A 54,162-nucleotide genomic window follows, 5' to 3' on the forward strand; every position below is an offset into this window, starting at 1 on the left:
TCTCGACCGGGTCCCAGAACCAGAAGCCGCCCCAGCCCAGCTCGTAGTAGGCCCACCAGGAGCCCAGCGCGATGCCGATGGTCAGGAACATCCAGGCGGCCAGCGTCCAGGGCCGGACCCAGCGCGCCCAGGCGGCGTCCACCCTGCCCTCGATCAGGGCGGCGACGGCGAAGGAGAAGGCCATCGAAAGGCCGACATAGCCGAGGTAGAGGAAGGGCGGATGGAAGGCGAGGCCGGGATCCTGCAGGAGCGGGTTGAGGTCGTGCCCGTCGAAGGGCGGAAAGGCGACGCGGTCGAACGGATTCGAGGTGAGCAGGATGAAGGCAAGGAACGCCACGCCGATCATCGCCTGCACCGAGAGGACGCGGGCGAGCAGCCGGGGCGGCAGGTTGCCGCCGAAGACCGCCGCCGCCGCGCCGAAGAGCGCGAGGATCATCACCCACAGAAGCATCGAGCCCTCGTGGTTCCCCCAGACGCCCGCGACCTTGTAGAGCATGGGCTTCAGCGTGTGGGAATTCTCGACCACCACGCGCAGCGAGAAGTCCGAGGTGACGAAGCCGTAGGTCAGCGCCGCGAAGGCCGCCGCGATCAGCAGGAACTGCATCTTCGCCGCAGGCACCGCGACCGCGATCCAGCCGTGCCAGCCCCGGGCGGCGCCGATCATGGGAATGAGGGACTGCACCAGGGCAACGCCCAGCGCAAGGGTGAGGGTGAAGTGGCCAAGCTCTGCGATCATGGGGCGGAGCATAAGCCCTTGCCGTGACCGCGCCAATGGGCTGCGCGCCGATGTCGCGGGATGTTTTGATACTTCGGGACGGTTCGCGCCTATTATCCGATTTTTTCACTCAGATATTGACGGGTGACGCAAAATCCCGCATCAGGGGCACAGATAACCCGACCAAAGGACTCAGGATATGAAGACCCGGATCATGCTCTCGCTGCCGCTTCTGGCGATCGCACTGCCCGCCGCCGCGCAGGAGGTGAACGTCTATTCGCACCGCCAGCCCGAACTGGTGCAGCCGCTGTTCGACGCCTTCACGAAGGAAACCGGCATCCCGGTCAACGTCGCCTTCGTCGACAAGGGCATGGTGGAGCGGCTGGTCAGCGAGGGCGACCGCAGCCCCGCCGACCTGGTGATGACGGTCGATATCGCGCGGCTGTCGCAGGTGGTCGAGGCCGGCGTGACCCAGCCGGTCACATCGGAGGTGCTGGCCGCGAACATCCCGGCAGAGTTCCGCGACCCCGGCAACCAGTGGTTCGGCCTGACCTCGCGCGCCCGCATCGTCTACGCCTCGAAGGAGCGGGTGGCAGACGGCGAGGTGACGACCTACGAGGATCTGGCCGATCCGAAGTGGCAGGGCCGCATCTGCACCCGCCCCGGCACCCATGACTACAACCTCGGCCTGATGGCGGGCATGATCGCCCACCATGACGAGGCGGCGGCGAAGGCCTGGGCCGAAGGCGTCCGCGCCAACCTGGCCAAGAAGCCCGAAGGCGGCGACCGCGATCAGGTCAAGTCGATCTGGGCGGGCGAATGCGACATCTCGCTCGGCAACACCTATTACATGGGCGCGATGCTGGCCGACCCGGAGCAGAAGGACTGGGCCGAGAGCGTCCGCATCATCTACCCGACCTTCGAGAACGGCGGCACGCATGTGAACGTCTCGGGCGTGGCGATGACCAAGGCCGCGCCGCACCGCGACGATGCGCTGAAGCTGATGGAATTCCTCGCCTCGGACGAGGCGCAGGCGATCTATGCCGAGATCAACCACGAGTTTCCGGTCAAGCCGGGTGTGGCGCGGTCCGAACTGGTGCAGAGCTGGGGCGATTTCACCGCCGACAGCGTGAACCTGGGCGAACTGGCGCGTCTGCGCCCGACGGCGCTGAAGCTGATGGAAGAAGTGAACTTCGACGGCTGACCTCCCTTCCCTGCCGTCTGAGGAAGGCCCCGGCTTTTCCCGGCCGGGGCCGTTTCGTTGCCGCTGGACAAGCCGGCCCGCCCGCGCCAATCTCCGCGCCCTCAGGGAGGGCTGAATGGCACGCAAGATCATCATCGACACCGATCCGGGGCAGGATGACGCCGTGGCGATCCTTCTGGCGCTGGCCTCGCCGGAACTGGATGTCCTTGGCATCACTGCGGTCGCGGGCAACGTGCCGCTGGCGCTGACGGAGCGCAACGCCCGCATCGTCTGCGAGATCGCCGGCCGCCCCGATGTGCGCGTCTTCGCCGGCTGCGACCGCCCGATCGCGCGGCGGCTGGTGACGGCGGAACATGTGCACGGCAAGTCGGGGCTGGACGGGATCGAGCTGTTCGAGCCGACGATGCCGCTTCAGCCGGAGCACGCCGTCGACTTCCTGATCGAGACGCTCCGGCGCGAGGCGCCGGGGACGGTCACGCTCTGCCCGCTCGGGCCGCTGACCAACATCGCCACCGCCTTCACCCGCGCGCCCGACATCGTCGGCCGCGTCGCCGAGATCGTGCTGATGGGCGGGGCCTATTTCGAGGTCGGCAACATCACCCCGGCGGCGGAGTTCAACATCTACGTCGACCCGGAGGCCGCCGACATCGTCTTTCGCGCCGGCGTGCCGCTGGTCGTTGTGCCGCTGGACGTCACCCACAAGGCGCTGACCTCGCGCGGCTGGATCGAGCGGCTGCGCTCGATGGGCACGCGCGTGGGCCACGCCGTCGCCGGACTGACGGATTTCTTCGAGCGATTCGACATGGCGAAATACGGCAGCCAGGGCGCGCCGCTGCATGACGCCTGCGTGATCGGCTATCTCCTGAAGCCCGACCTGTTCACCGGGCGCCACATCAACGTGATGATCGAGACGAAGGGGGAGTTCACCACCGGCATGACCGTCGCCGACTGGTGGCGCGTGACCGGGCGCGAGGCGAACGCGATGTTCCTGGGCGGGATCGACCGCGACGGGTTTTACGCGATCCTGACCGAGCGGCTGGCCCGGCTGTGACCGCCGCGCTGACCCTTGCGGAGCCGGAGGATCTGGACCGGCTTCTGCCGCTGGTCGCGGCCTACCACGCCTTCGAGGGGATCGAGACGACCGACGCCTTCCGCCGTGCCGCGCTGGCGCCCCTGCTTGCGGGGACCGACCTGGGCGCGGTCTGGCTGATCGGACCGCGCGCGGCGCCCCTGGGCTACATCGCCACCGGGCTGGGCTGGTCGATCGAACTGGGCGGGCCGGATGCCTTCGTGGACGAGCTGTTCGTGGTGCCCGAGGCGCGCGGGCGCGGCCTTGGCGCGGCGGCGCTGGAGCACCTCGCGGCGGCGCTTGCGGCGCGCGGGGTGGTGGCGCTGCACCTGGAAGTGGCCCGCGAAAACGGCGGGGCGCAGCGTTTTTATGCCCGCAAGGGCTTTGAATCGCGCGAGCGCTATTTTCTCATGACCCGCAAGCTCTAGATTGGGGGCATGACATTCGCCCTGCCCTTCGACAATTCATATGCCCGGCTGCCGGATCGCTTCTTCGTGCGGCAGGCCCCCGTGCCGGTTGCCGCGCCCGGCCTGATCGCGGTGAACGACGCGCTGGCGCGCGATCTCGGCCTTGACCCCGACGCCTTGCGCACGCCCGAGGCGGTGGCGGCCCTCGCCGGCAACGCGGTGCCGGGCGGGGCGGAGCCGCTGGCGCAGGCCTATGCGGGCCACCAGTTCGGCGGCTGGGTGCCGCAGCTGGGCGACGGCCGCGCGATCCTTCTGGGCGAGGTGGTGGCCCCGGACGGACGGCGCTTCGACCTCCAGCTGAAGGGCGCGGGGCAGACGCCGTTCTCGCGCCGGGGCGACGGGCGGGCCTGGATCGGGCCGGTCATGCGCGAATACATCGTGTCCGAGGCGATGGCGGCCCTTGGCGTGCCGACGACGCGGGCGCTGGCCGCCGTCACCACGGGCGAGGCGGTCTGGCGCGAAAGCGCCCTTCCCGGCGCGGTGCTGACGCGCGTCGCGGCCAGCCACATCCGCGTCGGCACCTTCCAGTATTTCGCCGCGCGCGAGGATGCCGAGGCGCTCGACCTGCTGATGCGCCATGTGATCGACCGCCACTATCCGGGCGTCGAGGGGCCGCTTGCGCTGCTCGATGCCGTGACCGCGCGGCAGGCGCGGCTGATCGCGCGGTGGATGAGCCTCGGCTTCATCCACGGCGTGATGAACACCGACAACATGGCGGTGTCGGGCGAAACCATCGACTACGGGCCTTGCGCCTTCATGGACGCCTACCATCCGGGCAAGGTCTTTTCCTCGATCGACCAGTTCGGTCGCTACGCCTATGGCAACCAGCCGCGGATCGCGGTCTGGAACCTGGCGCAGTTCGCCTCCTGCCTCTTGCCGCTGATGGGGGCCGAGGGCCCGGCGGTGGCGGCGGCGACCGAGAGCATCAACCGCTTCCCCGCGATCTACGAGGAGGAATGGCTGCGGCTCTTCCGCGCCAAGCTGGGGATCACCAGCGCGGAGGATGGCGACCGCGAACTGATCGCGGGGCTTCTGGAGATCATGGACGCGGCGGGCGCCGATTTCACCCGCGTCTTCCGGGGGCTGGCGACGGGCTTGGCGGCGGCGGAGTTCGCCGACCCCGCCCCCTTCGCCGCCTGGGAGACGCGCTGGCGGGCGCGGATTGCCGCGGAGCCGGAGCCGGAGGCGGTGATGCGCGCCGCAAACCCCGCCCTGATCCCCCGCAACCACCGGGTCGAGGAGGCGATCCGCGCCGCAGTCGCTGGCGATCTTGCCCCCTTCCGGCGGTTGAACGCCGCGTTGGCTCAGCCCTTCGAAGTGCGGGCGGAGGATGCCGACCTCGCTTTGGCGCCTCTGCCCGACGAGGAGGTGCGGCGCACCTTCTGCGGCACCTGAGCGGCACCTGAACAGGGCGGCTCAGCGGCGGTGCTTGCGGAAGAAGCGGCGGTTGGCGGCGACGAATTCGCGCAGCGCCGCCGTCAGCCCGCCCAGTTCGCGCCCTTTCAGGTAGAAAAGCCCGGCGATGGCGCCGATGCTGGCGCCCAGCGTGTCGACGATCAGATCCCACATCGTGTCGATCAGGCCCGATTTTTGCATGTTCAGCCCGAAGATCTGGTCCATCGCGAACTCGAAGATCTCCCACAGCGTGCCGATCGAGAGCGCGAAACAGAAACTGACGAAGGCCACCGCCCAGGCGGGCGCGGCATAACGGTCGCCCTCGAACAGCATGAAGACGAAGAGAAAGCCGACAAGGCCGAAGCCCACCGCCGACCCGCCGTGCAGGATCACGTCCCACCACCAGTAGCGGTTGTAGAAGTCGAACGCCTCGCCCAGGAAGATGGTGCCGAAGACGAAAAGGACGATCCAGCCGAAGAAGCGGACCGGGATGCGGATGCCGAAGCGGCGCGAGGCGACGACGGGCAGGATCGACAGTCCGAACGTGGCCGCACAGACGAAGGCGAGCGACCAGCGGCTTTCGATCAGCGCGACGACAAAGGCCACGACCAGAACGGCCCAGATGGCCTGGACGATCAGCGGCTGGCGCAGGAAGCGGCGATACATCATCCAAGAAGACTGGGTGCGACCTCATGCGGCTTCAAGTCCCGCGCGGAGGCGGGTACATCCCGAGGGATGAGACTTCGACTTGCCTCCTACAATGTCCACAAGTGCGTGGGCCTCGACCGCCGCCGCAAGCCGGGGCGGATCGTCGACGTGATCAACGAGGTCGGCGCCGACATCGTGGCGTTGCAGGAGGTGGACCTGAGGCTCGGGAACCGGCCCGCCGCCCTGCCGCTTCACCTGATCGAGCACGAGACGGATTTCCACGTCCCCGACTTCGCCCCCGAAAGCCCGAGCCTGGGCTGGCACGGGCAGGCGATCCTCATCAGGCGGGGGATCGCGATCCGCGACATCCGCCGCATTCTGCTGCCGGGGCTGGAGCCGCGCGGCGCGCTTCTGGCCGAGGGCGAGGCGGGTGGGCAGCCCTTCCGCATCGTCGCCGTTCACCTCGGGCTGCTCAGGCGCTACCGGCTGATGCAGATGGCGGCGATCCGGGCAGCGATGTCGACGCGCGAGGCGATGGCGACCGCGATCCTGGGCGATTTCAACGAATGGTCGTCGCGCGATGGCATGGCGCCCCTGGCGGATGCGTTCCGCGTCCATGCGCCGGGCCGGTCGTTCCCCGCCGCGCGGCCGATCGCGCGGCTGGACCGGATCGCGCTGTCCGAGGGCTGGCACCTGGGCGATGCGGGTGTGCATGTCTCGCCGCTGGCGCGGCTGGCCTCGGATCACCTGCCGGTCTGGGCGGATGTCAGGCTTTCGCCGGACGGTTGATCAGGACGATCCCCACCGCGACCAGGACAAGGGCCGCGAAAAGCCGTGGGCCCACCGGCTCATCCAGCAGAAGCCAGCCGAGCGCCACCCCGAAGACCGGGGTGAGGAAGGCAAAGCTGGCCACGCCCGAGGCCGGGTAGATCGACAGGAGCCAGAGCCAGAAGGCGAAACCGGCGGCCACGACGACGACGCCCTGATAGGCGAGCCCCGCGAGGTGGACGGGCTGAAGGTCGCGGATGAAGGGGCCGAAGAAGACCGAGGCGCCCAGCAGAAGCGGCACCGAGACGATCACCTGCCAGTAAAGCTGCATGTCGGGCCTGAGCGTGGACAGCCGCGAGGCCCGCGCGATCAGCGCGATGCCGGCCCAGCACATGGCCGCGACCACGGCGCAGAGATCGCCTGCAAGGCTGGCCTCGCCCCCGGCCGCGCGGTCGGTCAGGGCAAGCGCCACGCCGAGGAAGGCAAGCGCCAGCCCCGCCACGCGCATCGGCCTGAGCCGTTCGCCGGGAAGCAGGAAATGCGCCGCCAGCGCCATCCACACCGGCATCGAATAAAGCAGCACCGCCGTTCGCGTCACCGTGGTCAGGTCGAGTGCGAGGAACATGAACAGGAACTCGAACCCGAAGACGAGGCCGACCGCGATCCCCGGCCCGGCCATGTCGCGCGTGAGCCGCATGGGCCGGCCGCGCCAGCGCATCCATGCCCAGAGCGCGACCGCCGCGATGAGCGACCGCATGCCGGCGAAGAACACCGGCTGAAGGCCCGCGTTCACCATCTTGATGATGATCTGGTTGACCGCGAGAAAGAGCGCGAAGGCGACAAGCGCCCCGGCCCCGAAGGCGTCGATACCGTTCTTACGTTCCATCCTGCGCCCCCGTCCGGTCGGCCCGAACGGACGCGCCCGACCGGGCAAAGTCAAGGGGGTGCGATTGCGGCTTGCCCATGGCGGGGCACATCGGGAGACTGTGCCCGACGTTCCCGACCGCGCTGGGGGAGAGCCGCATGCCGTTCGACTGGTCCAGAACCCGCATCCATTGCCCCGTCGACCTTGAAAGCCCGGGCAGGCGGTGCGGCCATCTGCTGCTGCCCTGGTCGGACAATTCCAACCCGCTGGGCGGCCACCCGGTTCCGATCCTGATCGCGGCGGGGGCGCCGGGGCCGACGCTGCTGCTGACCGCGGGGGTTCATGGCGACGAGTTCGAGGGGCCGGTCGCGCTTCTGGACCTGTGGCGCGGGGTCGATCCCGCCGGCCTATGCGGCCGGATCGTGGTTCTGCCAGCGTTGAACGCGCCCGCCGTCCGGGCCGCCTCGCGCACCTCGCCGCTGGACGGCGCGAACCTGAACCGCGCCTTTCCCGGCGACCCGGACGGCGGCCCGACGGCGCAGATCGCCCACATGGTGGAGGCGGTGCTGATGCCCGGCAGCGACGCGGCGGTGGATCTTCATTCGGGCGGCAAGGCCTCGTGGTTCCATCCCTGCGCCCTGCCCGCCCGCGCCGCCGACGGAACCATCGATGCCGCGAACATGGCGCTGGCGCGGGCCTTCGGCGCCCCGGCGATCTGGCTGCTGGGGTCGGGCAACGATGCCAGATCGCTGAACGGGGCGGCGACGCGGGCGGGCGTGCCGATGATCGCGGCGGAACTGGGCGGGGGTGGCGCCATCGACCCGGCGCTGGTTGCGCTGGCCGGGCGCGGGCTGCGCAGGATCATGGCGCACCTCGGCATGATCGACGGCGGGCCGGAGGCGGAGAATGCCGATGCGGGCGTCTGGGAAACCGCCGATCCCGCTCTCAGGATCACCGCGCCGCTTGACGGGCTGGTCGAGCCGCTGGCCGCGGCGGGCGAACGGGTGGCGGCGGGCCAGCCGGTGGCGCGCTGGCTGTCGCTGGCGGAGCCGGACCGCGCGCCCCTGATCCTGACCGCGCCGCGCGACGCGCTGGTGCTGGCGACGGGGCGGCGCGGGCTGGTCGCGCAGGGCGAGATCGCCTGCCAGCTTGCCTCTGCCGTGGACGGGGCGCAGGGCCGCTGACGCCCGCGGCCGGAAATTCCCGCTTTCCCCACGCGCCCGAAGGGCTTAAACCCCCCGCCACGAGCACGGGAACCGGACGCATGGCGGAAAGCATCATCGCGCGCTGCGAGGCCAAGGGCCTCAGGCTGACGGAACAGCGCCGGATCATCGCGCGCGTGCTGCAGGAATCCGAGGATCACCCGGATGTCGAGGAGCTTTACACCCGCGCCTGCGCGGTCGATCCGAAGATCTCGCTTGCCACGGTCTACCGGACCGTCCGGCTCTTCGAGGAGGCGGGGATTCTCGACCGGCTCGAATTCGGGGACGGGCGCGCGCGCTACGAGGATGCCGAGCGGGATCACCACGACCACCTGATCGACCTGTCCACAGGCGCGGTGATCGAGTTCTGCGACCCCGAGATAGAGGCGCTGCAGGAAAAGATCGCCGAAAGGCTGGGGTTCCGCCTGAAGGGACACCGGATGGAATTGTTCGGCGTGCCGCTCGGCGCCCGCAAGAAGGGCTGAGCGGTCATGTCGAACCTGCGCGGGATCGGGCTGGTCCTTTTTGCCATGCTCGCCTTTTCGGTCGAGGACGCGCTGATCAAGTCGCTGACGCGGACGCTGCCCATCGGCGAGATCCTGATGATCGTCGGCGTGTCGGGAACGCTGGTGTTCCTGATCGCCGCGGGGGACGGCGGGCGGGCGGCGACGGTGCGGGCGACTTTCGTGCCGAGCCTGTTCCTGCGGACGCTTTCGGAGGGCGTCGGCGCGCTGAGCTTCGTCACTGCCCTGTCGATCCTGCCGCTGTCGACGGTGGCGGCGGTCTTTCAGGCCACGCCGCTGGCGGTCACGGCGGGGGCGGCCGTCTTCATGGGCGAACGCGTGGGCTGGCGGCGCTGGCTGGCGGTGATCGTGGGCTTCGCCGGCGTCCTGATGATCATCCGCCCGGGGTCCGAAAGCTTTCGCATCGAGGCGCTGCTGGTGATCCTCACCGTCGTGGTTATCGCCGCGCGCGACCTGCTGACCCGGCGCATCCCCACCTACATCCCCTCGGTCGCGGTATCCTGCCACGGCTTCTTCGCCGTTGCGGTCGCGGGTGCGGCGCTGATCGCGCTGGGCGATGTGCCGGTGATGCCCGATGGCCCGGCGCTGTGGAAGATCGCGCTGGTTATCCTGTGCTCGACCACCGGCTATTATGCCATCGTCGCGGCGATGCGGCTGGCGGAGGCCTCGGCGCTGATGCCGTTCCGCTATGCGCGGCTGGTTCTGTCGCTGGCCATCGGCGTCGTCGTCTTTGCCGAACGCCCCGACGCGATGACCCTTGCTGGGGCCGGCGTGATCCTGTGCGCGGCCTTCTACACCTACCTGAGGGAGCGGAAGATAGCGCTAACGGCGCGCGCCGCCTGATTCCTCTTCCCCTTGCGCGGGCAAGCGCGTAAGACCGCCGCGACAGTCCTTTCCGGCGCCAGGGAGAGCCTCATGAGCACGATCATCGACATCCACGCCCGCGAAATCCTCGACAGCCGCGGCAATCCGACCGTCGAGGTCGACGTGACGCTTGAGGACGGCACGCTGGGCCGCGCCGCAGTGCCCTCGGGCGCCTCGACCGGCGCGCATGAGGCGGTGGAGAAGCGCGACGGCGACAAGGGCCGCTATCTCGGCAAGGGCGTGCTGGAAGCCGTCGCGGCGGTGAACGGCGAAATAGCGGAAAGCCTGCTGGGCGCGGATGCGACCGAACAGGTCGAGATCGACCGGCTGATGATCGAGCTTGACGGCACCCCGAACAAGGGGCGGCTGGGCGCGAACGCGATCCTCGGCGTGTCGCTGGCGGTTGCCAAGGCGGCGGCCGACTTCACCACGCAGCCGCTTTACCGCTATGTCGGCGGCACCTCTGCCCGCGTCCTGCCGGTGCCGATGATGAACATCATCAACGGCGGCGCCCATGCCGACAACCCGATCGACATCCAGGAATTCATGATCATGCCGGTCGGCGCCGCGAACATCCGCGAGGCGGTGCGGATGGGCTCGGAGGTGTTCCAGACGCTGAAGAAGGAACTTTCGGCGGCGGGCCTGTCCACCGGCATCGGCGACGAGGGCGGCTTTGCCCCCAACCTGTCGTCCACCCGTGCCGCGCTCGACTTCATCCTGAAGGCGATCGGGAAGGCGGGCTACCGACCGGGCGAGGATGTCTTCCTCGCGCTCGACTGCGCGTCGACGGAATACTTCAAGAACGGCAAGTATGAGTTTGCCGGAGAAGGGAAAAGCCTTTCGGCCGAGGAAAACGTCGCCTACCTGGCCGCGCTGGTCGCCGACTATCCGATCATCTCGATCGAGGATGGCTGCGCCGAGGACGACTGGGAGGGCTGGAAGCACCTGACCGACGTTCTGGGCGCGAAATGCCAGCTTGTCGGCGACGACCTGTTCGTGACCAACCCGGCGCGGCTGGCCGAAGGCATCCGCCGCGGAGTCGCCAACTCCATGCTGGTCAAGGTCAACCAGATCGGGACGCTGACCGAGACGCTGCAGGCGGTCGACATGGCGCACCGCGCGCGCATGACCAACGTGATGTCGCACCGGTCGGGCGAGACCGAGGACGCGACCATTGCCGATCTGGCGGTCGCCACCAACTGCGGGCAGATCAAGACCGGATCGCTGGCGCGGTCGGACCGGCTGGCGAAATACAACCAGCTGATCCGCATAGAGGAGATGCTGGGCGAGACGGCCGAATACGCCGGCCGCTCGATCCTGCGGGGGTAAGGCGCACGGCGCGCACATGGCCCTGGCGTTGAACCACGCGCTGGCCCTGGCGGTGGAGGCGTGGATGGTCTGGGCCGTCGCCCGATGGGGTTACGGGCTTGGGCCTTCGCCTGCGACCCGCCGGGGGCTGGCGCTGGCTGTCGTGGTCGTGGCGCTGGCGCTTTGGGGGCGTGTCGCAGCCCCGAAGGCTCCACGGCGCCTGAGCGGCGCAAAGCTCCTGTCCTTCAAGGTCGCGGCGGTCGCTACGGGTGCCGCGGCCACCCTGCCCGTGTACGGCATGACACCTGCGGCGGCATTTTTCGTCATCGCGCTCGCGCAGCTGTCGCTGGCGCTCTGGCTGGACGCGCTTTAGCCCCTGCGCGTCAGAGCGCGACCTTGTATTCCTGGATGGTGTTGCCGCCGTCCACGACGATCAGTTGCCCGGTCATGTAGCTGGCCTCTTCCGCCGCGAGGAAGAGGACGGCATGGGCCACCTCCTCGGGGCGGCCGGGGCGGCCTAAAGGCGTGTAGCGTCCCGCCGTAATCTCCGCCTCGCTGGACGAGCCGGTGCGAATCCAGCCGGGGCCGACGCAGTTGACCGTCACCCCCTGCCCGCCCACGTCGATGGCAAGCGCCCGCGTCATGCCGAGGATGCCTGCCTTGGCCGAGGCATAGATGGCCGAGGTCGGGATGCCGACGACCGGCCCGGTGACCGAGGACATCTGGACGATGCGGCCATAGCGCCGTGCCGTCATGCCGGGCAGGACCGCACGGGTCATACGGAAGACCGAGGTCAGGTTGATGTCGATGCCGAAGGCCCAGTCGGCGTCGGGCGTGTCGGCAAGCCGGCGCGATTCGGTGTCATGGCCGGTCTGGACCATGCCCGCGTTGTTCACGAGGATGTCGATCGGCCCCAGTGCTGCCTCCGTCTCGGCGATCAGGCGGTCGACATCCTCCTGCCGGGTGAGGTCGGCGGAGGCGGCAAAGGTGCCTTCCCCCCCGAGTTCGCCCCGGCGGTCATGGATGCGGGCGGTCGTCGATGTGATCGCGACGCGCGCGCCCGCCGCTTTCAGCACCCGCGCGCAGGCGAAGCCGATCCCGTCCGCACTGCCCGCCCCGGTGACAAGCGCCACACGCCCCGCTACACCTGCCATCCTCACCCTCCCCTTGCCATCTCCGCAAAGCTAGGACGTCCCGGCACGCATGGGAAGCCCCGTACCTCCCGCCCCTGCCGGCCGTCCCCCGCTATGCCGGAGTTTTCGAAGCTGCAAGAGCGACGGCGGGTTCTCCGCCGGGGCAAGAGAGACGGCCGATGTGACCCCGCAACCGGGGATCGGCCGGGAGATATCTCGGCCTGTTGCCGGGCGCCAGCCCGGACCCGCCCCCCGCTTCGCCTGGCGCGGTCAATCGAGCCCCGATCGGGCCTCGATGGACTTCTGCCCGGGCCATGCGAACAACAGGGTGCGTATCTTCTGACTGAGCCAGGCATCGACCGGATCGTAAAGGCGCCAGACCACGACCCCGCCCACGATCGCGAGTCCCCATGACACGGCGGGGTTGTCGCCAAGGAGCGGCCGGGCAATCGCCGCGAACTGGAAATGCGAAAGGTAGATGATCAGCGATGCACCTGCGACCATGCGCAGCCCCGTCGCAAAGATCCTTGGAAGCTGGATCACAGGTAGCCAGACGAGCGTCAAGACCGCGAGCGCGAAGAAGGCGGGCCCGATGCTCTGGTACCCGTTCATCTGCCAGGCTCCGACCAGCAGGATTGCGGTGACGACGGCCTTTTCAATCGCCGACCTTGCCACCCCGGCGGCAACTCCGATCATGAATATCCAGGCCATCAGATGCGGCAGCCGACGAAACAGATGGTGCGTATCCACCATCGAATCCGAAACCGCGGCAACCGCGACCAGCGCCGCGGCAGCGCACGCGGTCGCCCGACAGGTCTGCCGCTCCGTCGTGCGGCGTGCAGCGGAAATGGAAAGGACCAGCATCAGGACGCAAAGTAGCTGCAGATAGACTTCGATGAACCAGGCCGATCCTTCGACCTTGGGGGAAATCCAGTTGCCGATGAAAAGGAACGCGGGCCATTCGCCATAGCCGGTGGCCACGAAGTTGAGTAGGGTGAAGCCGAAGGTGATGAGCGCAATCCGTACCGCCAGGACAGCGATCGGCGCAACACTCGCGAACTGGAAGACCTGCGGCAGGGTAAAGGCTGCGAATGACATGCCCGCCACGACGAGAAGCGTTTGCGCGCCACCGCCGCCATATCCCAGAAATTCGAAATGCCCCGCGACGACCAGCATGATGGCAAGCGCGCGCAGCAGCGTCGGCGTATCCAGGGGTGTCGTCCAGCCGCGCTTGCCGGCCTGGGCTTCGAGGTCGGCGACGCGCATCGCAGGCCAGTTCCCGGGGAGCCGCCCGAGAACGGATTCGAGTTCCAGCGAAACGGCGACGTAACTCAGGCTGTCGCCGCCGAGATCTTCGAACGAGGTGGCAGAGGTGACCGTGGCGCGCGGGAAATGGGCCTTGAAGACCCCGGCGACATCGCGCCGCCGCCTGAACAGGATCCGGTCAGCGAAGGCGCGAAGGCCGGTTCGCGCGAGGTCCTGGCGGGTGGCGGCGTTGTCCGTCGCCGGCATGTCCTCGAGCATGGCGCCGAGCGCCTGGAGATCGACCTTGCCCGATGGCTGGCGCGGCAGCGACTGAATCTGCACGATCCTGAAGCTTCCCGCCGGAACGCCAAGCCAGTCCGCCAGGTGGTGATCGAGGCCTTCGGCCGGCATCGCAGGTCCATCCACCGCCATGACGAACAAGCCTTCGCCGCGCGCCACGCAGGCGGCCTCAAGACCCAAGCCCTGCAGATGCCGATCGATTTCGTCGAGGCCGATTCGGAGTCCGAACAGCTTCACGAAACGGCTCTTGCGCCCGACAATCTCAAAGAGCCCGTTCGGCAGGCGTTGCGCGATGTCGCCGGTCTTCAGCAAATTGCTGCCCTGCCCCTCAAGCAGGTCGGCGTCCGACTGGGCATAGCCCATCATCGTGTTGGGCCCGCGATAGCACAATTCGCCGGGCATTCCGTCCGCCAAGGGTCTGCCGAATTCGTCTGCGACCCACATCTCGCCTCCGGGGATGGCAATGCCGATGGCCGAAGGCGTATCAAGCGCCATTGCCGGAGGAAGATACGAAATGCGCGGCGCGGCCTCTGTCTGGCCGTACATGACGAAGAAGTCCCAGCCCTCGGCGCGGCCCCGCTCGGCCCATTGCCGGACACGGGCTGCGTCCAGGCGACCACCGGCCTGCGTCATGTAGCGCAAACTGCCGAGGTGGTCGGTGCGGATACGCGCCTTTTCCATCAGTTCGAAACTATGCGGAACGCCGGCAAGGCTCGTGCATCCGCAGCGTTCGAAGATTTCCCAGAACCCTGCATCAACGACGGAACCCTCGGTCAGCACGATCGCCGCGCAGACGGCGAGATGCGAATTCACGACCGACATTCCGTAGGAGTACTGGAACGGAAGTGCCATAGGCGCGCGATCCTGCGGTCCGAGAGCGAGGTACTCCGCGATCGAGGCGGCATTCGACGCGAGGTTCCGGTATGAAAGGCGCACCCATTTCGCCGACCCCGTCGAACCCGACGTGGACAGGAGCACGGCCAGGTCCGGATGCCAGTCGGTGGCGGCGGCACCGAGCCTGACCAGTTCATCGGTCGCCGGCGAATAGAGATGGGCAAGCGACAGCCCGGTTGTCTCGGCGTCCTGATCTTGCCCCATCAGAAGCACGGGGCAGCTCGCATTCAGCGCGGCGAGATAGGCGACGTACTGGCGGTAATGACCGCTGCACCGGATACCGATCGGCCCTGGTTCCCCGGCGATCCTGCTGGCGAACGCCTCGACATCCTCTCCCAGTTCTCGATAGCTCAGCATTTTGCCGTCGGGGAAGAAGAAGGCCGGCGATTCCGATTTGACGATTCTCCAGAATTCTTCGTTCTTGTCAGGGATCGACGACATTGCCACTCCAAACCAGGCAATCCGAGCGCACCGTTGGGGTGGATTCTAGCATGACCGTGTCCCAATTCACCATCTTCGCAGCGGGCCTGAAGTCACCCGATCCCCGGAAGACCTTGCCCGCGGGCGGTGCAAGGCAGGGGTTCGGATCAGCCACGACACCTGACCGGAAGGCGCGGCGGTTGTGAATGTATCGGGCACAAAAGCGTTGTGGCGGTCTTGTCGGTCATGGGCTACCCAGCGGGCCAAACGAGGGAGCCCGCGATGAGCGCCATCGACACAACCGTCAACAAGACCGGCGACACCCTGCCGGGCTTCCTGTTCGCCCTGGCGGCCTATGTCCTCTGGGGCTTCCTGCCGATCTACATGAAGGCGCTGGCCCATATCCCGCCGGTCGAGGTCATCCCGCACCGGGTGATCTGGTCGGTGCCGATCGCGGGGGCGGTGCTGATCGCGACCGGGCGGACGGCCGACCTGATGCGGGCGCTGGCCACGCCGCGGATGATCGGGATGGCGGCGCTGGCGGCAGCGCTCGTCTCGCTCAACTGGGGGATCTATGTCTGGGCGATCGGGTCGGGGCACGCGCTGGACGCGGCCCTTGGCTACTACATCAACCCGCTTTTCTCGATCTTCCTCGGCGCGGTCCTCTTGGGCGAGCGGCTGTCGCGGGCGCAGTGGGCGGCAATCGCGCTGGCGGCCCTTGCGGTCCTCATCCTGACGCTGGAGGCGGGGCGCCTGCCGGTCGTGGCGCTGGCGCTGACGCTGACCTGGGGCTGCTATGCGTTCCTGAAGCGGCGCCTGCCGATCGGGCCGAACCAGGGGTTCATGCTGGAGGTGCTTCTGCTGACGCCGCCTGCGCTGGCCTACATGGTCTGGCTTGGCCTGACCGGGCAAGGTCATTTCCTGATGGGATCGACCTTCGATACCGCGATGCTGCTGGGCTGTGGGCTGGTGACGGCGGTGCCGCTGATCCTTTACGCCAACGGGGCCAAGGGGCTGACGCTGTCGACCATAGCGATCATGCAGTATATCGCGCCGACCATGATCTTCCTGACCGCGGTCTTCATCTTCGGAGAGCCGTTCGACACGATCCGCGCCGTCACCTTCGCGCTGATCTGGGCGGCGCTGGTGATCTACAGCGCGGCGATGCTGCCGCGCCGCCGGCCCGTGGATTGACGGCAAGTCACCTCAGGGCGTGCTGATCTGGCCGCCGCCAACCGCCGCCGCCACACCCGTGGTCGTCGGGCAGGAGGTCGGCAGGCCGCGCGCCACACGCACGGCGAGAAAGGCGAAGGCCTGCGCCTCGAGCATGTCGCCGTCCAGGCCCGCGTCCTCGACCGGGGCCACCGGCGCGTCGAGGACATCGTCGAGCATCGCCATCAGCGTCAGGTTGTGCCGCCCGCCGCCGGTGACGAGCACACGTTCGGGCGGCGCGGGGAAATGTTCGGCAGCGCGGCCCACGGCGGCGGCGGCGGCAAAGGTCAGTGTCGCGGCGGCGTCCGCGTCCGAGAGGCCCGACACGCGCTCAAGCAGGCCGTGGAAGTCGTTCCGGTCGAGCGATTTCGGCGGAACCCTGAGGAAATAGGGATGATCGAGGAAGCGGGCGATGACGGCCTCGTCCACCTCGCCCGCGCCGGCGAGGCGGCCGGCCTCGTCGTGGGAGAGGCCGAGGCGCGCGGTCATCAGGTCGTTCACCGGGGCGTTGGCGGGGCCGGTGTCGAAAGCCAGACAGGCGCCGGGCACTTCGGGCGCGGGCTGGGCCGGATCGACCCAGGTCAGGTTGCCGACGCCGCCGAGGTTCAGGAACACGACCGGCGCGCGCGCGCCGATGTGGCGGGCGCAGGCGAAGTGGAAGAACGGAGCCAGCGGTGCCCCCTGTCCGCCAAGGCGCACGTCGGCGGTGCGGAAATCCCAGACCACCGGGCAGCCGAGCGCACGGGCAAGCGCCGCACCGTCGCCCGCCTGATGGGTGCCGCGCCCGCCCGGATCGTGGGCGAGCGTCTGGCCGTGAAAGCCGCAAAGCTCCGCCTTCGGGGCGAGCGGGGCCATCACCGCGGCGTGCGCCGCCTCGACGATGCGCGCGGCCCGTGCCACGTCCGGCCCGCCAGGCCACTGGCCAAGCGCTGCGCGCAGGCCCGCGCGTTCGTCATCGCCATAGGGCCGGTAGGCGGAGGCGCCGAACGCCTCGATCCGGTGGCCGTCGGTCAGCACAAGCGCCGCGTCCACCCCGTCGAGCGAGGTGCCCGACATCGCGCCGAGTGCCCAGACCGCGCCGGATTTCATCATGCCCTTCCCCTCGCCTGCCCCCGAAGATATACGCAGGGCGCAATCATTGGGACAAGCGGCGATGACCTACCATCCGAAATCCGATTTCATGCGCGTGATGATCGAGCGCGGCTTTCTGGCCGACTGCACCGATTATCAGGGGCTGGACGAGGCTTTGGCGAAGGGGATCGTGCCGGCCTATATCGGCTTCGACGCGACGGCGAAATCGCTCCATGTCGGCAGCCTGATCCAGATCATTATGCTGCGCTGGCTGCAGAAGACCGGGCACAAGCCGCTGGTCCTTATGGGGGGCGGCACCACCAAGGTGGGCGATCCGTCCTTCCGCGCCGAGGAGCGGCCGCTGCTGACGCCCGCGCAGATCGACGACAACATCGCCGGCATCCGGCGCGTCTTTTCGGCCTATGTCACCTTCGGCGAGGGGCCGGGCGACGCCTTGATGCTGAACAATGCCGAGTGGCTGGACAGCCTCAACTACCTCGACTTCCTGCGCGACATCGGGCGGCATTTCAGCGTCAACCGGATGCTCAGCTTCGAGAGCGTGAAATCGCGGCTGGACCGGGAACAATCGCTGTCGTTCCTGGAATTCAACTACATGATCCTGCAGGCCTACGACTTCCTGGAACTGAACCGCCGCTACGGCTGCCTGCTGCAGATGGGCGGGTCGGACCAGTGGGGCAACATCGTCAACGGCATCGACCTGACGCGGCGGGTGCTGGACCGGGAGATCTACGGGCTGACCTCGCCCTTGCTGACGACGAGCGACGGCAAGAAGATGGGCAAGTCGGCGACCGGCGCGGTCTGGCTGAACCCGGAGATGCTGAGCCCCTACGAGTTCTGGCAGTTCTGGCGCAACACCACGGATGCCGACGTGGGCCGGTTCCTGAAGCTCTACACCGAACTGCCGGTCGAGGAGTGCGAGCGCCTGGGCGCGCTGGAAGGCGCCGAGATCAACGGCGCCAAGGTGATCCTGGCCAACGAGGTGACGCGGCTTGCCCATGGCGCGGAGGCGGCCGCGGCCGCGGAGGCGACGGCGCGCGAGGTCTTCGAGCGGGGCGGCGTGGGCGACGACCTGCCGACGCTGAAGCTGAGCCCGGAGGAACTGGGCGAGGGCATCAGCCTGGCGCAGCTGATCGTGCGCTCGGGACTGGCGAAATCGGGCAAGGACGCCAAGCGGCTGATCGCGGAGGGTGGCGCGCGGGTGAACGACGACCTGGCCACCGACGCGGGCCAGATGTTCGGCGCAAGCCATTTCGCGGCGCCGCTGAAGCTGACCGCGGGCAAGAAGCGGCATGCGCTGGTGGTGCTGGACTGACGCCGGGCGCCAGTGCCTGAAGGAAGCGGGGGGCTGTCTGCCCCCCGCACCCCCCGAGAGTATTTCCGCCAGAATGAAGGCAGGGCCCGGAAGGCTTGGTCGCGAAGGCCGGGCCCGGAAAGCCCGGTCGGACCTCAGTTCTCGACCGTGACCTTTTCCATCCGGTCGGGGTCGGTGACGGAGCCGTTCTGGGCCTGATCGCCGCGCTTGATCGCATCGACGACCTCCATCCCCTCGACCACGTGGCCCACGACCGTGTACTGGCCGTTGAGGAATTCGCCCGGCGCGAACATGATGAAGAACTGGGAATTCGCGCTGTCGGGGTCCTGCGCGCGCGCCATGCCGACGATGCCGCGCAGATAGGGCGTGTCGGAGAATTCGGCCGGCAGGTCCGGCAGGTCCGAGCCGCCCATGCCGGCCATCGAGGTATCGGCGCCCGCCTTGCCGTACTGCACGTCGCCGGTCTGGGCCATGAAGCCGTCGATGACGCGGTGGAAGACGACGCCGTCATAGGCGCCCGACCCGGCGAGCGCGGTGATCTGCGCGACGTGCTTCGGCGCGAGTTCGGGGAAGAGGTCGATGACGACGCGGCCCTGGGCCTTGCCCGCGACCTCGATCACGAGGTTCGGGCCGGGGCCGTCGGTGGCGTCGGCCTCGGTGCCCGACTGGGCCAGCGCCATCATCGCGCCGAGGACGAGGAAGCCCGCGCCGAAAAGGCCGCCGGCGAGAAGGCGCGCGTCAGACATCGGCGGCCACCCGGACCGTGATCATGCGGTCGGGGCTTGCGGGCGGTTCGCCGCGCTGGATCCGGTCCACATGTTCCATGCCGGAAATGACGCGGCCGTAGACCGTGTACTCGCGGTTGAGGAAGTGATTGTCCTTGAAGTTGATGAAGAACTGGCTGTTGGCGGAGTTCGGGTTCGACGAACGGGCGGCGCCCAGCGTGCCGCGGTCGTGCGGGACGCCGGAGAACTCGGCCGGGAGGTCGGGCAGGTCGGAGCCGCCGGTGCCGGCGCGGCGCGGGTTCCAGCCGGCCTCCATGTTGGCGTTCTCCACATCGCCGGTCTGGGCCATGAAGCCGTCGATCACGCGGTGGAAGGCGACGTTGTCGTATTTGCCGGCGCGGGCGAGGTCCTTCATCCGCTGGCTGTGCAGGGGGGCCACGTCGGGCAGGAGCGCGATCACGACGGGCCCGTCCTTCAGTTCGATGATGATGGTGTTTTCGGGATCCTGGATCTCGGCCATGGGGGACTCCTTGGGGAAAAGTTCGGGGGGAACCTAGTGCGGCGGGGCGCGCATTGGAAGGGCAAAGCGCCACGCTCGGTTGACCTTTGCCGATTGTTGGGCTGAATGGACGGGACGGCGGGCCCCGCGCCCGGAAGGAAAGGATGACGCGATGCGCTGGAAGACACTCGACGACATGGAACTGAAGGACAGGACGGTGCTGGTCCGGGTCGACATCAACGTGCCGGTCGAGGCGGGCCATGTCACGGATGCGACGCGGATCGAGAAGATCGCGCCGACGGTCAACGACATCCTGAAGGCGGGCGGGCGGCCGGTGCTGCTGGCCCATTTCGGGCGGCCGAAGGGTGCGGTGGTGCCGGAGATGAGCCTGCGGGTGACGCTGCCCGCGTTGGAAAAGGCGCTGGGGCGGCGGGTGATCTTCGCCGAGGACTGCATCGGCGGCCCGGCCAAGCAGGCGGTCGCAGCGATGCAGCCGGGCGACGTGGTGCTGCTGGAGAACACCCGCTTCCACAAGGGCGAGGAGCAGAATGATCCGGTGCTTGCGGCCGGGATGGCGGCACTGGGGCAAGTCTACGTGAACGATGCCTTTTCGGCCGCGCACCGGGCGCATGCCTCGACCGAGGGGATCGCGCGGCTGATGCCGTCCTGCGCCGGGCGGCTGATGGAGGCGGAGTTGCGGGCGCTGAACGCGGCGCTTGGCGATCCGGCGCGGCCGGTGGCGGCGGTCGTCGGCGGGGCCAAGGTGTCGACCAAGCTCGACCTTCTGGGCAATCTGGTCACCAAGGTCGATCACCTCGTGATCGGCGGCGGCATGGCCAACACCTTCCTGGTGGCCAAGGGCGTCGCCGTGGGCAAGTCGCTGGCCGAGCATGACATGGCCGAGACGGCGCGAACGATCCTTGCCAAGGCGGCGAAGGCGGGCTGCACGATCCACCTGCCGGAGGATGTCGTCATCGCGCGGGAGTTTGCCGCCGGGGCGGCGAGCGAGGTGGTGGCGGCGGACGCCTGCCCGGCCGATGCGATGATCCTGGACGCGGGGCCGGAGACGGTCGCCGCCATCGCTGCGGTCTTCGAGGCGTGCCGGACGCTGATCTGGAACGGCCCGCTGGGCGCCTTCGAGATCGCGCCCTTCGATGCGGCCACCAACGCGGCGGCGCGCAAGGCGGCGGAGCTGACCAAGGCCGGGCGGCTGGTGTCGGTCGCGGGCGGCGGCGACACGGTCGCGGCGCTGAACAAGGCCGGGGCGGCGGCGGATTTCACCTATATCTCCACCGCGGGCGGGGCGTTCCTCGAATGGATGGAGGGCAAGGATCTGCCGGGAGTCGCGGCCCTGATGCAATAGGATCCTTGCGGCGGCGATCGACATGACCTTGCGTCAGGGTGGCTTGCGTCCCGGCCACGCCGCCCTACCCTTGTCCCGAGGCGGGAGGATCGCATGGACTGGGTTCTGATCACGGGCGCGTCGGAGGGTTTGGGGCGCGAGTTCGCCGACATTGCCGCGGGGGCGGGCCTGCCCGTCATCCTGTCGGCGCGGCAGGAGGCGAAGCTGGACACGCTGGCCGCGGACCTGCGGTCCCGTCACGGGGTCGAGTCGGTCGTGATCCCCGCCGATCTGGCGGCGGCGGGCGAGGCCGAACGGCTCTGGGACCGCGCCTGCGAGGGGCGGCGGATCGGCATTCTGGTCAACAACGCGGGGCTCGGATCGAACGGCGCCTTCGAGGCGGCCGACTTCGGGCGCGAGGCGGCGTCGGTCGCGGTCAATGTCACCGCGGCCACCGTGCTGATGAAGCGCGCGGTGCAGGCGATGCGGGCCACGGGCGGCGGGCGCATCCTGAACGTGGGATCGACCGCGGGCTTCATGCCGGGGCCGGAGATGGCCGTCTACCACGCGACCAAGGCCTATCTGCTGTCGCTGTCGGAGGCGGTGGCCGAGGAGTTGCGGGGCACCGATGTGAGCGTGACGGTGCTTTGCCCCGGCGCGACGGCCACGAACTTTGCCCGCGACGCTGGGATGGAGGCGATACCGCTGTTCACGCTGACCCGGCCCGCCTCGGCGCGCGGCGTGGCCGAGGCCGGGTGGCGGGCGATGCAGCGCGGGCAGCGTGTGCGTGTCACCGGCCTTCTGAACCGGGGCTTTGCGCTGGGCCCCCGTTTCGCGCCAAGGTGGCTTGTGACCCGGATCGCGCGGATTGTTCTCGCCCGGCCGCGCCGTTAACGCCACCATGTTTGCAACACCCCTGCCCCTCGCCTAATACGGAAAAGACGGGTCGCGGCACCCGAGGATTCCCGGTGGAGAGAGACGGATGGCACGGCAGGATCAGGCGAGACAGATGCGTTCGGGCAAGGGCTTCATCGCGGCGCTCGACCAGAGCGGCGGGTCGACGCCGAAGGCGCTGAGGCTTTACGGGATCGCCGAAGGGTCCTGGGCCAGCGACGAGGAGATGTATGCCCTCATCCACCAGATGCGGAGCCGTATCGCGACCTCTCCCGCCTTTACCGGCGACCGGGTGATCGGCGCGATCCTGTTCGAGCGAACGATGGACGCCATGATCGGCGACAAGCCCGCCGCGCAGTTCCTGTGGGAAAACCGCGGCGTGGTCCCATTCCTGAAGATCGACAAGGGGCTTGAGGGCGATACCGACGGGGTGAAGCTGATGAAGCCGATCGGCGGGCTTGATGCGCTGCTGGAACGGGCGGTCAAGGCAGGGATCTTCGGCACCAAGGAGCGGTCGGTCATCGACGCGGCCAATCCGAAGGGGATCGCGGCCTGTGTGGCGCAGCAGTTCGACCTCGCGCGGCAGGTGATGGCGCACGGGCTGATGCCGATCATCGAGCCGGAGGTGACGATCTCCATCCCCGACAAGGCCGAGGCGGAGGATATCCTGCTGGCCGAGATCCTGAAGCAGCTTGACGCGCTGCCCGAGGGGGCCGAGGTGATGCTGAAGCTGACGCTGCCGACGAAGCCCGGACTTTATGCGCCGCTGGTCGCGCATCCGAAGGTGATGCGGGTGGTGGCGCTGTCGGGCGGCTACAGCCGCGATGAGGCGAACGCGCATCTGGCGAAGAACCCCGGCGTCATCGCCAGCTTCTCGCGCGCGCTGACCGAGGGGCTTTCGGCGCAGCAGAGCGACGCGGAGTTCAACGCGACGCTCGACCGTGCGATCCAGTCGATCTACGACGCCTCGATCACCTGAGCCGGCGAAGTTTATGAAAACAGGGGATTCCCTTTGCGAATCACCTGTGCGATGATGGTCCGGAGCCGCCCGTCAGAGGCGGCGACGAGGCTGAGATGAGCGCAATTCGCAAATCCCCGACCATCGGCGCGGTGCTGATCTACGGACTGGCGCTGGCGATGTCGTTCTACTTCACCTTCGCCGCCGTTCAAGGGGATTACGGTGTCTTCCGCCGCGTGCAGATCGGCGCCGAGAAGGAAGCCCTGATCGAGGAGCGCGACCGGCTGAAGGCCGAGGTCGGGCGCATGGCGAACCTGACGCGGCGGCTGTCGGACGGCTATCTCGACCTCGACCTGCTCGACCAGCAGGCGCGCGACGTGCTGGGCCTGATCCGCGCCGACGAGCTGGTCATCCGCTGACCCCCTGCCGAACCTGTTGCGGAGCGCTGCAAGGCGCGCCGGATCCCAATTTTTGCTCGCCCTGAGGCACAGAATGCGCTATTAGATAGTTCAACATTGAACTACTTTTCTGCCATTGGGAGGTCGCCGCTATGGCTGCAAGAAAAGGCGCAGCGAAATCAAATACATCCAGGGAAGAATTGCTGTCCTATTACCGCGAGATGCTGTTGATCCGGCGATTCGAGGAAAAGGCCGGCCAGCTTTACGGGATGGGCCTGATCGGCGGCTTCTGCCACCTCTACATCGGGCAAGAGGCGGTCGTCGTCGGGCTTGAGGCCGCGGCGGAAGAGGGTGACAAGCGCATCACCTCCTACCGCGACCATGGCCACATGCTGGCCTGCGGGATGGACCCCAAGGGCGTGATGGCGGAACTGACCGGGCGTGAGGGCGGCCTTTCCAAGGGCAAGGGCGGCTCCATGCACATGTTCTCCAAGGAAAAGCATTTCTACGGCGGGCATGGCATCGTCGGCGCCCAGGTGCCGCTGGGCGCGGGGCTCGCCTTCGCCGACAAGTACAAGGGCAACGGCCGCGTCACCTTCGCCTATTTCGGCGACGGGGCGGCGAACCAGGGCCAGGTCTACGAGACCTTCAACATGGCGGCGCTGTGGAAGCTGCCGGTGATCTTCGTGATCGAGAACAACCAGTACGCCATGGGCACCGCGCAGAAGCGGTCGACCTCGACGCCGGAGCTGCACACCCGCGGCCTCGCTTTCGGCATCGCCGGCGAGACGGTGGACGGCATGGACGTGCTGGCGGTGAAGGCTGCCGGCGAAAAGGCGGTCGCCGCCTGCCGCGCAGGCAACGGCCCCTACATCCTTGAGGTGATGACCTATCGCTACCGCGGGCATTCGATGTCGGACCCGGCGAAGTACCGCACCCGCGAGGAAGTGCAGAAGATGCGCGACGAGCGCGATGCCATCGAGCATGTGCGCGAACTGCTGATCCAGGGCAAGCACGCGACCGAGGACGACCTGAAGGCCATCGACAAGGACATCAAGGCGATCGTCAACGAGGCGGCCGAATTTTCCAAGGAAAGCCCGGAGCCCGCGCTCTCGGAGCTTTGGACCGACATCTACGCGTAAGGGGGGACTGACGCATGGCTACCGAAATTCTGATGCCCGCCCTGTCGCCGACGATGGAGGAGGGCAAGCTGGCGAAATGGCTGGTGAAGGAGGGCGACAAGGTCACCTCCGGCCAGATCATCGCCGAGATCGAGACCGACAAGGCCACGATGGAATTCGAGGCGGTCGACGAGGGGACGGTGGGCCGTATCCTGGTGGCCGAGGGGGCCGAGGGCGTGAAGGTGAACACGCCGATCGCGGTGCTGGTCGAGGAGGGGGAAAGCGTTTCTGCGGCCCCCGCCCCGGTTGCGACCCCGGTTGCGGCTGCGGCCCCTGCCCCGACCCCTGCTGCCGCGCCTGTGGCCGCTGCCCCTGTCGCAGCGCCCGCGGCCCCGGTCGCGGACGGTTCGCCCGACTGGCCCGCGGGCACGCCGATGAAGACCATGACCGTGCGCGAGGCGCTCCGCGAGGCGATGGCCGAGGAGATGACGCGCGACGAGGACGTCTATCTGATGGGCGAGGAAGTGGGCGAATACCAGGGCGCCTACAAGATCTCCCAAGGGTTGCTGGACCAGTTCGGGGACAAGCGCGTGATCGACACGCCGATCACCGAACACGGCTTCGCGGGCATCGCGGTCGGCTCGGCGATGGCGGGGCTTCGGCCGATCGTGGAATTCATGACCTTCAACTTCGCCATGCAGGCGATCGACCAGATCATCAACTCCGCCGCCAAGACGCTTTACATGTCGGGCGGGCAGATGGGTTGCCCGATCGTCTTCCGCGGCCCGAACGGCGCGGCGGCGCGGGTGGCGGCGCAGCACAGCCAGGACTATGCCGCCTGGTATGCGCAGATCCCGGGCCTCAAGGTCGTGATGCCCTATTCGGCCGCCGACGCGAAGGGCCTGCTCAAGACAGCGATCCGCGATGCGAACCCGGTGATCTTCCTTGAAAACGAGATCCTCTATGGCCGCTCGTTCGAGGTGCCGGACCTGCCCGACTTTACCATCCCCTTCGGCAAGGCGCGGGTCTGGCGCGAGGGGACGGACGTGACACTGGTGTCGTTCGGGATCGGGATGAGCCACACGCTCGACGCGGCCGACAAGCTGGCGGCCGAAGGGATCAGCGCCGAGGTCATCGATCTGCGCACGCTGCGCCCGATCGACTACGACACGGTGATCGCCTCGGTGATGAAGACCAACCGCTGCGTCACGGTGGAGGAAGGCTGGCCGGTCGCCTCGATCGGCAACCACCTGTCGGCCACGATCATGGAGCGCGCCTTCGACTGGCTCGACGCGCCGGTGATCAACTGCACCGGCAAGGACGTGCCGATGCCCTACGCGGCCAACCTCGAGAAGCTGGCGCTGGTGACCTCGGACGAGGTCGTGGCGGCGGCGAAGAAAGTCACCTACCGCTGAGGAGATGGAACCATGGCAACCGAAATCCTGATGCCGGCGCTGTCCCCGACGATGGAGGAGGGGACGCTGGCGAAATGGCTGGTGAAGGAAGGCGATACGGTGTCGTCGGGCGACATCATCGCCGAGATCGAGACCGACAAGGCGACGATGGAGTTCGAGGCGGTCGATGAGGGCATCGTCGGCCGGATCCTGATCGCCGAGGGCACGGCGGGCGTGAAGGTGAACACGCCGATCGCGATCATGGTGGAAGAGGGCGAAAGCGCCGGCGCGGCCCCGGCGGCCAAGCCGGCCGCTGCGGCCCCTGCCCCGGTTGCGGCGGCGGCAGCGCCTGCCGCGCCGGCGGTGGCAGCACCGGCGGCCGCTGCGGCGGCACCCTCCGCGGGGGGCGCGCGGGTTCTGGCCTCGCCGCTGGCACGGCGGCTGGCGAAGGAAAAGGGCGTCGACATCGCCGCGCTGACCGGCAGCGGACCGCATGGCCGGATCGTCAAGGCGGATGTGGAAGCGGCATCAAGCGCGCCGAAGGCGGCGGCACCCGTGGCCGCAGCACCTGCTGCTGCGGCGGCACCCGCCCCCGCAGCGGCCCCTGCCGGCATGTCCGCAAGCACGGTGGCGAAGCTTTACGAGGGCCGCGACTACACCGAGGTGACGCTGGACGGGATGCGCAAGACGATCGCCGCGCGGCTGACCGAAGCCAAGCAGACGATCCCGCATTTCTACCTGCGCCGCGAGGTGCAGCTTGATGCGCTGATGGCGTTCCGGGGGCAGCTGAACAAGCAGCTGGAAGCGCGCGGCGTGAAGCTGTCGGTGAACGACTTCATCATCAAGGCCTGCGCGAACGCGCTTCAGGCGGTGCCAGACGCGAACGCGGTCTGGGCGGGCGACCGGATCCTGAAGCTGAAACCCTCGGATGTGGCCGTCGCCGTGGCGGTCGAAGGGGGGCTTTTCACCCCCGTGCTGAAGGACGCCGACAAGAAGACGCTTTCGGCGCTTTCGGCGGAGATGAAGGACCTCGCCACGCGCGCCAAGACGAAGAAGCTTGCGCCCCACGAGTATCAGGGCGGCAGCTTCGCGATCTCCAACCTCGGGATGTTCGGGATCGAGAACTTCGACGCCGTCATCAACCCGCCGCATGGCGCGATCCTTGCGGTCGGCGCGGGGCTGAAGAAGCCGGTGGTGAAGGCCGACGGGGACATCGGGGTGGCGACGGTGATGTCGATGACGCTGTCGGTCGATCACCGCGTCATCGATGGCGCGCTGGGGGCGGCCCTGCTGCAGGCGATCGTCGACAACCTGGAGAACCCGCTCTCGATGCTGGCCTGAGAATGGGCGCGGGGGGACACCCCCCGCGCCTTGTCTAACGGCTGCGGAGTGCGGCCACCAGGCGTGCCGAGCGCCGCAGCAGGGTGGCGGCGGTTCCGGCCAGAATGATCCAGAGCGTCACGGTCAGCACCGGGCCCGGCGCCGCCACGGCGGCAACCAGAGCGCCCGCCGTCAGGGCGGCCATGCGGTGCGGCTTGGCCATCGGACCCGAAAAATCGGGGGCGAACCCCTCGGCCCGCCCGAGTTCGCGCAGATAGGCCGTCGTCACCGCCAAGGCCGCGGCGGCAAGACCGAGTGCCGGCTGCCCCGCCGCGATGCCCGCACCGGCAAGGAACAGGATATCAGCCGCCCGGTCTGGCGCCTCGTTCCAGAAAGGCCCGGTCGGCGAGGTTTTGCCCCCCTCGATCGCGACCATCCCGTCGAGAAGATTGCACAAGAGCCTGAGTTGCATCGCGAGCGCGGCGAGGACAAGGCAGGCGGCGCGCGGCCAGCCCTCGGCCCCCGCGCTGGCCCAGAACGCCAGGAAGCCCGCCGCAGCGAAGCCGACCGAGGCTTGCGAAATCCGGTTGGGCGTCACGCGGCTGGCGGCCAGACGCGCCGCGAGCGCCTGCGCCCAGCGGCTGTTGCGGGAACCGATCGGGCGGCGGTTCCCGTCCGTCATGTCAGCGACCAGAAGTAGCGCGTGATGTGGAAGAAGATGGGGGCGGCGAAGATGACGCTGTCCAGCCGGTCGATGAACCCGCCATGCCCCGCGATCAGGTGGCCCCAGTCCTTCACCCCCTTGTCACGCTTGATCGCCGACATGACGAGGCCGCCGAAGAACCCCATGATCGTCACCACCAGCGCGATCAGCGCCGCCTGCCCCTGGGTGAACGGGGTCAGCCACCAGAAGGCGCTGCCGGTCGCCACGGCGGTCAGGATACCGCCGGCAAAACCCTCCCAGGTCTTCGACGGCGACAGCGTGGGCGCGATCCGCCGCCGCCCGAACAGTTTGCCCCAGACGTATTGCATGACATCGGAAAACTGGACGACGAAGATCAGCCAGGCGATCAGCAGGACGTTGCGCCCCTCGAACCCCGGTATCTGCAGCGACAGGAGCGCGGGGACATGGCTCACGCAGTAGACGGAGACCATCAGCGCCCACTGGGTTTCGGCAATCCGGTAGAGGAATCGCTCCGGATTGCCGTTGAGCGCCGAAAGGACCGGGAGGAACAGGAAGGCGTAGACGGGGATGAACACCGCGAACAGCCCGTACCAGTCGATCCCGACCAGCCAGTACTGGACCGGAAGCACGACGAAGAAGCTGGCCGCCAGGGCGCGGTGATCGGCCGCGGTCTTGGTGGTCAGGGTCAGGAACTCCCTCAGTGCGGCGAAGGAGAGGACCGCGAAGAGGATCACGACGCCGGGGCGTCCGGCAATGAAGGCAAGCGCCATCAGGATCACCATCCCCCACCAGGCCGCGATCCGGGCGTTGAGGTTCTCGATGACCGCATTCGACCCGTCCGGGGCGATCCTTGCGCGCAGGATGCGGCCGATGACCGTGGCGACAAGGAGGATCGCCGCGACGCCTGAAAGCAGAAGGGCAAGGTCCGTCGTCATCGCGCGCCTCCCGAGAGTTCGAGAAGCGCCCCGGACATGCGCGCCAGAAAGGCGTCCTTCGCCTCCCCCTCGCGGATGCGCAGGCTCGCGCCGAAGGTGACGGTGCAGAGGAGCGGCACGGGGATCACCGCTCCCTTGGGCATGACGCGGTTGAGGTTGGCGATCCAGACGGGAACAAGGTCGACTTCGGGCCGCTGCCGCGCCAGATGGTACAGCCCGGACTTGAACGGCAGGAGCGGCGCCTCGGAGGCGTTGCGCTGGCCTTCCGGGAACAGGATCAGCGCGTCGCCCTCGTCGATCGCGGCGACCATCTGGGAGACCGGGTCCTCCACCCTGGCCTCGGGGCGCCGGTCGATCAGAACCGCCCGGAAGACATTCCGTCCGATGAAGGCGCGAAGTGGCGAGGACAGCCAGTAGTCGAGCGCCGCGACCGGGCGCGTCCGCGACCGGAGCACCGCCGGCAACACCGTCCAGACCAGCACGAAATCGCCGTTGGAGGTGTGGTTGGCGAAGTAGACGCGCGGGCCCGGACGGGGTTCCCCGCCGGTCCAGATGGCCCGCGGGGCGGTGATGATGCGCGCGAAAAGCGAGATCGCCTTGCCAAGCAGGGCCGCAAGGGCAGCGGACAGGGACGACAGGACGACCCCGCGAAGCCTCATCCCCAAGCCGTCACTCGGCCTCGATCCGTTGGTCCATCGTCAAGGCGGGCTGCGCGCAGCCGGCCTCGCCGATCACCTTTGCGGGAACGCCGGCAACGGTCGTGCAGTCGGGCACGTCATGCAGAACTACCGACCCGGCCGCGATGCGGGAGCAGTCGCCGACGCGGATGTTGCCCAGAACCTTCGCCCCCGCGCCGATCATCACACCGTTGCCGATCTTCGGGTGCCGGTCGCCATCCTCCTTGCCGGTCCCGCCCAGCGTCACCGAATGCAGCATGGAGACGTTGTCGCCCACCACAGCCGTTTCACCGATCACGATGGAATGGGCATGGTCGATCATGATGCCCTTGCCGATCCGCGCGCCGGGGTGGATGTCGACGCCAAAGACCTCGCTCACCCGCATCTGGACGAAATAGGCCAGGTCGCGCCGCCCCGTGTTCCAGAGCCAGTGGCCGATGCGGAAGGCCTGCACCGCTTGATAGCCCTTGAAGAACAGGATCGGCTGCAGGAACCGGTGGCAGGCGGGGTCGCGGTCGTAAACGGCGACGCAGTCCGCCCGCGCCGCCTGCCCGATACTCGGGTCCGAGGCAAAGGCCTCATCCGCGATCTCGCGCAGGATCTGCTCGCTCATCTCGCCCGAGGCGAGCTTGAGGGAGAATCGGTAGGCAAGCGCGCGCTCCAGCGTCGGGTGGTGCAGGACGCCCGAATGGATGAAGCCGCCCAGAAGCGGCTCGTCCCGCACGGCAGCCCGTGCCTCCTCGCAGATGTGGGTCCACACCGGATCGACGGATGCGACTTTGGGTTTTCTTTCGGCCATGGCGACACCTCCGCAACACGATCTTTCTATCAGATAGGCGCGTGCGGTGAAACCGGAAGTGGAGCGGCGGGGCATTCTTTGCCGATGCGGCGGATCAGATGATCGAGGACGAGCGCAAGCGCTTCCAGATAGTCGCGGTCCGAAAGGTCCGGCTCCCGTCCGGAGGCGGAAGACAGGTGCATCACCGCGGACATCAGCGTGCCGTTGCCCCAAAGCGGATGCGAGCGCCCGGTCCGCTTGCGGTAGCGGTCTGCCCAGTCCGCCCGGGTCATCCAGGCGCGCAAACGCTCGGCCCGGGTCGCGGCAGGCAGCCGGTGCAGCGCACGGGCCGCCGCCACCACATCGCCGGGCGTCGCTGCGCGCATGGCTCACAGATCCGGCAGCGCGATCGTCAGGTAGTGAACCGCGATCCGGACGGTGCCGGCGGCAAAGTCCCCCCCCGTGGCGTCAAGCTGCATCGGCTCGGGGGTATAGAATGTCGTCGGCTGCCCCAGCACGCCCCGCGCGAAGGACCCCGACGCAAGGCCAAGTCCCGTGCCGTAACGTCCCGGCGCGCCGGGATTGCCCAGCTGCCAACTCGTCAGCGTGCCGGTGATGTCGCTGACCACGCGCGCCGTCGCCCCGACAACCACCGCGTTCGAGGGGATGATGGCAACCGTGGTCGATACCGGCCCCGGCGTCAGCACATGGTCGATCTCCGACGTCTGGATCGCGAGGCCGGCGTTGTGCGGTGTCATGCTGACCTGACCTGCGCGCCATGTGTTTCCATCGTGGATCGCGGCCACGCCAAGATCGGCGATGAACGCCCGCCAGCCCCGCGCAGGCGCCGCGAAAACCCAGCCGCCGTTCGTGCCGATGGCCAGGCTCCCATCCCGGCCGGCCCAGGCGTTGACCGCGCCAAGGGGCACGCCGAAGCACAGGCCGTCCACCACCGCAACCGGCGGGGTCGCCAGGCTGACGGATTGCAGCACCATCGGCACCAGGCCATCCAGCCGCAACAGCGCCTCGTTGACGGTAACGTGCTTCTGCGCCTGCGCGGCCTGCACCAGCGGCAGGCCCAGTTGCGTCGTCTCATCCATCGATCGTGATCCTTGTGAATGCGCCCGCCCCGAAGGTGTCGGACAGTTGCGCCACGTGAAGCTCGAACGGGGCCGTCACCGCATCGGCCGCCGCCATCGCCGCGGAATAGGTCCAGAAGGGCTGCGCGAGCGTCGCTTCCCGGCGAATCGCGCCGTCCTTGACCACGCGCAGCAGGTAGGTTTCCCGCGCCTCGCCAAGCGGCACCTCGATCCCGCTCCAGCTGTCGCCGCCGATCCGCGTCCTGCGCACCCAGGCAACCGACAGGTCGCCGCCCAGCCACTCTGCCCGCAGATGCGCGGGCGAATAGGGCCGCAGCCCGATCCCCGGAAACGCCTCGACAAGGTGAAGGTAGGACGGATCGTCATAGCCCCGCGTTGCCGGCCCGATCCGGTAGTGCCGCGCCAGATCCCGCACCTCGAGCGATATCCCGATCTGCCTTGGCGCGCCGTCCAGAAGCACGACGCTGCTGCCCTCGGGCCAGGTTCCGGGCATCACTGCATCCGTCCCCGCCTGCCCGCGCAGCCTGAGGCGCAGGTCGTAGGTGTCGGGCGAGACCAGTTCGGCCTCGGCATACTGGAACACCTCCCAGTTGGTCGCGGAACCGTCGCCGATGGCCATAAGGTTCGCCCCGTTCAGGATCTGCTCCGCGCTTGCCGAACTCAGCGCGCCGCCCACGACCTCGACCCGCAGCGAGGGCCCGCGATCCCAGACACCGCCCTTCGCGGCGGCCAGCGGTGTCAGTGTCCGGCCGATGACGGCACGCGTCGCAAGAACCTGGTCGAGGACATAGCCCGCATCCGTGTCCGACGAATAGACCGCCACGCTGCCGGGCCAGGGATCGGCCGACGCCGCGATACGGGGCGCATGCGCCACCTCGGTGCCCGACAGAAGCGGCAGGTCGAGGAAGAGCGCATGCACCGGCAAGGCCGGCACGAACGGGCGCGGGGCGACGGCCTGCTCGGTCTCGTCCGACGGGGCGTAGATCGCGGCCTCCACCCGTACCGCATCGACCGTCAGCGCGCCCGCCCGCTCCACCCTGTCGATACGATAGCGATGCGGGCCGAGGGCCACGACATCGCCCGCCCCGATAGCTCCCATCGACGGCGGCAGTGCGAACCGCGCCCCGTCGCGCGCGACGCGCGCCTCCGCCAGCCAGCGCTCCACGATCCGCTGCCCCTCCGACCGCGTCAGCGCGAGGTTCAGTTCGGACTGCGCCACGCCACGCGTCTCCTCATCGGGAAAGACCGTCTCGACCGACCGGGCTTCGTAATCCCCTTCGGCCTCGACGAAATTCAGCCGGACCCTGCCTGCCACTTCCGCCTCTGGCGCGCGTTCCGTCTCGATCCAACCCTCCAGACCGTCCGTCACCGCAAGCTCCCCGGGCGACAGGTCGGACGTCACCCGCCTGTCCCGCATGGCGAACGCCAGCACTCCGTCGCGTTCCGCCGCCTCGAACCCGTAGCCCAGCATCAAAGGTTGCAACGCCGCGCGCCCGGTGCCGACATCGGCGACCGCATAGCCCCGGACAATCCCGTTCAGCCGCGCCACATCGATGGTGAAAAGGCCGGACCGGCCGCAGATTTCCGCCACCACGCGCGCCAGCGGCTGCGCGGACGCCCGCCCGTTCAGCCAGTGGCCCCGCGCATAGTTGTCGCCGTCCGACCACAACTCCGTATTGCCGGGAAACTGCGGAAACGGCCGCGCATCCCACGCCCAGACATGCGCCCGGCTCATGTCGATCATCGGACCGTCGTAGATGTCCGAAACCGGATTGCGGGCGGGGTCACCCCAGTAGGCGTTCATCGCACGCAGGTACTGCATCTGGATCAGGTCGTCCCGGCGCCCGTCCGATCCGAACGGAAGCGCGCTTTCCGACGATTTGGGGTCGAGGAACTTGTTCGGCTCGTTTGTGCCCCGGTCGACCGCCGCGCATCCGTATTCGGTGAACCAGATCGGCTTCGAGCGCGGAACCCATGACGTCGGCTCGGTCTGCCGGGTGCCGCCCAGCCTTTCGTGGTGCGCATTCTCCCACCAGGACCTGAAGTCTTTCACCCGCCAGACCCAGGGCTCGCCATAGGCGCCGTCCTCGATCGGGGTGCGGATCTGTGCCTCACGATGGGCGGCGTTGGCATAGAACCAGTCGTAATGCTCCCCGCCCTCGACGTTGGCCTGAAGATAGTCGAGGTTGTAGATCGACCCCCAGGCGGCATCCGCCTGTGCTTCGCCCTCGCGCCAGTCCGACAGCGGCAGGTAGTTGTCCACACCGACGAAGTCCACGTTCGGGTCCGACCAGAGCGCATCGAGCGGGTAGAGAAGGTCGCCCGACCCGTCCTGGAGGGCGTTGTATTCCGACCAGTCCGCCGCGTAGCTGATCTTCGTGCCCGGCCCCAGGATCGACCGGACATCCGCCACCAGCCGGCGCAAGGCCTCGACGGCCACGAAGGCGTCCCCTGCCCCCCTGATCCGCGTCAGCCCGCGCAGTTCCGACCCGATCAGGAACGCCTCGACCCCACCCGCCGCGGCGCACAGATGCGCATAGTGCAGGACGAAGCGGCGATAGGACCATTCGTCAGGGCCCGAATAGGTGACATTGGTCCCGACGACCGCAAAGTCCGAAACCTGCGCCGCGCCGAAGAAGGCCGCGACCTCGGCATCCGCCGCCGCCGTCCGGTCGGGCGTGCCCGGCTCCCCCGGCGCCACCGACAGGGTGATGCGCCCGCGCCAGGGAAGGACCGGCTGATCCGCCGCCCCGCTCCATGGATCGGTCAGGTTGTTGCCCTCAAGCTGGTCCATCAGGATGAAGGGGCAAAACATCACCGCCTCGCCGCCCGCGCGAATGGCCGCGATCGCCTCGACCACCGCGGCATCGGCCGGGGTGCCCCCATAGACCGGGCGATCGTCCTTGCGGACGACCTCGGCGGCGGCGCTCCGCGCGATGCCCCCCGCGCGCCAGGGCATCTCCTGCCCGTCGCGCGCGCCATCCTCGACCTTCGGCTGCACCTCACAGCGGTCGCACCGCAGATCGCTGCCGAACCACGACACCACCAGCGAAACCGACCGGGCGTCGGGCAGTTCCTCGCGCAGCGCGCGCAGCGACACCGCAAGGTCCGTCCCCCCCGAGGGCGAATGGACATTGGCCGAAACGCTGCGGCCAAGGCCCGCGTTGTAACGAACCGGCGTCGTCGCCAGCGCATATTCCCCCGTCCCCGGGATCAGCACCACGCCCCGCACGCGCTGCCGAAGATCCTCGACGCCCTCGGTTCCGGGGCCCTGCGCCGGCCGGAACACCTCGAAGGAAAACTGCGGCACGCGGTTGCCGAAGCGGGTGATGTCCAGGTCCTCGAACACCACATAGGCTATGCCGCGATAGGCCGGGACGGTCCCCGCGCCCTCCACCGCCTCGATCTTCGGGTCCGGCAACTGGTCGCGCTCGCCGGAATAGACGCGCATCGTCACGTCTTCGGGCGAGATCTCGACACCGTCCGCCCAGATGCGCCCGACCCGCGCGATCGTTCCCTCGCACAATGCCACCGCCAGGCTGACGGTATAGGAAAACTCGGTGACCTTCGGCTTGGGCTGCGCGCCCTTCCCCCCGCCCGAGGTGGTGACATGCTCAAGAAACCGCGTGGCCCAGATCACCTGACCCGAAACCCGCATCCGCCCCCAGACAAGGCCGACGGGGGCACCCTCGCTCGCCCCGGTCAGGCGGAAGCGGTCGATGCGACCGGTCTCCACCGCGCGCGACCCCGACCCCATCAGACGCTGGTCGATCGCGCGCCCGACCGTTGCCCCGATAGCGCGCCCGATCACCGCCCCCGACAGGCCGAGTACGGTCCCGCCGAAACCCGCGCCGACGAAGGCGCCGGCGGCCGACAGCAGTATTGTGGCCATTGCAGCCCTCCTCAGGGAAAATCGAACCGCGCCACCACACGGCGGCGCCAGGGAACGGTCAGCGCACTTTCCACGACGCCATGCCCAGAATAGGCATGGATGAAACCTTCCGGGCCCGAAGCGATGCCGAGATGCTTGGCCACCGCGCCCTCGCGCATCCGGAACAGGAGGACCTGCCCGGCGGTCACCGGCCCCCCCGCCGGGATCAGGTGGCGCGACGCCGCGCGCCACAGCCTCTCCTCGCCGCCCGGTTCGGACCAGTCCCGCGTGTAGGCGGGCACCACCTCCGGCTCGTGGCCATAAAGCGCGCGCCAGACCCCGCGCAGAAGGCCGAGGCAATCGCATCCCCCGCCCCGGCAGGACGCCTGGTGACGGTAGGGCGTACCGATCCAGTCCCGCGCGACAGCGACCGCGCGCTCCCCCACATCGCTCATCGCCGCAGGCTCCCGCCGTCGTGGACCGCGCCGGATGCGGGATAGTTGATCAGCCAGTCCTCCCCCGGAATATCCGGAAAACCCTGAAAGTTCAGCAGGTTCGCGAACTTGAGCCGGCAGGTCTCCACGCGCTTGTCGCATCCTGCCTCGACCCGGATCAGGTCGCCTGGTCCCGGCTCCACGCCAAGCGCCTGCCAAAGCTCGATCTCGCGCTCTGCGCCCCGGATGCGGTCGTTCTTGACGACCCCGGTCAACCCCGCGGCAGGTCCGTCCAGCACCGACAGCCGCCCCTTCTCGAACCAGCGGTCGTCAAATCCCGCCAGCGCGGAAAAGCGGAAGACCCGCCCCTCCTCCACCGTCTCGACCGGCAGTTCGGCCCGGAACCCCGGCTGCGCGGTGTCGAAGCCGCAGGCCGCATCGCCCAGAATCGCCGAACAGCGGGCATGGTAGATACGCCCCTGCGGCTGGCCCAGAAGCTCCGCCAACCCCCTCAACTCCGCGCTGAACGCCCCGCCCTTGCGCGTGACCTCTCCCAGAACGCCCCGGAAGATCAGCGCGCGCTGGGATACGTCGCCCCAGTTGACCAGCCAGGTCCGAACCTCGGCACCGTCGTAGCGCCCGGCCAGGATGTCCTCATCGCTGATCGCCTCCGAACTCAGCGCGCCGAAGGCTTCCGAGTTGTCGACGGCAAGCCCCGTGCCGCTTTCGAGCGCCCGAGCCGTCAGCCCGGTATCGGGGCGGAAGAGAAGCCCGTCGAACGCCAGCGCCCGGTCATGGTCGGTGAAGCCAAGCGTCACCCCATCCCTGCGCGTGATCGCGAAGGCACGGGAAACCGTCGTCGCCCCGCTTGCCAGATGCGCCAGCAGGTCCGTCGAAAAACCGCTCACAGCCGCACCTCCACGACCGGAACGTTCGGCACCTCGCCTGCCTGGAAGGACGCGACCGAAACCTGGATCGCCTCGGTGTCGAAGCGCACCGGAACGTCGAACTCGAACCCCGCGGTCACCGTTTCCCCGACCGCCGGCGGCGAGGCGAAGGTGATCAGCCCGCTTGCCCCGTCGACCGCGTAGTGCACCGCCTCCGCCAGTTCGTCGCCCTGAAGACCCACGCGCACCGTCCCCGCGACCGGCTTCACGATGCGCCGTACCTGCACGTATCCGCCCGAGGCATAGGCCTTGGTCAGCTGGAACCCGGTGCGGACCCCGTCACCCGTGCCGATCACCTGATCCGTATAGACCGGCGTGGCGGAGGGGGCGCAGGACTTGTAGTCGGTCCAGTCCTTCCAGCGGAAGGCGTGCAACTGCCCCTGCCGCGCCTCGAAGAACGCGATCAGTTCGCCGATGTCGTCCAGGCTGCGCAGGCTGACGCCTGCGTCATAGCGACGGCGCGCCTCGGCCCAGGGGGTGTTGCGCTCCTCGAACCCGTTGGCCAGCGCGACGACCTCCGTCCGCCGCTCCGGTCCGCCGACCGAGCCGAAACTCAGCTTGACCGGAAATCGTACCTCGTGAAAGGCCATGGCTTCTCCTCACCTGTTGCGTTCGCCGCGCGCCAGCGCGCGGGCCATCTGCGCGGCGATCTGGCTCTGGCTGCGGGCAAAGCCCTGCACGTCCGGCGTGGTCACGTTGACGACGACGTTGACCGCCCGCCCCCCGCCCGCGCCCTGCACGCCAAGCCGCCCGTCCGCCCCCCGCATCAGCGGCATGATCGCCTCCGGACCCGCCTCGCCCATCAGCCCCGTCGCCCCGCGCATCGGAAAGACGGTGGGAGAACTGACGATGCCGCCGCGGGCAAAGGGCATGACCCGCCCCTGCGCGAAGCCCGCCCCCTTCTCGAAGGCAAAGACCCCGCTCAGCGCGCTGTTCAGCCCGTTTGCCAGTGCACCGCCCAGCGCGTTCTGCACCGGGGCCAGCGCGATGTTGGTGACCGTGTCCACGATCGACTGCGCCACGCCCTTCAGCGCATCCGACAGCCGCACCCCGTCCAGAACCAACCCGTCGAAGGCGCGCCTCAGCCCGCTGCCGATGCCGCGCGACAGCGTGTTCACCTCGCGCCCGGTGAACACCATGCTGTCCCGCATCCGCAAAAGCTCGGCATCGAAGGCCGCCGCCATCGTCCGCGCACCCCCCAGCGACTGCTCCAGCGCCGCCGCCTGCGCCTCAAGCCCGTCCAACCCGTCCGTCACCGCCATTTCCGCTTCCTTCCGTCATGTCGGGCCAGGCCGCGATCAGCTCGTCCAGCCGCGCCCGGTTCAGCGGCCGCACAGCCTGCGGCTCGCCCAGCATCAAAACCAGCTCCGCCGGCGTCAGCCGCCAGAACTCCTCCGGCCTGAGGCGCAGGCGGCAAAGCCCCGCCTTCAGCAGGGCCGGCCAGTCGAACCGCCGCATCACCCCTCCGGTGCCGCAAACGCCCGCGCCAGAAGCTCCGCCGCGGCGCGCGCCGCACCGACCGGGCCGCCAGCGATCTCGGCCGTCATCAGGTCATCGGCCGTCCCGCGCCATCCGCCGCCACGCAGCCCCGCGACGACCAGCAGAAGGACATCGCGGCTCGCATAGCGCCCGCTCTCGAACCGTTCCGCCAGTTCGACCAAGGACCCCGCGCCCAGCGCGGCCTCAAGCTCGGCCAGCGCGCCAAGCGTCAGCTTCGCCACGTGGCGCTCGCCATTCACGGCAATCTCCACCTCGCCCGCCCAGGGGTTGGCCATCAGACCGACACCAGCGGCGTGAAGCCCAGCGCCCCCGCCGAGGCCAGCGACAGCTCATAGGTCGCCTCGCCGTTGTAGCTGCCGCCATATTCGATCGCCGTGATCTGGAACGGGCCCTCGATCACCCCGAAGTCGGGAATGACCACCTGAAACCCCGCAACGACCCCGTCGAAGAAGATCTGGCGCGCGCGTTCGTCGGTGGCGCCGTCCACGAAGACGCCGGACCCGGACACCGCCGCGGACCGCACGCCGGCGCCGCCCAGCAGTTCGCGCCAGCCGCCCTGGCTGTCGAGGCTTGTCACATCCACCGTCTCGGCGTTGAAGCTGATCCGCGTGGCCCTGAGCCCCGCGATCGTCGAAAACTGCCCGTCCCCCGTCAGGTCGAGCTTGATGAGTAGGTCCTTGCCGTTCTGGGCCGCCATGTCCGGTCTCCGATTGATGTTGATGGGGCATCGCCCCGAAATCCTGGGTCCGCGTACTCAGTCCTCGACGCGCGCGCGGAATGTCAGGTCGATCCGGCGCACGTCCGCCTCCTCGACCCGGCGCGCGCGGGCGCGCAGGAACCACAGGCCCACGAGCCTTCCGCGCGTCAGGACAAGCGGTGCCCCGACCAGCGCGTCCGACACCGCCGCCGCGACCGCCTTGGCGGTCTGGAACCCCGCCGCATCGGTCACGACCGAGACGACGAATTCATGAAACGCCCCGCGCCCCACCTGGTCGGAGGCATCGCGCGCGTCTTCCGGGCCAAGCGACACATAGGTTCCGCCCGCCGCCCCCGGAGGGGCCGCATCGTAGATCGCGCCAGAGACCAGAGCACCCAACGCGCCATCCGCGGAAAGCCTCTGGTAGACCGCGGCCTGAAGGGCTGCCGCCACGCCGTAGCTCATGCCAGAACCTCCTCCTGCGCAAAGCAGGTCAGATAACGCCCGTCGGGGTCGTTCTCGGCGACCGCCGCGATGCGAAACACCCGCGCCCCCTCGCGCAACCGCTGATCGGGCTTGGGGCGGCGCGGCGCGCCGAAGGGGGCCGCCCGCACAACGATGCGATAGGTCACCGCCGACACCGTCACGAACTCGCCCGCGCGTTCCCGCCCCGCGCCCGCGGCGATGGCGGCCCAAAGCACGCCCTTTGCCTGCCAGAGCGTGGAAAACCCGCCCGCCCCGTCCGGCACGCGCTCCGCCTCCTCAAGCACCAGGCGCCGGTTCAGCCGTATCCCGCTCATGCGCCACCTCCGCCCAGGACGCGGACATTGCGCCAGCGTTCGATCAAGGCCGCGATCCCATAGGGCATCGCCCGCCCGCCGCCCGCCTCGTGGCGATGCTCGTGGTACTCGGCCGCCAGCAGGAACACCGCCTGTGCCAGATCGGGCGGCACGTCGGCCCAGGCGGGCCCGAACCCCGCCGTGAAGACCACCTCGACCGTGCCGCCCGCCGGAACTCCGGGCAAGTAACCGCCCGCCCCCTTCAGCCGGGGACGATGCAGGTCGCGCTCCAGCGCATAGCGCGCGGGCGCGACCGTTTCCGTCCCCCCCGCCGCATCCCTCAGCGTCACCGACGCCACCGCCGACACCGGCGCGACCGGAAGCGCCTGCGCCCAGTCGTCGCGCCAGTCCGTCAGCTCCAGCCGGAAATCGCGTGCTAGGATCGCCTTGCCGGTCCGCGCCTCGATCGCGGCCAGGGCCGCGCGCAGGTAGGCTTCGGCCAGCGCATCCTCCGTCCCGTCATCGGCAAACCCGGTGCCAAGCCGAAGGTGGTCCTTGAAGGCCGCAACCGGCAACGCGGCCAGTGCGACCGGGTTCAACTCGCTCAGCATCATGGAAAATCTCCGAAAGTCCCGCCCTCCCGCCGAGAGTCGGGCGCGGGGCAAGCCGGTGCCGCTCGGACGGAGGGAGCAGCTAGACGACACCGGCCGGGCATCCCCGCGCCCGTCCGGGCCGGGGCATGCCGCCCCGACCCATCCGCCGCCGCCTTAGGCGACCGCGAATTTCATCAGCTTGATCGCGGCAAAGTCGCTCACGTCGCCGCCGACACGCTTGGAGGCGTAGAAGAGGACGTGCGGCTTGGCCGAGAAGGGATCGCGCAGCACCCGCAGATCAGGGCGCTCGGCGATGGTATAGCCGATGTGGAAGTCGCCGAAGGCCATCGCATAGGCGTCCGGCGCGATGTCGGGCATGTCCTCCGCGATCAAGACCGGATAGCCCATCAGCCGCGCCGGCTCGCCCGACTGCAGCCCGTCCGACCACAGGAAGCGGCCGTCCGCATCCTTCATCTTGCGCACGGCCCCCGCGGTCTTCGAATTCATCACGAAGGTCGCGTTCGCCCGGTACTCGGCGTTCAGCGCATAGACCAGGTCGACGATCGCATCCGAGGCGTTGGTGGCCGAAAAGTCGCCCGCCGCGCCGGTCGGCACATAGCCAAGCGACCCCCAGGCCCAGACCCCGTCATCCACCGCCGAATGGCTCAGGAACCCCTTCGGCTTGTCGATGCCGTCGCCGGCGACAAAGGCCTGCGCCTCGGCCCGGGCGAACCTGTCGGCGATCCGGCCCGCCAGCCAGCCCTCGATGTCGAAGGCGCCGTCGTCCAGAAGCCGCTGGCTCGCCTTCGGCATCGCCGACAGCTCGTGCAGCGGGATCGAGATGCGGTCGATCTGCGGCGTGCCGGTTTCCGACAGCGTTCCGGTTTCCGTCGCCCAGCCCGACCCAAGGTCGGTGTGATCGACAAGCACGTCAAAGCTCGACGCCTCCACGTTGACCACGTTCGCGATCGATCGGATCGAGGCCATCGACTTCAGCACGCCCCTGATCCGGTCCGAGGTCTCGGGGTCGATCAGGAACCCGCCCTCGGCGTTCACCTGCGTGTTCAGCGCCTTGCCCTCCAGCGCAAGGCCGCGCAGCGCGTCGTCATCGCCCGACCGCAGATAGGCCGCAAAGGCCTTCTTGTGCGGCGCCTCGTGATCGACGGCGGTCGAAAGCGCCGGGCGCGCAATGGGGTATCCGGCGGCGTGAGATTTGCGATCCAGCATGGTCAGTCGCTCTTCCTGTTGTTGCAGCTTCGATGTCATCTCGTCCTGAAAGCCCTTGAATTCGCCGAGGAATCCCTGCAGCGCGGCCTTCACCTCCTCGGCCGGCGCGGCGGTCAAGCCTTCCCCGGCCCGAGCCTTCGTCTCGGTCTTTCTCATCCCATCACCTCAAGTCAGGGTTGGTTTCGCGGGTCAGCCGCCCGCCAGCATCCGGCGCGCGTCCCGAAACGCCGCCGCCAGTTCACGCAAGGCAGCCTCGGCTGGGTCCCCGCCCTTCGCCGCCACCCGCGCCTCGGGAAGCATCGGGAAGGTGACAAGCGACACCTCCCAAAGCTCCACCTCGCGAAGCAGCCTCTGCCCCTTCGAATCTCGCTCCGCCGTGACCGTGCGGTAGCCGATCGACAACCCGTCGATCGCCCCCGCCGCCAGCAGCGCCGCCGCCTCGCGCCCCTTCTCGACCTCGGTCAGGATGCGCCCCCTGACCCGCAGGCCGCGCGCATCCTCGGCGATCTCCTCCCAGACCCCGATCGGCTGGGCCGGGTCGTGCTGCCACAGCATCCTGACCGCGCGCCCCGCCTCCCTCAGCCCCGAGAGCGACCGCCGGTAGGCGCCCGCCAGAACGACATCGCCGCCCTGATCGGCCACCCCAAAGACCGAGGCATAGCCCTCGATCCGGCACCCGTCGGTCAGCACGATATCCTCGCCCAGCCGGCAGAACTTGGTCTCCAGCCCGCACTCCTTCACTTCCATCTGGCTCTCCTATCTCGCCCCGAACTCCAGGACCGACTGCGCCGCCTGGCTCAGGATGACGCCCACGACCCCGAAGACGGTCATCCACAGCCGCTTCTCGACACCAAGGATCATCGCCTCGATCCGCTCCAGCCGCCGGTCGACGGTCTCGAACTGCAAGGCCATGATTTTCTCGGTCGCCTCGAAGCGGTGCTCATGGGCGCATTCGAACGGCTCCTTCAGATAGCGCGACCCTGCCGCCACCTCAGGCCCCCTCGACAAGCGGCGGCAGCCCCAGGATCGCGCGCTTTTCGGCCTGCGACAGGAACTCCGCCTCGCCCACGCGCTTCCACTGCTGGTCGCGCTCGGCCGCAAGCGCGGGCACCTGGTCCAGATCGGGCCGCAACTCCACCTGCTCGCCCAGATGCGTCGACAGCCAGTGGCCGACCGCCGCCGCCACCCGCGTCGCCAGCGGCAGCACCGTCAGCCGGTAGAAGGCCCGGTTCGCCTCCTGGTAGTTCGCATAGGTCGCGTCCCCCGGAATCCCCAGCAGCATCGGCGGCACTCCGAATGCGACGGCGATCTCCCGCGCCGCGGCCTCCTTCGTCTTCTGGAACTCCATGTCCGAGGGGCTGAACCCCATCGGCTTCCAGTCAAGCCCGCCCTCCAGCAGCATCGGCCGCCCGGCATTGCGCGCGCCCTGATGATGCGCCTCCATCTCGCTCACCAGCCGGTCGTACTGGTCGGCCGTCAGGCTCCCCTGCCCGTCGGTGCCCTTGTAGACGATCGCCCCCGAAGGCCGCGCGGCATTGTCCAGAAGCGCCTTCGACCAGGCCGAGGCAGAGTTGTGCACATCGATCGCCACCGCCGCCGCCTGCAGCGGCGACAAGCCGTAATGATCGTCCTGCGGATGGAAGCTGCGGATGTGGCAGATCGGGTCCATCGGCCCGGTCATGTCGAACCGGTGCCGGCGCCCGCCCACCGCATAATCATAGGCCACCGGCCAGCCGTCCGCCCCCGGCACCACCGCCATCCGGTCGGAGCGGAGCACATGCAGCTCCTGCGGCAACCCGCCCGGCCCCACCGCCTCGACATAGCCGTTCCCGCTCAAAAGCAGCTGGCCGTACAGCGCCTCGAACAGTTCCGCCCGCCCCTGCCCCGGGTTCGGGCGCCGCATCAGGTCGACGACCGGATGCACCTCGTACCGGCGTTCGCGGTCCTGGCAGACGATCGGCAACGCCGCCGCCGCCTCGGCGATCAGCTTCACCGCCCGGAAACCCACCGGATTCCCGGCAAACCCCGTCTTCGTCAGGCTCACCGTGTCGCGCGGGCTCCAGGCCACGCGCCCCGCCGTGCCCCAGGCAACGACACGCCCCGTCGCCGAGGCCTTGCGCTCCGGCACAGCCTCGGCCGCGCGCCGGAAGAAATTCCACGCCATCCGCATCTCCCGTCTGATGAAACGGCCAAGGGTCCCGGCCCGATCGGCCCCCCTTCATTCTGGCCCAAATACTCCACGGGGGTCCGGGGGTGTGAAACCCCCGGCTTCCCCGCCGTTCACAAGCCGCGCACCTGCGGTCGCCGCCAGTGCCGCGCCGGCTCCAGGATCAACTCGCTCAGCGCCCAAACCAGCGCATCGACCCGGTCCGGGCTGCCCCGTCCCTGGTATCCCGCGACCGTCATCCGGCACATCTGGTCCTCAAGTCGTTCCAGCCCGCGCAGGTGATGCACCCGCCCCTGCTCGTAAAGCGCCGCCACCGGTTCCGCCCGTGCCGCCTTGCCGGCCTGCGCCGAGACGCCGCGGTAGGGGATCAGCGGATCGACCTGGCGCACCAGGCTCTCGACCAGCTTTCCGCCCTGGTTCACTTCCGCCACCAGCCGGTCGGCGCCATGCCGGCGGAACGCCGCCACCGCGGCCTCCGCCCACTGCAGCGGCGATCCCGACAGGCTCGCATCCTCCAGCACCCAGGCCCGCCAGGTTTCCGGCGGCCCCTCCGTCAGCGCCCCCGCGACCACGATCCCGCATTCGTCCGCCCCGGTCCTGCCCGACACCGCCGGATCGACCGCCACGACGATGCGCGACAGCCGCTCGGGCCGCTCCGCGCGCCCCACCTCGATCGTCGCCGTGGTCCAGAGCGCGCCTTCGACATCCTCGAGAAGCTCGCCGTCCAGTTCCTGCCGGCCCAGCCGTGTCCCGGCATAGCGGGCTTGCACCTCGGCCAGGAACGAGGCCGCCAGATGCGCCTTGTTCGCCCCGGTCGGCGCGTGCGTGATCACCGTCGAGGGGTTCTTCAGGATCGCCTTCAGCACGCCCACGTTCTTCGGCGTCGTCGTCACCACCTGCCGCGGATGCTCGCCCAGCCGCAGCGCGAACTGAAGCATGTCCCAGGCGTCCTCCGCCCGCTTCCACTTGGCCAGTTCGTCCACCCAGGCGGCATCGAACTGCGGCCCCCGCAGCGCCTCCGGCTCATGCGCCGAAAAGACCTGCGCGACCGCCCCGTTCGGCCAGACCAGCCGCTTGCGCGTTGCCTCCCACTCGGGCTTCCGGTCTGGGGGCGAGCACGCCAGGATGCCACTCTCGCCAAAGACCATCACCTCCCGCGCCTGCTCGACCGTCTCGCCGACCAGCGCCACGCGCCTTGCCCGGCCGGGGTCGAGCGGTCGCGCCCCCTCGACCTCGGCGCGGACCCATTCCGCCCCCGCGCGGGTCTTGCCCGCGCCGCGCCCGCCCATGATCACCCAGGTCTTCCAGGCGCCCTCGGGCGGCAACTGATGCGGCAGCGCCCAGAACTCGAACAGCCAGGGCAGCGACATCAGCGCGCCCTCGCTCAATCCGCCCAGGAAATCCTCAACCGTCTCCGGCGTCGCGCAGGCGAGCCAGGCGGCGGCCGATCTCAATGCGTGCGGCGTCGAAGTCGAGCGCGTAGTCGTGAACGACGCCCGCCTGCTCCTTGCTGAGTTTTGCAATCCGGTTCCTCTCCTCCAGAAACAGCGCAAGCGCCTTGCGCAGCTCCGACGCCACGCTTGCCCCCTTGCCGTCCCACTCGCCGCCTTGAATCCGCTGGATCAGCGCCTCGATCTCCGAAGCCGTCGCCGCAAGCAGCGTTTGCGTCTGCGCGATCATCGACTGCGCAGCCGGTTCTTCCGCCGTGAACCTCAATGTCATCAGGTCTTGGTCCGCCTCTCATGCCGGTCCGCACGAGCGAAATGAAAAAGCGGCCCTCGGGGGGGTGCCCCTCAGCCGCTCGCCCACTTCTTCTAGCATGTCAGAACGTATACCCTCGACCGTTCGCGAAGTCAAGGAAAAACCGTTTTGAACCAGACGGTTACCGGACTTTCCGTTTACCGTCTGTTAACCCGGCCGCAGCCGCCACCGACCCTCAGTTGCCGTCCGTCGCCTTCTGCTGCGCCTCGATCTCGCGCCACTTGGCGACATTGGCGTTGTGTTCCTCCAGCGTCTCGGCAAAGACATGGCCCCCGGTCCCGTCGGCGACGAAGAACAGATACTTCGTCTCAGCCGGGTTCAGCGCCGCGCGGATGCTCTCCTCGCCGGGGTTGGCGATGGGCGTCGGCGGCAACCCGTCGATCACATAGGTGTTGTAGGGCGTTTCCTTCTTCAGCTCGCTCTGCCGGATGCCGCGCCCCAGCACGCCCCTGCCCTCGGTCAGCCCGTAGATCACCGTCGGGTCGGTCTGAAGCCGCATCCCCTGCCGCAGCCGGTTGACGAAGACGCTCGCCACCACCGGCCGCTCCTCGGGTACGCCGGTCTCCTTCTCGACGATGGAGGCCATGACCAGCGCCTCCTCCGGCGTGTCATAGGGCAGGTCGGGCGACCGCTCGGCCCAAAGCGCGTCGATCGCCGCCCGCTGCCGCTGCCCCATCTCGGCCAGAAGCGCGCCGCGCTCCGACCCGCGCCGGACCTCGTAGCTGTCGGGCTTCAGGTATCCCTCCGCCGGCACGTCGCCCGCCTCGCCGGTCAGGAAATCTGCCCGCTTCAGCGCCTCGACCACCTGCCAGCTCGTCACCCCCTCGGCCAGCGTGATGCGGATGCGCGCATCGGAATCCTCGGCCAGGTCGACATAATCCTGCGGCACTGCATCCACGGCGGGATCGAATTTCACCCGCTCGACATAGCGGTTGGTGGCCGCGTCCAGCTCGCGCACGATGATGTCGACCGCCGCAACCCCGATCCGGTAGTTGATCTCGGTCCCGCAGGTCGACCGCCCGCTGCCCGCGACGATGCCCACGATCTCCTGCATCGAGGCGCCGGGCCCGATCAGGTAGGACCCGGCCTTCAGCCCGCCTGCCTTGCCCTCGTAATCCGCGCCGACCTTGAAGATGTAGGCCGAGGCGACGGCGCCCTTCTCCTCCAGCCCCTCCGCCACCTGCCACAGCTTCGCGCCCGAAGGCACCTTGTAGCAGATCGCATCGGCCAGCGGCCCCGGCCCGACATATTGCCGCTGCGCCCAGGCCACGACCCCTGCGACGACCACCAGCACGACGACCGCGATCGACAGGAAGTTGGAGGCGACGTGACGCCACATCAGTCCTTGACCCGCCCGAGGACAAGCGAGGCATTGGTGCCGCCGAAACCGAAGCTGTTGGACAGCGCCACGTCGATCCTGCGGCTGACCGCCTTGTTGGCGGCAAGGTCCAGCTTCGGCTCGACCGCCGGATTGTCGAGGTTGATCGTCGGCGGCGCCACCTGATCGCGCAGCGCGAGCACGCAGAAGATTGCCTCGACCGCGCCTGCCGCGCCCAGAAGATGCCCGGTCGCCGACTTGGTGGACGACATCGTGGCATTGGCCGCATGGTTGCCCAGAAGCCGCTCCACCGCGCCCAGTTCGATCGTGTCCGCCATGGTCGAGGTGCCATGCGCGTTGATGTAGTCGATGTCCGAGGGCTGCAGCCCCGCCCGCTTCAGCGCCGCCTGCATGCAGCGGAACGCGCCGTCCCCGTCCTCGGAGGGCGCGGTGATGTGATAGGCGTCGCCCGACATGCCGTAGCCCAGCACCTCGCAGTAGATCTTCGCGCCGCGCGCCTTCGCGTGCTCGTATTCCTCCAGCACCAGGACGCCCGCCCCCTCGCCCATGACAAAGCCGTCGCGGTCCGCGTCATAGGGCCGGCTCGCCTTCGTCGGATCGTCTGCCCGCTTGGTCGACAGCGCCTTGCAGGCATTGAACCCGGCAATCCCGATCTCGCTGATCGGGCTTTCGGTGCCGCCCGCGATCATCACGTCGGCATCACCCCACTGGATAAGCCGCGCCGCGTCGCCGATGGCGTGTGCGCCGGTGGAACAGGCCGTCACCACCGCATGGTTCGGCCCCTTGAAGCCGAACCGGATCGACACCTGCCCCGAGACAAGGTTGATCAGCGCGCCGGGGATGAAGAACGGCGAGACCCGCTTCGGCCCCTTCTCCTTGATCAGCACCGCCGTTTCCGCGATCGAGGTCAGCCCGCCGATCCCCGACCCGATCATCACGCCGGTGCGCAGCCGGCTTTCCTCGTCCTCGGGCTTCCAGCCCGAATCCTCGACCGCCATCTGCGCCGCGGCCATCCCGTAAAGGATGAAGTCGTCGACCTTGCGCCGGTCCTTCGGCTCCATCCACTGATCCGGGTTGAAGGTGCCGTCACCGCCATCGCCAAAGGGGACCTCGCAGGCGTAGGTCGTCACCACGTTCGACGTGTCGAACCGCGTGATGGGGCCTGCCCCCGACTGCCCGGCCAGAAGCCGCTTCCAGGTCTCCTCGACCCCGCACGCCAGCGGCGTGACCATCCCCAGACCCGTGACAACTACCCGCCGCATCGCCTGTCCTCGTTCCTGCCTTGCTTCAGCGGTTAGATACACGGCAATGGAAGCCACGGGCAAGGCCCGTCGCCTCCGCAAGCGATCCCGGCGGGCGATCCGGCGCCGGAGGTCACAGGAAGTCGGCGACCTTCTGCCGCGCCGGCCGCGCCTCGCGCAACGCCTCTGCCAGGTCGATCGTGCGGTTGAACAAGGCCCGTCCGACGATCGCGCCCGACACGTCCCCCAGCAGCCTCAGGCGCGATATGTCGTCGATCGTCCGGACGATGCCGCTCGCGATGACCGGCACCTTGGTCGACCTCGCTATCGCCTCGACCATCCCCAGCGACGCGTCCGCCCCCTCGATGTCGGCGGCGATGTCGGTGACGATGATGGCGGCAAAGGGCGTGCCCTTGAAGGCGTTGATGAACCCCTCGGCGGTATAGGCGCTTTGCGCCTTCCAGCCCTCGATCATCACATGGCCCTGCCACACATCGACCGCCAGCACGATCTGGTCGACATGCCGTTCCGCAAGTTCCTTCACCAGATGCGGGTTCTGCGCCGCCAGCGTGCCCACCACGATGCGCCCCGCCCCGAGGTCGATCCATTCCTCGATCCTGTCGCGAGAGCGGAAGCCGCCGCCCAGTTGCACCGGAATCCCCGCCTCGCGGATGATCCGCACCACCAGGTCTCGGTTGTCGAACTTGCCCGTGACCGCGTCGAAATCGGTGACATGCATCCATTCCGCCCCGGCATGGGCGAATTCCTTCGCCTTCTCGACCGGATCGACATGCCAGATCGCCGCCTCGGACATGTTGCCCCGCGGCAAGCTCACGCATCGTCCGTTCTGAATCTCGATCGTCGGGTAGATGATCATGCGGTCCTCCCTGCGCATAGTGCCGGACGCCCGGCCCCGCGCGCGGCCAAGGGGCACCCCGCATGCCTACCCTAGCAGGAATTTCGCCCGTTTCCCAATGCCATTCCCGGCACCGGACCGTCAGGCCCTGCGCGAGGTGGCCACCGCCACCAGCACCTGCACAGCGAGAATCGCCATCGCCGCCGTGCCGATCCAGCCGAAGAACCACATCCGCCCCGCCGCCGCGTCCTCGGCATAGGAGGCGGCAAAGCGCGCGCCGCCCACACGCGCCACTCCGTAGGCCACCGCCAAAAGGCCGCAGGCCACCGCAACGCGCGGGGCCGTCGTCAGGCGCAGCGCCGCAAGGGCGGAGACAGCGACCACGCCAGGCGCGATGGCGTAATAGGCCACCCGCTCCGCCCACCAGGGATGGGCACCCAGCCACTCGGTCAGACCCAGATGCGCGGCGACCAGCACGGCGGCAACCGCAACGGCAAGACTCAGGATCAGGTTTCGCATCGGCGCGGGGTCTCCTCGGCAAAGGCGCGCGGGCTGGCGTTGCGGGCGCACACTATGCGCGGACGCGGTCACCACCAAGTCACACCCCCGCGAGCGGAAAGCGGTCCCCGAAACGCAAGACGGCGCCCCACCGGGGCGCCGCCAATTCGGTCGCTGAGAAAGATCTCAGGCCGCTTCGGAGATGAACTTCACCGCATCGCCGAAGGTCTGGATGGTTTCGGCCGCATCATCGGGGATCTCGATGCCGAACTCTTCCTCGAACGCCATCACCAGCTCCACGGTGTCAAGGCTGTCGGCGCCCAGATCGTCGATGAACGACGCATTTTCGGTCACCTTGTCCTCGTCCACACCCAGGTGCTCGACGACGATCTTCTTCACGCGATCAGCAATGTCGCTCATGTCCAATCCTCATATTCGCGGGACCGCCCCGCCTTTGGTTCTTTGCTCGTTTTCAGAGCGGTTCTGGCCCTGCGTAAGGCAAGACCGCCGGCTGAAGCTCAGTCCCCCCCGGCAAATCAGCGCCGCCTATAGCACAGTCTTGGCATGAGGCAAACGCTTTCGCAACCGGCAGCGGGCCGACCGCTCAGATCATCGCCATGCCGCCGTTGACGTGCAGCGTCGTGCCGGTGACATAGCCTGCCTCGGGGCTGGCGAGATAGAGGACCGCCGCGCCGATCTCGTCGGCCTCGCCCATCCGTCCCGCCGGCACCTGCGTCAGGATGCGCGCCTTCTGCTCGTCGTTCAGCTTGTCGGTCATCGCCGTGGTGATGAAGCCCGGCGCCACGCAGTTCACCGTGATGCCGCGGCTCGCCACCTCATAGGCCAGGCTCTTCGACATGCCGACCATCCCCGCCTTGGCGGCGGCATAGTTGCCCTGCCCCGGATTGCCCGTCGCCCCCACGATCGAGGAAATGTTGACGATCCGCCCCCAGCGCGCCTTCATCATGCCCCGCAGGACACCCCGGCACAGCCGGAAGGTGGAGGTCAGGTTGACCTCGATCACCTCGCGCCATTCCTCGTCCGACATGCGCATGAACAGGTTGTCGCGGGTGATACCGGCGTTGTTCACAAGGACATCCACCGCGCCCATCGCCTCGACCGCCTGCTTCGGCAGCGCCTCGACCGCGGCGGCATCGGAAAGGTTGCACTGCAGCACATGCGCCCGCGCGCCCAGTTCCCCGGCCAGCGCCTCGAGCGGCTCCATCCGCGTGCCCGACAGCGCCACCGTCGCCCCCGCGCCATGAAGCGCCCGCGCGATCGCCCCGCCGATCCCCCCCGATGCGCCGGTGACCAGCGCAGATTTCCCCGTCAGATCGAACATCGCCATCCCCGCGTCAGACTGCCTGTCGCCCCCATAGCAGCCCGCCGCCCGCCGCGCCACCCGGCTTGCGGGAATCGCGGACAGGGCGCCGCTTTTGCGCTACCCTGCCCCATATCGCAGGGAGGCGCCGATGAAGGTCACTGTCACCTATCCCAAGCCCAAGGCGAAGTCCTTCAACGTCAAGGGCAAATCCATTCCCGAAGTCTTCAAGTCGCTGAACAAGAACGGCTACTGGGGTCGCTACAGGTCGGACGCGGACATCGACTGGGGCAAGGACGACCCGGTCAAGAAGGCAGACATCACCGCCGCGCCCTACATCATCCTTCCGACCTGGACCGACTACAGCAAGGCGACCAAGGACGAAAAGAAATCCTGGGACGACATGATGAAGGCGCTCGAAAAGCACGAGAACAACCACCACAAGATCTTCGAGGACGCGGTCGAGGAGTTCAAGAAGTCGATCGAGAAGCGCGACGACCTCTCTGCCAAGGACGCGAAATCGCTCTGGAAGGATTTCCTGAAGGACACCCAGGACGCCCAGGACAAGTACGACACCCGAACCAAGCACGGCGAGAAGGAAGGCGTCGAACTGGTCGAACCCTAGGCGCTATCCCTTCGCCGCGGCGATGTCCTCGGGCGCCGCGATGGCGCGGGTCTCCGCCTCCTTCGCGATGCGGCGGATCATGCCCGACAGCGCCTTGCCCGCGCCGATCTCCCAGAACGCGGCCACGCCCTGGCCCGCCATCCATTCGACCGATTCCCGCCAGCGCACCGCGCCCGTGACCTGTTCGACCAGCAGGCTGCGGATCACCTCCGGCTCGCTCACCGCCCGGGCGCGCACGTTAGCGACCACCGGGACCGCCGGCGTGCGGATCGCCACGTCGTCCAGCGCCTCGGCCATCACGCGGGCCGCAGGCGCCATCAGCGCGCAGTGGAAGGGGGCGCTCACCGGCAGCAGGACCGCGCGCTTGGCGCCACGCGCCTTCGCGATCTCGACCGCCCGTTCGACTGCCGCCTTGTGCCCCGACACAACCACCTGCGCCGGATCGTTGTCGTTCGCCGCCTGGCACACCTCGCCCATCGCGGCCTCCGCCGCCACCGCCGAGGCCGCCTCGAAATCAAGCCCGAGAAGGGCCGCCATCGCGCCCACGCCAACCGGCACCGCCTCCTGCATCGCCCGGCCGCGCTGGCGCAGAAGCCGCGCGGTGTCGGCCAGGCTCAGCGCCCCCGCGGCGCACAGCGCCGAGTATTCGCCCAGCGAATGGCCGGCCACAAAGGCCGCCGAGGTCACGCCGATCCCCTCCGCCTCCAGCGCCCGCATGACGGCGATCGAGGTCGCCATCAGCGCCGGCTGCGCATTTTCGGTCAGCGTCAGTTGCTCCTGCGCCCCCTCCCAGATCAGGGACGAGAGCTTTTCGCCCAGCGCGGCATCCACCTCGTCGAAAACCGCCCGCGCCGCCGGATAGGCATCGGCCAGGGCCTTGCCCATGCCGACGACCTGCGCCCCCTGTCCCGGAAAAACGAATGCCCGCGCCATCTCTTGCCCCCCGATCAAGCTTTCCTCCGGCATAGCGCGCACACGCGCCGCGCGCAATGCGTGCGGGTCTAGGCAAACCTCGCCTCTCGCGCCATCATGCCCCGGATCAGGGGGAACGGCATGGCGCGCCATCACGGACAGCACGGTTACGGCCCCGCGATGCGGTTTCTGCACTGGCTCGTGGCCGCGCTGATCGTTGCGGTGGCCTTGCGCGGGCTGACCATGGTCCGGTTGCCGGCCTCGACCGAAGCCGAGGCCGCGGGCGTATTCGCCGCCTACTCCGTTCACAAGACCGCGGGTCTGGCCGCCCTCGCGCTGATCCTCCTGCGCCTTGTAGCCCGGCTCCTGACCTCAGGCCCCGGCCCCCTGCATCCCGAACGCAAGGTGGAGCTTTTCCTGGCCCGGCTGACACACCTGACGCTCTGGGGCGCGATGATCCTTCTGCCGCTGTCGGGCTGGCTGCGCCACGCCTCCGCACCCGGAATCGCGCCGATCCTGTGGCCCTTCGGCCAGCACCTTCCCGGCATTCCCGCCGACGAATCGTTCTCGCGCCTCATGCAGACGTTCCACCGCCTTGCCGGCTGGGTCCTCGCGGCGGCGCTCGCCCTGCACCTCCTCGGCACCCTGAAGCACCTTATCGTCGACCGCGACACGACGATGGCGCGCATGACCACCGGGCGCGGCCCCTATGCGCCCCCCGCCGGCGGCGCCTGGATACCGGCGCTGGCCGCGCTCGGCCTCTGGATGCTCGTCGCCCTCGTTGCGCTCCGCACCGCCCCCACCCCGGAGCCCGACCCGTTCGAGGCGATCCCCGAAGGATTCGCCCCGCTGTCCGATCCCGCGCCGGAGACCGCCCCGCCCGCCGCGTCGATCCCTCCCCCCGACGCCGTGCCCGCGCCGGACGACGCGGCGGAGCCGTCCGAGCCGATCGACATGCCGCCGCCCCCCGCCGACTGACCGGGGCACCGACAGCACCGCGACCGGGCGCTTGCATCCCGCCCGCTTTCCTCTATAAGGCCGCATCCTTCCGCATTCACGAAACCGGCGTAGCCTCTCGTGGCGGGTCGCGGAAGGTTCGCCCGCCTATGAAGCCGCCCGAGACGTAAAAGGAGCATACATGCCGCTTTACGAGCATGTCCTGATCGCGCGCCAGGATCTTTCCAACGCGCAGGCCGAAGGGCTCATCGAACACTTCTCCACGGTCATTGCGGACAACGGCGGCAACGTCGTCGGGTCCGAATACTGGGGCGTCAAGACGATGGCCTACAAGATCAACAAGAACCGCAAGGGCCACTACGCCTTCCTGCGTACCGACGCGCCCTCGGCCGCCGTGCAGGAGATGGAGCGTCTCGCCCGCCTGCACGACGACGTCATGCGCGTCATGTCGGTCCGCGTCGATGCGCACGAGGATGGCCCCTCGGTGCAAATGCAGAAGCGCGATGATCGCGGGGATCGCGGGGATCGCGGCGACCGTGGCGACCGCGGTGATCGTGGCGACCGCGGTGATCGCGGCGAACGCCGTGAACGTCGTTGATCCGGACCTGAGGAAAGGAATATAACCCATGGCGAACAAACCGTTTTTCCGCCGCCGCAAGGTCTGCCCCTTCTCGGGTGAGAACGCGCCGAAGATCGACTACAAGGACGTCCGTCTGCTTCAGCGCTACATCTCCGAGCGCGGCAAGATCGTGCCGGCCCGCATCACCGCCGTCTCGGCCAAGAAGCAGCGTGAACTGGCGCAGGCGATCAAGCGCGCCCGCTTCCTCGCGCTTCTGCCCTATGCCGTGAAGTAAGGAGACACGACCATGCAAGTGATCCTTCTCGAACGCGTGGCCAAGCTTGGCCAGATGGGCGATGTCGTCAAGGTCAAGGACGGCTACGCGCGCAACTTCCTGCTGCCGCAGGGCAAGGCG

The 54,162-nt window shown here is 68.6% G+C and carries 62 protein-coding genes (2 of these 62 only partly in view); 24 read left to right on the plus strand and 38 right to left on the minus strand.

Annotation, left to right across the window (positions count from 1 at the left end; genetic code table 11):
- Positions 1–736 carry the start of a heme lyase CcmF/NrfE family subunit gene (locus N5I32_RS06640; protein WP_261495951.1) on the minus strand. Its footprint begins 1,226 nt before the window's first position, so 736 of the gene's 1,962 nt are visible here — the first part of the coding sequence; its start codon is at positions 734–736; its stop codon lies beyond the left edge, outside the window.
- A 178-nt stretch (positions 737–914) separates the two neighbouring features.
- Between N5I32_RS06640 and N5I32_RS06645 the strand changes: the two genes are divergently transcribed.
- The 4 genes from N5I32_RS06645 to N5I32_RS06660 all read left to right on the plus strand — a co-directional run bounded on the left by N5I32_RS06645 (position 915) and on the right by N5I32_RS06660 (position 4,850).
- The gene (locus N5I32_RS06645) at positions 915–1,919 is read left to right on the plus strand and encodes a Fe(3+) ABC transporter substrate-binding protein (RefSeq protein ID WP_261494604.1); all 1,005 of its coding nucleotides are present in this window, start codon (positions 915–917) and stop codon (positions 1,917–1,919) included.
- Between the two features lie 115 nt (positions 1,920–2,034).
- A complete protein-coding gene (locus tag N5I32_RS06650; RefSeq protein ID WP_261494605.1) occupies positions 2,035–2,970 on the plus strand; it encodes a nucleoside hydrolase in 936 nt (311 codons plus the stop codon).
- Positions 2,967–3,416: a GNAT family N-acetyltransferase gene (locus tag N5I32_RS06655; RefSeq protein WP_261494606.1), complete on the plus strand. Its 450-nt coding sequence runs from the start codon at positions 2,967–2,969 to the stop codon at positions 3,414–3,416. The genes N5I32_RS06650 and N5I32_RS06655 overlap by 4 nt, the downstream gene beginning before the upstream one ends.
- Positions 3,417–3,425: 9 nt before the next feature.
- Positions 3,426–4,850 (plus strand): protein adenylyltransferase SelO, encoded by a 1,425-nt coding sequence (locus N5I32_RS06660; protein ID WP_261494607.1) that lies wholly within the window; start codon positions 3,426–3,428, stop codon positions 4,848–4,850.
- Positions 4,851–4,871: 21 nt separating this feature from the next.
- Here N5I32_RS06660 and N5I32_RS06665 read toward each other — a convergent pair whose 3' ends face one another.
- The gene (locus tag N5I32_RS06665; RefSeq protein WP_261494608.1) at positions 4,872–5,516 is read right to left on the minus strand and encodes a DUF2238 domain-containing protein; all 645 of its coding nucleotides are present in this window, start codon (positions 5,514–5,516) and stop codon (positions 4,872–4,874) included.
- 69 nt (positions 5,517–5,585) lie between these two features.
- Here N5I32_RS06665 and N5I32_RS06670 point away from each other — a divergent pair, with 69 nt between their 5' ends.
- A complete protein-coding gene (locus N5I32_RS06670) occupies positions 5,586–6,287 on the plus strand; it encodes an endonuclease/exonuclease/phosphatase family protein (protein WP_261494609.1) in 702 nt (233 codons plus the stop codon).
- On the opposite strand, the gene N5I32_RS06675 is transcribed toward N5I32_RS06670, so the two are convergent.
- Entirely contained in the window at positions 6,265–7,152 is an 888-nt protein-coding gene (locus tag N5I32_RS06675; protein WP_261494610.1) for a DMT family transporter, read from the minus strand. The two genes, N5I32_RS06670 and N5I32_RS06675, sit on opposite strands and share 23 nt — an antisense overlap.
- Positions 7,153–7,289: 137 nt before the next feature.
- Here N5I32_RS06675 and N5I32_RS06680 point away from each other — a divergent pair, with 137 nt between their 5' ends.
- The 5 genes from N5I32_RS06680 to N5I32_RS06700 all read left to right on the plus strand — a co-directional run bounded on the left by N5I32_RS06680 (position 7,290) and on the right by N5I32_RS06700 (position 11,402).
- Entirely contained in the window at positions 7,290–8,315 is a 1,026-nt protein-coding gene (locus N5I32_RS06680) for a succinylglutamate desuccinylase/aspartoacylase family protein (protein WP_261494611.1), read from the plus strand.
- An 80-nt stretch (positions 8,316–8,395) separates the two neighbouring features.
- Positions 8,396–8,818: a Fur family transcriptional regulator gene (locus tag N5I32_RS06685; RefSeq protein ID WP_261494612.1), complete on the plus strand. Its 423-nt coding sequence runs from the start codon at positions 8,396–8,398 to the stop codon at positions 8,816–8,818.
- A 6-nt stretch (positions 8,819–8,824) separates the two neighbouring features.
- A complete protein-coding gene (locus tag N5I32_RS06690) occupies positions 8,825–9,700 on the plus strand; it encodes a DMT family transporter (protein ID WP_261494613.1) in 876 nt (291 codons plus the stop codon).
- 72 nt (positions 9,701–9,772) lie between these two features.
- Positions 9,773–11,050 (plus strand): phosphopyruvate hydratase, encoded by a 1,278-nt coding sequence (gene eno, locus N5I32_RS06695; RefSeq protein WP_261494614.1) that lies wholly within the window; start codon positions 9,773–9,775, stop codon positions 11,048–11,050.
- Positions 11,051–11,066: 16 nt separating this feature from the next.
- Positions 11,067–11,402, plus strand: a complete 336-nt coding sequence (locus N5I32_RS06700; RefSeq protein ID WP_261494615.1) for a DUF2568 domain-containing protein — start codon at positions 11,067–11,069, stop codon at positions 11,400–11,402.
- A 10-nt stretch (positions 11,403–11,412) separates the two neighbouring features.
- Here the strand turns inward: N5I32_RS06700 and N5I32_RS06705 are convergent, their stop codons facing one another.
- Positions 11,413–12,183, minus strand: coding sequence for an SDR family NAD(P)-dependent oxidoreductase (locus tag N5I32_RS06705; protein ID WP_261494616.1), 771 nt, complete (start codon positions 12,181–12,183; stop codon positions 11,413–11,415).
- A gap of 249 nt (positions 12,184–12,432) precedes the next feature.
- A complete protein-coding gene (locus N5I32_RS06710; RefSeq protein ID WP_261494617.1) occupies positions 12,433–14,958 on the minus strand; it encodes an AMP-binding protein in 2,526 nt (841 codons plus the stop codon).
- 345 nt (positions 14,959–15,303) lie between these two features.
- Here N5I32_RS06710 and rarD point away from each other — a divergent pair, with 345 nt between their 5' ends.
- Complete coding sequence (gene rarD, locus N5I32_RS06715; RefSeq protein WP_261494618.1) at positions 15,304–16,215, plus strand: EamA family transporter RarD; 912 nt, start codon at positions 15,304–15,306, stop codon at positions 16,213–16,215.
- Between the two features lie 12 nt (positions 16,216–16,227).
- Here the strand turns inward: rarD and N5I32_RS06720 are convergent, their stop codons facing one another.
- Positions 16,228–17,325 carry an anhydro-N-acetylmuramic acid kinase gene (locus tag N5I32_RS06720; RefSeq protein ID WP_261494619.1) on the minus strand — a complete coding sequence of 366 codons (1,098 nt, stop codon included), beginning with the start codon at positions 17,323–17,325 and terminating at the stop codon, positions 16,228–16,230.
- Positions 17,326–17,386: 61 nt separating this feature from the next.
- On the opposite strand from N5I32_RS06720, the gene tyrS reads away from it, so the two are divergent.
- Positions 17,387–18,637 carry a tyrosine--tRNA ligase gene (tyrS, locus tag N5I32_RS06725; protein ID WP_261494620.1) on the plus strand — a complete coding sequence of 417 codons (1,251 nt, stop codon included), beginning with the start codon at positions 17,387–17,389 and terminating at the stop codon, positions 18,635–18,637.
- A gap of 134 nt (positions 18,638–18,771) precedes the next feature.
- Here tyrS and N5I32_RS06730 read toward each other — a convergent pair whose 3' ends face one another.
- Both N5I32_RS06730 and N5I32_RS06735 read right to left on the minus strand, forming a co-directional pair.
- On the minus strand, positions 18,772–19,383 hold the full coding sequence (locus N5I32_RS06730) for a peptidylprolyl isomerase (RefSeq protein ID WP_439648178.1): 612 nt from the start codon (positions 19,381–19,383) through the stop codon (positions 18,772–18,774).
- Entirely contained in the window at positions 19,376–19,882 is a 507-nt protein-coding gene (locus N5I32_RS06735; protein ID WP_261494621.1) for a peptidylprolyl isomerase, read from the minus strand. Before N5I32_RS06735 ends, N5I32_RS06730 begins: the two co-directional genes overlap by 8 nt.
- A 151-nt stretch (positions 19,883–20,033) precedes the next feature.
- On the opposite strand from N5I32_RS06735, the gene N5I32_RS06740 reads away from it, so the two are divergent.
- From N5I32_RS06740 to N5I32_RS06770, 7 genes are all read left to right on the plus strand, one after another.
- A complete protein-coding gene (locus tag N5I32_RS06740) occupies positions 20,034–21,224 on the plus strand; it encodes a phosphoglycerate kinase (protein ID WP_261494622.1) in 1,191 nt (396 codons plus the stop codon).
- A gap of 93 nt (positions 21,225–21,317) precedes the next feature.
- Positions 21,318–22,097: an SDR family NAD(P)-dependent oxidoreductase gene (locus N5I32_RS06745; RefSeq protein WP_261494623.1), complete on the plus strand. Its 780-nt coding sequence runs from the start codon at positions 21,318–21,320 to the stop codon at positions 22,095–22,097.
- Positions 22,098–22,185: 88 nt separating this feature from the next.
- Positions 22,186–23,076, plus strand: a complete 891-nt coding sequence (locus N5I32_RS06750) for a fructose bisphosphate aldolase (RefSeq protein ID WP_261494624.1) — start codon at positions 22,186–22,188, stop codon at positions 23,074–23,076.
- 95 nt (positions 23,077–23,171) lie between these two features.
- Entirely contained in the window at positions 23,172–23,474 is a 303-nt protein-coding gene (locus N5I32_RS06755) for an FtsB family cell division protein (RefSeq protein WP_261494625.1), read from the plus strand.
- Positions 23,475–23,605: 131 nt separating this feature from the next.
- Positions 23,606–24,595 carry a pyruvate dehydrogenase (acetyl-transferring) E1 component subunit alpha gene (gene pdhA, locus N5I32_RS06760; RefSeq protein WP_261494626.1) on the plus strand — a complete coding sequence of 330 codons (990 nt, stop codon included), beginning with the start codon at positions 23,606–23,608 and terminating at the stop codon, positions 24,593–24,595.
- 14 nt (positions 24,596–24,609) lie between these two features.
- A complete protein-coding gene (locus tag N5I32_RS06765) occupies positions 24,610–25,989 on the plus strand; it encodes a pyruvate dehydrogenase complex E1 component subunit beta (RefSeq protein WP_261494627.1) in 1,380 nt (459 codons plus the stop codon).
- A gap of 12 nt (positions 25,990–26,001) precedes the next feature.
- A complete protein-coding gene (locus N5I32_RS06770; RefSeq protein WP_261494628.1) occupies positions 26,002–27,309 on the plus strand; it encodes a pyruvate dehydrogenase complex dihydrolipoamide acetyltransferase in 1,308 nt (435 codons plus the stop codon).
- 34 nt (positions 27,310–27,343) lie between these two features.
- Here the strand turns inward: N5I32_RS06770 and N5I32_RS06775 are convergent, their stop codons facing one another.
- The 29 genes from N5I32_RS06775 to fabG all read right to left on the minus strand — a co-directional run bounded on the left by N5I32_RS06775 (position 27,344) and on the right by fabG (position 50,715).
- A complete protein-coding gene (locus N5I32_RS06775) occupies positions 27,344–27,970 on the minus strand; it encodes a CDP-alcohol phosphatidyltransferase family protein (RefSeq protein ID WP_261494629.1) in 627 nt (208 codons plus the stop codon).
- Positions 27,967–28,908, minus strand: a complete 942-nt coding sequence (locus N5I32_RS06780) for a phosphatidate cytidylyltransferase (protein WP_261494630.1) — start codon at positions 28,906–28,908, stop codon at positions 27,967–27,969. The genes N5I32_RS06775 and N5I32_RS06780 overlap by 4 nt, the downstream gene beginning before the upstream one ends.
- Positions 28,905–29,567 (minus strand): lysophospholipid acyltransferase family protein, encoded by a 663-nt coding sequence (locus tag N5I32_RS06785; protein ID WP_261494631.1) that lies wholly within the window; start codon positions 29,565–29,567, stop codon positions 28,905–28,907. The genes N5I32_RS06780 and N5I32_RS06785 overlap by 4 nt, the downstream gene beginning before the upstream one ends.
- A gap of 10 nt (positions 29,568–29,577) precedes the next feature.
- Complete coding sequence (gene cysE, locus N5I32_RS06790; RefSeq protein ID WP_261494632.1) at positions 29,578–30,384, minus strand: serine O-acetyltransferase; 807 nt, start codon at positions 30,382–30,384, stop codon at positions 29,578–29,580.
- Between the two features lie 29 nt (positions 30,385–30,413).
- Positions 30,414–30,749: a DUF7742 family protein gene (locus N5I32_RS06795; RefSeq protein WP_261494633.1), complete on the minus strand. Its 336-nt coding sequence runs from the start codon at positions 30,747–30,749 to the stop codon at positions 30,414–30,416.
- 3 nt (positions 30,750–30,752) lie between these two features.
- Positions 30,753–31,463: a DUF2793 domain-containing protein gene (locus N5I32_RS06800; protein ID WP_261494634.1), complete on the minus strand. Its 711-nt coding sequence runs from the start codon at positions 31,461–31,463 to the stop codon at positions 30,753–30,755.
- A complete protein-coding gene (locus N5I32_RS06805) occupies positions 31,456–35,355 on the minus strand; it encodes a baseplate multidomain protein megatron (protein ID WP_261494635.1) in 3,900 nt (1,299 codons plus the stop codon). The genes N5I32_RS06800 and N5I32_RS06805 overlap by 8 nt, the downstream gene beginning before the upstream one ends.
- An 11-nt stretch (positions 35,356–35,366) precedes the next feature.
- Positions 35,367–35,789: an NlpC/P60 family protein gene (locus N5I32_RS06810; protein ID WP_261494636.1), complete on the minus strand. Its 423-nt coding sequence runs from the start codon at positions 35,787–35,789 to the stop codon at positions 35,367–35,369.
- Positions 35,786–36,676, minus strand: coding sequence for a phage/gene transfer agent baseplate hub protein (locus N5I32_RS06815; protein WP_261494637.1), 891 nt, complete (start codon positions 36,674–36,676; stop codon positions 35,786–35,788). The genes N5I32_RS06810 and N5I32_RS06815 overlap by 4 nt, the downstream gene beginning before the upstream one ends.
- Complete coding sequence (locus tag N5I32_RS06820) at positions 36,673–37,305, minus strand: DUF2460 domain-containing protein (RefSeq protein ID WP_261494638.1); 633 nt, start codon at positions 37,303–37,305, stop codon at positions 36,673–36,675. Before N5I32_RS06820 ends, N5I32_RS06815 begins: the two co-directional genes overlap by 4 nt.
- Positions 37,306–37,314: 9 nt before the next feature.
- Positions 37,315–37,977: an RcGTA-type gene transfer agent tail tape measure protein gene (locus N5I32_RS06825; RefSeq protein WP_261494639.1), complete on the minus strand. Its 663-nt coding sequence runs from the start codon at positions 37,975–37,977 to the stop codon at positions 37,315–37,317.
- Positions 37,946–38,173 carry a rcc01693 family protein gene (locus N5I32_RS06830; protein WP_261494640.1) on the minus strand — a complete coding sequence of 76 codons (228 nt, stop codon included), beginning with the start codon at positions 38,171–38,173 and terminating at the stop codon, positions 37,946–37,948. The genes N5I32_RS06825 and N5I32_RS06830 overlap by 32 nt, the downstream gene beginning before the upstream one ends.
- Entirely contained in the window at positions 38,173–38,490 is a 318-nt protein-coding gene (locus N5I32_RS06835; protein WP_261494641.1) for a gene transfer agent family protein, read from the minus strand. Before N5I32_RS06835 ends, N5I32_RS06830 begins: the two co-directional genes overlap by 1 nt.
- Entirely contained in the window at positions 38,490–38,912 is a 423-nt protein-coding gene (locus tag N5I32_RS06840; protein ID WP_261494642.1) for a phage major tail protein, TP901-1 family, read from the minus strand. Before N5I32_RS06840 ends, N5I32_RS06835 begins: the two co-directional genes overlap by 1 nt.
- Before the next feature lie 57 nt (positions 38,913–38,969).
- Positions 38,970–39,377 (minus strand): DUF3168 domain-containing protein, encoded by a 408-nt coding sequence (locus N5I32_RS06845; RefSeq protein ID WP_261494643.1) that lies wholly within the window; start codon positions 39,375–39,377, stop codon positions 38,970–38,972.
- Positions 39,374–39,712: a head-tail adaptor protein gene (locus N5I32_RS06850; RefSeq protein WP_261494644.1), complete on the minus strand. Its 339-nt coding sequence runs from the start codon at positions 39,710–39,712 to the stop codon at positions 39,374–39,376. The genes N5I32_RS06845 and N5I32_RS06850 overlap by 4 nt, the downstream gene beginning before the upstream one ends.
- The gene (locus tag N5I32_RS06855) at positions 39,709–40,305 is read right to left on the minus strand and encodes a head-tail connector protein (protein ID WP_261494645.1); all 597 of its coding nucleotides are present in this window, start codon (positions 40,303–40,305) and stop codon (positions 39,709–39,711) included. Before N5I32_RS06855 ends, N5I32_RS06850 begins: the two co-directional genes overlap by 4 nt.
- A gap of 153 nt (positions 40,306–40,458) precedes the next feature.
- Positions 40,459–41,667 (minus strand): phage major capsid protein, encoded by a 1,209-nt coding sequence (locus N5I32_RS06860; protein ID WP_261494646.1) that lies wholly within the window; start codon positions 41,665–41,667, stop codon positions 40,459–40,461.
- A 33-nt stretch (positions 41,668–41,700) separates the two neighbouring features.
- Positions 41,701–42,258, minus strand: coding sequence for an HK97 family phage prohead protease (locus N5I32_RS06865; RefSeq protein ID WP_261494647.1), 558 nt, complete (start codon positions 42,256–42,258; stop codon positions 41,701–41,703).
- A gap of 9 nt (positions 42,259–42,267) precedes the next feature.
- Complete coding sequence (locus N5I32_RS06870; protein WP_261494648.1) at positions 42,268–42,501, minus strand: GTA head formation protein, RCAP_rcc01685 family; 234 nt, start codon at positions 42,499–42,501, stop codon at positions 42,268–42,270.
- 1 nt (position 42,502) lies between these two features.
- Complete coding sequence (locus N5I32_RS06875) at positions 42,503–43,675, minus strand: phage portal protein (RefSeq protein WP_261494649.1); 1,173 nt, start codon at positions 43,673–43,675, stop codon at positions 42,503–42,505.
- 116 nt (positions 43,676–43,791) lie between these two features.
- Complete coding sequence (locus N5I32_RS06880; RefSeq protein WP_261494650.1) at positions 43,792–45,132, minus strand: DNA-packaging protein; 1,341 nt, start codon at positions 45,130–45,132, stop codon at positions 43,792–43,794.
- Positions 45,083–45,358: a hypothetical protein gene (locus tag N5I32_RS06885; RefSeq protein ID WP_261494651.1), complete on the minus strand. Its 276-nt coding sequence runs from the start codon at positions 45,356–45,358 to the stop codon at positions 45,083–45,085. Before N5I32_RS06885 ends, N5I32_RS06880 begins: the two co-directional genes overlap by 50 nt.
- Positions 45,359–45,614: 256 nt before the next feature.
- The gene (mltG, locus tag N5I32_RS06890; protein ID WP_261494652.1) at positions 45,615–46,778 is read right to left on the minus strand and encodes an endolytic transglycosylase MltG; all 1,164 of its coding nucleotides are present in this window, start codon (positions 46,776–46,778) and stop codon (positions 45,615–45,617) included.
- Entirely contained in the window at positions 46,778–48,040 is a 1,263-nt protein-coding gene (gene fabF, locus N5I32_RS06895; RefSeq protein WP_261494653.1) for a beta-ketoacyl-ACP synthase II, read from the minus strand. Before fabF ends, mltG begins: the two co-directional genes overlap by 1 nt.
- A gap of 112 nt (positions 48,041–48,152) precedes the next feature.
- Positions 48,153–48,896 (minus strand): 1-(5-phosphoribosyl)-5-[(5-phosphoribosylamino)methylideneamino]imidazole-4-carboxamide isomerase, encoded by a 744-nt coding sequence (locus N5I32_RS06900; protein WP_261494654.1) that lies wholly within the window; start codon positions 48,894–48,896, stop codon positions 48,153–48,155.
- 120 nt (positions 48,897–49,016) lie between these two features.
- Positions 49,017–49,394: a hypothetical protein gene (locus tag N5I32_RS06905; protein ID WP_261494655.1), complete on the minus strand. Its 378-nt coding sequence runs from the start codon at positions 49,392–49,394 to the stop codon at positions 49,017–49,019.
- A 165-nt stretch (positions 49,395–49,559) separates the two neighbouring features.
- Positions 49,560–49,793: an acyl carrier protein gene (locus N5I32_RS06910; RefSeq protein WP_261494656.1), complete on the minus strand. Its 234-nt coding sequence runs from the start codon at positions 49,791–49,793 to the stop codon at positions 49,560–49,562.
- Positions 49,794–49,977: 184 nt separating this feature from the next.
- Positions 49,978–50,715 carry a 3-oxoacyl-ACP reductase FabG gene (gene fabG, locus N5I32_RS06915; RefSeq protein ID WP_261494657.1) on the minus strand — a complete coding sequence of 246 codons (738 nt, stop codon included), beginning with the start codon at positions 50,713–50,715 and terminating at the stop codon, positions 49,978–49,980.
- A 130-nt stretch (positions 50,716–50,845) separates the two neighbouring features.
- On the opposite strand from fabG, the gene N5I32_RS06920 reads away from it, so the two are divergent.
- Positions 50,846–51,319, plus strand: coding sequence for a DUF922 domain-containing protein (locus N5I32_RS06920; protein ID WP_261494658.1), 474 nt, complete (start codon positions 50,846–50,848; stop codon positions 51,317–51,319).
- A 3-nt stretch (positions 51,320–51,322) separates the two neighbouring features.
- Here the strand turns inward: N5I32_RS06920 and fabD are convergent, their stop codons facing one another.
- A complete protein-coding gene (gene fabD / locus N5I32_RS06925) occupies positions 51,323–52,252 on the minus strand; it encodes an ACP S-malonyltransferase (protein WP_261494659.1) in 930 nt (309 codons plus the stop codon).
- A 120-nt stretch (positions 52,253–52,372) separates the two neighbouring features.
- Between fabD and N5I32_RS06930 the strand changes: the two genes are divergently transcribed.
- From N5I32_RS06930 to rplI, 4 genes are all read left to right on the plus strand, one after another.
- Positions 52,373–53,209 carry a cytochrome b gene (locus N5I32_RS06930; protein WP_261494660.1) on the plus strand — a complete coding sequence of 279 codons (837 nt, stop codon included), beginning with the start codon at positions 52,373–52,375 and terminating at the stop codon, positions 53,207–53,209.
- Positions 53,210–53,369: 160 nt separating this feature from the next.
- Positions 53,370–53,786 (plus strand): 30S ribosomal protein S6, encoded by a 417-nt coding sequence (gene rpsF / locus N5I32_RS06935; protein WP_261494661.1) that lies wholly within the window; start codon positions 53,370–53,372, stop codon positions 53,784–53,786.
- 28 nt (positions 53,787–53,814) lie between these two features.
- The gene (rpsR, locus tag N5I32_RS06940) at positions 53,815–54,042 is read left to right on the plus strand and encodes a 30S ribosomal protein S18 (protein WP_261494662.1); all 228 of its coding nucleotides are present in this window, start codon (positions 53,815–53,817) and stop codon (positions 54,040–54,042) included.
- A 12-nt stretch (positions 54,043–54,054) separates the two neighbouring features.
- Positions 54,055–54,162 carry the 5' end (the start) of a 50S ribosomal protein L9 gene (gene rplI, locus N5I32_RS06945; protein WP_261494663.1) on the plus strand. It continues 462 nt past the right edge of the window, so 108 of the gene's 570 nt are visible here — the first part of the coding sequence; it begins with the start codon at positions 54,055–54,057; the stop codon falls past the right edge of the window.

Source organism: Albidovulum sediminis, assembly GCF_025380365.1.
Taxonomy (GTDB): Bacteria; Pseudomonadota; Alphaproteobacteria; order Rhodobacterales; family Rhodobacteraceae; genus Albidovulum; species Albidovulum sediminis.

Coding starts and splice junctions, on each gene's coding strand:
- N5I32_RS06830 (WP_261494640.1), bottom strand. CDS start 38,173: ATGCGGCGGTTCGACTGGCCGGCCCTGCTGAAGGCGGGGCTTTGCCGC.
- N5I32_RS06845 (WP_261494643.1), bottom strand. CDS start 39,377: ATGAGCTACGGCGTGGCGGCAGCCCTTCAGGCCGCGGTCTACCAGAGG.
- N5I32_RS06735 (WP_261494621.1), bottom strand. CDS start 19,882: ATGGCCGAGATCCAGGATCCCGAAAACACCATCATCATCGAACTGAAG.
- N5I32_RS06850 (WP_261494644.1), bottom strand. CDS start 39,712: ATGAGCGGGATACGGCTGAACCGGCGCCTGGTGCTTGAGGAGGCGGAG.
- fabD (WP_261494659.1), bottom strand. CDS start 52,252: ATGGCGCGGGCATTCGTTTTTCCGGGACAGGGGGCGCAGGTCGTCGGC.
- tyrS (WP_261494620.1), top strand. CDS start 17,387: ATGACCTACCATCCGAAATCCGATTTCATGCGCGTGATGATCGAGCGC.
- N5I32_RS06785 (WP_261494631.1), bottom strand. CDS start 29,567: ATGAGGCTTCGCGGGGTCGTCCTGTCGTCCCTGTCCGCTGCCCTTGCG.
- N5I32_RS06820 (WP_261494638.1), bottom strand. CDS start 37,305: ATGGCCTTTCACGAGGTACGATTTCCGGTCAAGCTGAGTTTCGGCTCG.
- N5I32_RS06700 (WP_261494615.1), top strand. CDS start 11,067: ATGGCCCTGGCGTTGAACCACGCGCTGGCCCTGGCGGTGGAGGCGTGG.
- N5I32_RS06690 (WP_261494613.1), top strand. CDS start 8,825: ATGTCGAACCTGCGCGGGATCGGGCTGGTCCTTTTTGCCATGCTCGCC.
- N5I32_RS06645 (WP_261494604.1), top strand. CDS start 915: ATGAAGACCCGGATCATGCTCTCGCTGCCGCTTCTGGCGATCGCACTG.
- N5I32_RS06685 (WP_261494612.1), top strand. CDS start 8,396: ATGGCGGAAAGCATCATCGCGCGCTGCGAGGCCAAGGGCCTCAGGCTG.
- eno (WP_261494614.1), top strand. CDS start 9,773: ATGAGCACGATCATCGACATCCACGCCCGCGAAATCCTCGACAGCCGC.
- N5I32_RS06675 (WP_261494610.1), bottom strand. CDS start 7,152: ATGGAACGTAAGAACGGTATCGACGCCTTCGGGGCCGGGGCGCTTGTC.
- N5I32_RS06800 (WP_261494634.1), bottom strand. CDS start 31,463: ATGGATGAGACGACGCAACTGGGCCTGCCGCTGGTGCAGGCCGCGCAG.
- N5I32_RS06720 (WP_261494619.1), bottom strand. CDS start 17,325: ATGATGAAATCCGGCGCGGTCTGGGCACTCGGCGCGATGTCGGGCACC.
- N5I32_RS06680 (WP_261494611.1), top strand. CDS start 7,290: ATGCCGTTCGACTGGTCCAGAACCCGCATCCATTGCCCCGTCGACCTT.
- N5I32_RS06930 (WP_261494660.1), top strand. CDS start 52,373: ATGGCGCGCCATCACGGACAGCACGGTTACGGCCCCGCGATGCGGTTT.
- N5I32_RS06825 (WP_261494639.1), bottom strand. CDS start 37,977: ATGGCGGTGACGGACGGGTTGGACGGGCTTGAGGCGCAGGCGGCGGCG.
- N5I32_RS06835 (WP_261494641.1), bottom strand. CDS start 38,490: ATGGCCAACCCCTGGGCGGGCGAGGTGGAGATTGCCGTGAATGGCGAG.
- N5I32_RS06750 (WP_261494624.1), top strand. CDS start 22,186: ATGGCACGGCAGGATCAGGCGAGACAGATGCGTTCGGGCAAGGGCTTC.
- N5I32_RS06865 (WP_261494647.1), bottom strand. CDS start 42,258: ATGGAAGTGAAGGAGTGCGGGCTGGAGACCAAGTTCTGCCGGCTGGGC.
- N5I32_RS06770 (WP_261494628.1), top strand. CDS start 26,002: ATGGCAACCGAAATCCTGATGCCGGCGCTGTCCCCGACGATGGAGGAG.
- N5I32_RS06730 (WP_439648178.1), bottom strand. CDS start 19,383: ATGTCTGACGCGCGCCTTCTCGCCGGCGGCCTTTTCGGCGCGGGCTTC.
- N5I32_RS06705 (WP_261494616.1), bottom strand. CDS start 12,183: ATGGCAGGTGTAGCGGGGCGTGTGGCGCTTGTCACCGGGGCGGGCAGT.
- fabG (WP_261494657.1), bottom strand. CDS start 50,715: ATGTTCGATCTGACGGGGAAATCTGCGCTGGTCACCGGCGCATCGGGG.
- N5I32_RS06920 (WP_261494658.1), top strand. CDS start 50,846: ATGAAGGTCACTGTCACCTATCCCAAGCCCAAGGCGAAGTCCTTCAAC.
- N5I32_RS06905 (WP_261494655.1), bottom strand. CDS start 49,394: ATGCGAAACCTGATCCTGAGTCTTGCCGTTGCGGTTGCCGCCGTGCTG.
- pdhA (WP_261494626.1), top strand. CDS start 23,606: ATGGCTGCAAGAAAAGGCGCAGCGAAATCAAATACATCCAGGGAAGAA.
- N5I32_RS06885 (WP_261494651.1), bottom strand. CDS start 45,358: ATGATCGCGCAGACGCAAACGCTGCTTGCGGCGACGGCTTCGGAGATC.
- N5I32_RS06900 (WP_261494654.1), bottom strand. CDS start 48,896: ATGATCATCTACCCGACGATCGAGATTCAGAACGGACGATGCGTGAGC.
- N5I32_RS06765 (WP_261494627.1), top strand. CDS start 24,610: ATGGCTACCGAAATTCTGATGCCCGCCCTGTCGCCGACGATGGAGGAG.
- rpsF (WP_261494661.1), top strand. CDS start 53,370: ATGCCGCTTTACGAGCATGTCCTGATCGCGCGCCAGGATCTTTCCAAC.
- N5I32_RS06660 (WP_261494607.1), top strand. CDS start 3,426: ATGACATTCGCCCTGCCCTTCGACAATTCATATGCCCGGCTGCCGGAT.
- N5I32_RS06745 (WP_261494623.1), top strand. CDS start 21,318: ATGGACTGGGTTCTGATCACGGGCGCGTCGGAGGGTTTGGGGCGCGAG.
- N5I32_RS06805 (WP_261494635.1), bottom strand. CDS start 35,355: ATGGCCACAATACTGCTGTCGGCCGCCGGCGCCTTCGTCGGCGCGGGT.
- N5I32_RS06665 (WP_261494608.1), bottom strand. CDS start 5,516: ATGTATCGCCGCTTCCTGCGCCAGCCGCTGATCGTCCAGGCCATCTGG.
- mltG (WP_261494652.1), bottom strand. CDS start 46,778: ATGTGGCGTCACGTCGCCTCCAACTTCCTGTCGATCGCGGTCGTCGTG.
- N5I32_RS06740 (WP_261494622.1), top strand. CDS start 20,034: ATGCGCTGGAAGACACTCGACGACATGGAACTGAAGGACAGGACGGTG.
- N5I32_RS06855 (WP_261494645.1), bottom strand. CDS start 40,305: ATGATGCTGAGCGAGTTGAACCCGGTCGCACTGGCCGCGTTGCCGGTT.
- N5I32_RS06860 (WP_261494646.1), bottom strand. CDS start 41,667: ATGAGAAAGACCGAGACGAAGGCTCGGGCCGGGGAAGGCTTGACCGCC.
- N5I32_RS06710 (WP_261494617.1), bottom strand. CDS start 14,958: ATGCTGAGCTATCGAGAACTGGGAGAGGATGTCGAGGCGTTCGCCAGC.
- rarD (WP_261494618.1), top strand. CDS start 15,304: ATGAGCGCCATCGACACAACCGTCAACAAGACCGGCGACACCCTGCCG.
- N5I32_RS06875 (WP_261494649.1), bottom strand. CDS start 43,675: ATGGCGTGGAATTTCTTCCGGCGCGCGGCCGAGGCTGTGCCGGAGCGC.
- cysE (WP_261494632.1), bottom strand. CDS start 30,384: ATGGCCGAAAGAAAACCCAAAGTCGCATCCGTCGATCCGGTGTGGACC.
- rpsR (WP_261494662.1), top strand. CDS start 53,815: ATGGCGAACAAACCGTTTTTCCGCCGCCGCAAGGTCTGCCCCTTCTCG.
- N5I32_RS06650 (WP_261494605.1), top strand. CDS start 2,035: ATGGCACGCAAGATCATCATCGACACCGATCCGGGGCAGGATGACGCC.
- N5I32_RS06755 (WP_261494625.1), top strand. CDS start 23,172: ATGAGCGCAATTCGCAAATCCCCGACCATCGGCGCGGTGCTGATCTAC.
- N5I32_RS06670 (WP_261494609.1), top strand. CDS start 5,586: ATGAGACTTCGACTTGCCTCCTACAATGTCCACAAGTGCGTGGGCCTC.
- N5I32_RS06910 (WP_261494656.1), bottom strand. CDS start 49,793: ATGAGCGACATTGCTGATCGCGTGAAGAAGATCGTCGTCGAGCACCTG.
- N5I32_RS06810 (WP_261494636.1), bottom strand. CDS start 35,789: ATGAGCGATGTGGGGGAGCGCGCGGTCGCTGTCGCGCGGGACTGGATC.
- N5I32_RS06795 (WP_261494633.1), bottom strand. CDS start 30,749: ATGCGCGCAGCGACGCCCGGCGATGTGGTGGCGGCGGCCCGTGCGCTG.
- fabF (WP_261494653.1), bottom strand. CDS start 48,040: ATGCGGCGGGTAGTTGTCACGGGTCTGGGGATGGTCACGCCGCTGGCG.
- N5I32_RS06840 (WP_261494642.1), bottom strand. CDS start 38,912: ATGGCGGCCCAGAACGGCAAGGACCTACTCATCAAGCTCGACCTGACG.
- N5I32_RS06775 (WP_261494629.1), bottom strand. CDS start 27,970: ATGACGGACGGGAACCGCCGCCCGATCGGTTCCCGCAACAGCCGCTGG.
- N5I32_RS06780 (WP_261494630.1), bottom strand. CDS start 28,908: ATGACGACGGACCTTGCCCTTCTGCTTTCAGGCGTCGCGGCGATCCTC.